This window comes from Aquabacterium sp., from assembly GCF_035476535.1.
Lineage (GTDB): Bacteria > Pseudomonadota > Gammaproteobacteria > Burkholderiales > Burkholderiaceae_C > Pseudaquabacterium.
Map to the genome: position 1 here is coordinate 55,273 of NZ_DATILJ010000330.1, position 48,583 is coordinate 103,855.

Sequence of the window (48,583 nt, forward strand, 5' to 3'; positions counted from 1 at the left end):
CTCTTTGTCTTTGCCGAAGGAGCAGTTCCATGGCCTCAGCACAAATCGACTGGCATGCCCGTGCCCGAGAGCTACAGATCGATGGCCGCATGGTCATCGATGGCCAGCGTCGTAACACGCAAAGCGGTGAGACCTTCGACTGCCTGTCGCCGCTGAACGGGAAATCGCTCGGCGCGGTGGCCCGGAGCCGCGCCGCCGACGTCGATGCCGCCGTGGCCTGCGCCCGCCAAGCCTTCGACGATGGCCGCTGGGCCGACATGGCCCCCGCGGCGCGCAAACGCGTCCTGCAGCGTTTCGCCGAAAAGATCCTGGGCGCCAGGGAAGAACTCGCGCTGCTCGAGACGCTGGACATGGGCAAGCCGATCCAGTACTCGCTGGCTGTCGACGTGCCCTCCACCGCGCGCTGCATTCAGTGGTACGCCGAGGCCATCGACAAGGTCTACGACGAGATCGCACCGACGCCGAAGAACGCGCTGGCGCTGATCACGCGCGAGCCGATGGGCGTGATCGGCGCCATCGTGCCCTGGAACTACCCGATGATCATGGCCGCCTGGAAGCTGGGCCCGGCGCTGGCCACCGGCAACTCGGTGGTGCTCAAGCCCAGCGAAAAAAGCCCGCTCACGGCGCTGCGCCTGGCCGAACTGGCGCTGGAGGCGGGCCTGCCGCCGGGTGTGTTCAATGTCGTGCCCGGCTTCGGCGGCGAGGCCGGCGAGGCGCTGGCGCTGCATCCGCAGGTGGACGCGATCGGCTTCACCGGCTCCACCCGCACGGGCCGCCGCATGCTGGATTACGCCAGTCGATCGAACCTGAAGCGGGTGTACAACGAACTTGGCGGCAAGTCGGCCTTCGTCGTGTTCGATGATTTCGACGACATCGCACGGGCCGCCACCACCGTGGCCGGCAGCATGTTCTTCAACCAGGGCGAAAGCTGCAACGCGCCGTCGCGCGTGTTCGTGCACGAGCGGGTGGCCGATGAATTCGTCGCGCGCGTCGTCGCCGAGGCGCCGAAGTACGCGCCGGCCGATCCGCTGGACCCCAGCACCGTGATGGGCGCCCTGGTCGACGATACGCAGCTGCGCACGGTGATGGGCTACATCGCCGCCGGCCGCAGCGAAGGCGCGGTGTGCGCCGCCGGCGGCCGGCAGGTGCGCACGGAATCCGGCGGCTACTTCGTCGAAGCCACCGTGTTCGACGGCGTCAGCAATGCGATGAAGATCGCCCGTGAAGAGATCTTCGGCCCGGTGCTCGGGGTGATCCGCTTCAAGACCGAGGAAGAAGCGGTCACACTCGCGAACGACAGCGCCTACGGCCTGCAGGCCAGCGTCTGGAGCCACAACATCAACCGTGCGCACCGCGTGGCGCGGCGCCTGAGGGCCGGCACGGTGCATGTGAACCAGTACGATGAGGACGACATCACGGTGCCCTTCGGCGGCTTCAAGCAAAGCGGCAACGGACGAGACAAGTCGCTGCATGCCTTCGACAAGTACACCGAACTGAAGACGACCTGGATACGGATTGACTAACCCCCCGAAGCGGCCTCCGGCCGCCTCCCCCCAGGGGGCAACACCAGCGGCCCGGCAGCGCCGGATCCGCGGTGTTCGCTCGGGAACACCCGGTCTGCGGAGACCGTGGGAGAAGAAGCGATGAAGGACCTGCGCGAACGATTGGCCGCCGCCCACGTGCACACGCTGCTGGCGCAGTTCACCGACATCCATGGCGTCGCGAAGGGCAAGTTCGTGCCGCTGGCCCACCTGGACGCGCTGCTGACCGATGGCGCCGGATTCAGCGGCCCGTCGATCGCCGGCACCGGCCTGCCGCGCACGGGGCCGCGTGCCGAATACTGGGCGCGGGGCTATGCCAGCACCGCGCAGCCCCTGCCTTGGCTGCCCGGCCATGCCCGCATCGTCTGCGACGGCTACGTCGCGGATGAACCCTTCGAGGCTTGCCCGCGCCAGGTGCTGCGTCGCGCCACCGCGCGGCTGGCCGAACGCGGCTGGCACCTGCGCACCGGTATCGAGCCCGAATTCTTCCTGCTCAAGCGCAGCGGCGAGCACTGGCTGCCGGCCGACGACGGCGACCGGCTCGACAAGCCCAGCTACGACCTGAAGTCGCTGCCGCGCCAGGCCGATTTCCTGCACGCGCTGCAGCAGGCGCTGCAGCAATGCCGGCTGGACGTGCTGCAGCTCGACCACGAAGACGCCCACGGCCAGTACGAGGTGAACTTCGGATTCGACGAAGCCGTGGCCAGCGCCGACCACCTGATGCTGTTCAAGCTGGCTGCGCAGGCGCTGGCCGAAGCGCGGGGCATGGTGTTCTCGATGATGCCCAAGCCCTTTGCCAAGCAGCCGGGCAGCGGCATGCACTTCCACGTGTCCTTGTGGAAGGGCCAGGGCGACAACGCGGTCAACCTGTTCGTGCCGCACACGCCCGATGGCGCGGCCCTGCCGCAAGCCGGCCTGTCGCCGCTGGGCCAGCACTTCGTGGCCGGTGTGCTGGCGCATGCGCCGGCGCTGTGTGCGCTGGCGGCGCCCACGGTCAACAGCTACAAGCGGCTGGTGGTCGGCGAGTCCTTGTCCGGCACCAGCTGGGCGCCGGCCTACATCGCCCACGGCGCGAACAACCGGACCGCGCTGGTGCGCACGCTGGCCAGCCGCTTCGAGTGGCGCTTGCCCGATGCCAGCACGAACCCCTACCTGGCCAGCGCGGGCCTGATCGCCGCAGGGCTGGACGGCATCGACAGGCGCCTGAGCCTGCCGCCGGCCTGCGACGACGATCTGTTCGAGCTGCCCGAGCACGAGGTGGTGTCGCGCGGCATCGGCGTGCTGCCGCAGGATCTGGGCGAGGCGCTGCGGGCCCTGCAGGCCGACAGCGTGATCAGCGAAGCGCTGGGCCCGGTGCTCACCGGGCAGTTCATCGCGCTGAAGCAGGCGGAATGGATCGAGTACCAGCGCCATGTCAGCCACTGGGAGCTGCAGCGCTATGCGGCGGCGTTCTGATACAGCGGCGTTCTGATGCGGCAGCGCTCTGATCGGCCCCAGGCGGCAGCGTCCTGAGCCCAGCGTCCCGACACGCCGCGCCGCTGCTGGCCTACGGCTGCCTGGCGCTGAGCATGGCGCTGGTCGGCACTTATGTCGGCCTGTCGCGTCTGCTGGTCGCGGCCTTGCCGGTGTTCCTGCTGGCCTGGCTGCGCTTCGGCATCGCCGCGCTGGCGATGTGGAACTGGGTACGCCGCGCCCCCGGCGATGCGCCGCTGTCCCGCCACGACCGCTGGCTGCTGTTCTGGGAGAGTTTTCTCGGCAACTTCCTGTTCTCGATCTGCATGCTGTTCGGCGTGCTGCTGACCTCGGCGGTGTCGGCCGGCGTGGTGATGGCCGCGATGCCGGCCACCGTGGCGCTGATGTCCTGGCTGTTCCTGGGCGAGAAGCTGACGCGCCGCGTCGGCGCCGGCATCGCCTGCGCGGTGGCCGGCATCGCGCTGCTGGCACTGCTGCGGCCGGCGGGCGCCGAAGGTGTCGGGCACATAGCTGCGCCTGGCACGTCGAACGACGCCCTGCCCGGCTGGCTGGGGCCGCTGCTGCTGGTTGGCGCGGTGATCTGCGAGGCGAGCTATGTCGTGATCGGCAAGCGCCTGACCGGCAGCGTCTCGCCCAAGCGCATCAGCGCACTGATCAATCTGTGGGGGCTGGCGCTGGTCACGCCGCTGGGGGCCTGGCAGGCCTGGCGCTTCGACTTCAGCGCGGTGCCCGCCAGCCTGTGGTCCTTGCTGGTGTTCTATTCGCTGGCGGCCAGCGTGGTCACGGTCTGGTTGTGGATGAAGGGCCTGGTCAGCGTGCCGGCCCAGCGGGCCGGCGTGTTCGCGGTGATGTTGCCGGTGAGCGCCGCGCTGGTGGGCGTGCTGTTCCTCGATGAACCCTTCGGTGCCGGCCACCTCGGCGCCCTGGCGCTGGCCGTCACCGGGCTGCTGCTGGCCGCCTGGCCGCAGCGCCCGGTGAGGACGTGACGGGCGGCGTACGCCGCCCGGTGGCCGCTTGCGCTTAACGCGCGATCGAATCGCTGGTTTCGGTGTTGGTCAGCGGCGCGTAGCTGTAGCCGCTGCGGCTGGCATTGGTCACTGTGAACACGAAGTTGCCGCTGCTGGCGCGCGAGACCGGCGACGTGAACCGCGCGACACCACTGCTGTCGGTGGTGGCGGTGACGCCGGTGCGCGAGACCAGCCCGCTCCAGTTGCCGGTGACCGTTGCGCCCGACACCGCCACGCCGCTGGCCGTCAACACCTTGACCGCCGCGCCGGCGCTGGCGTTGTTGCCGTTGCGGCTGACGCTGAGGCTCATGCCGATGTCGGCAATGCGCATCGCCGTCACCACCACCGGTGCATCGACCGTGATGGTCACGCTGCTGGTGGCCGTGAGCCCGCCGTTGTCGGTGACGCGCAGTTGCGCGCTGTAGCTGCCGGCCGCGGTATAGGTGTGCGTGCTGGTCGCACCGCTGGCGGTGCCGCCGTCGCCAAAGGTCCAGTCGTAGGCCACCAGGCTGCCGTCCGGATCGCTGGAGCCGGTGCTGGCGAAGGACACCGCCAGCGGGGCCGTGCCCTGCACCGTCGACGGAACGATCACCGCCACCGGCGCCTGGTTGCCCGAGACGGTCAGGTAGCTGGCATTGAGCACGTACTGGCCGAGGCTGCCGTAGTTGGTGTAGCCGGTGCTCAGCGGGTCGCCCTTGCCGGTGCCTTGCACCGACAAGTAGTAGGTGCCGGCCGCCGGCAGCACGACGGTCACGCTGGCGTTCAACGCGTCCACCGGGTTGACGGTGGCCAGTGCCGTGCCGGCACTGTTGCGCACGGTGAGCACGGCGTCGAGGTTGGCCGAACGCGCCGCGGGGCCCACACTGAACGTGGCATTGCCGGCGGCGGCGCTGAAGGCAAAGTAGTCGACATCGGTCGGCCGTTCGATCACCCCGTTCGCCACCGCGGTGCTGACGCCGCCGCTGCTGCTGGCCTGCAGCGCCGTGGCGGTGGCGCTGGTGTTGCCATGGTCGTCAGTGCGCAGCGGCAGGCCATTGCTCTGCATCACCGCATAGTCGTCCTGCACGTTGTTGGCGCCGCTGTACTCGCCCTTGCTCCATTGCACCAGCGACTGGTAGTAGCCCACGCCCATGATCGGCGCCCAGCCGGTGGCACCGCTGCCGTGGCCCTGGTAGTAGCCGGTCGACGCATTGCCGTCGTGGCTCAGGCCCATGTTGTGGCCGGCCTCGTGCGAGATGGCCTCGGCCACGTACTTCTCGTTGCCCGCCCCCAGGGCGTCGTAGAACACCAGTGCGGGTTTGTAGAAGTCGCTGGTGTCGTCGTAGATGCCGAGGTAGGCCACGCCGCCGCAACTGCAGCTGTAGACGCCGGTGCGGCTGGTGATCAGCACGGTGGTGCCGAAGATGTCGTCAGACGAGCCGCTGCGCGTGATCAGGTCCTGCGTCACCGCTTCGGTGGTGACGTTGACATCGAACGCGGCGTAATCCTCGGACACGCGCTGCCAGATGTACTGGATGCGCTGCAGTTCGGTGGTGGAAAAGGTGCCGGGCACACCGTCCAGGTCGAAGGGCGCTGCGGTGATGCTGCTGCCGGAATTCCAGACGGTGCCGGTCAGCGTGGCGCCCTTGAAGTTCAGGTAGATCGTGCGCTTGGCGCCGGGTTTGCTGTGCAGCACAAAGGTCTGGTCCAGCGGCGCCAGCGTGCCGTCCAGCAGACCGGTACTGACGGCCGGGGCGGATGTGGCCGGCAAGGGCTGATCCAGCTCTTCGACGAAGAACACGCGGCCGCGCTGGTCCAGGCGCATGCGCCGGTCTTTCAGCAACATGCCCTTGAACTCGTCCGGCGACTTGCCGTACCACTCGGCCACTTCGGGCAGCCGTGACCCCAGCAGGTCGATCGCGCGCTGACCGGCCGCCTGCCGCTCGGGCAGCGTGAGCTGCGGGAACGCGCGCTTGTTGACGTGGGGCACCGATTCAGACGCCGGGCCGGCTGCTCCGGCCGGGGCAGCCAGGCCCAGGGCCAGCAACAAGGGGAGCAGCAGTTTGTGGGGGAATCTCATATGTCAAGCGTTTTCGGCAGCCGCGAAGACCGCGATGTTAGGGGGGCCCCCCTTCCAGCAGGAGTCGCTTTGCCAACTGTTACCTGCAGCTGCCAAGTTGGTCACAGCCACGTCGCTGCAGGCCACTTACTTCAGGTGATAGGCGATCGCCTGAGCGTCGGCGGACACGATGCCGCGCTCGGTGATCAGCCCGCTGACCAGCCGCGCCGGCGTGACGTCGAAGGCCGGGTTCAAGGCCGGCGAGCCGGCCGGTGTCAGCTGCACCTCGGTGAGCCGGCCCTGCGCATCCAGGCCGCTGATGTGGGTCAGCTCGCGCGGCGAGCGGGCCTCGATGGGGATGCCGGCCAGCCCGTCATCGACGCTGGCATCGAAGGTCGAACGCGGCACCGCGACGTAGAACGGCACACCGTTGTCCCGCGCAGCCAGTGCCTTGAGGTAGGTGCCGATCTTGTTGCAGACATCGCCGCGCGCGCTCACGCGGTCGGCGCCGACGATCACCACGTCCACCTGGCCGCGCTGCATCAGGTGGCCGCCGGTGTTGTCGGCAATCACCGTGTGCTGGATGCCGGCCTGGCCCAACTCCCACGCGGTGAGGCTGGCGCCCTGGTTGCGTGGCCGCGTTTCGTCGACCCACACATGCAGGTCCAGGCCGGCCGCCTGGGCCTGGTAGACCGGCGCCAGCGCCGTGCCCCAGTCCACCGTGGCCAGCCAGCCGGCATTGCAGTGGGTCAGCAGCTGCAGCGGGGCCCCGGCGGGTTTAGCGCGGGCCAGGGCCTGCAGCATCGCCAGGCCATGGCGGCCGATCGCAGCGTTGGCTGTGACGTCCTCCTCGGCGATGGCGGCGGCTTGCTGCCAAGCCTGTTCGGCGCGATCGGGCAGCGCGACGGGCCGCAAGCCGTCGAGCATGCGCTGCGTCGCCCAGGCCAGATTCACCGCGGTCGGCCGTGCGCTGTCCAGCAGCAGCTTTGCCGCCTGCAACGCGGCGTCCGCAGCGTTCACTCGGCACTGCAAGGCCATGCCGTAGGCGGCGGCGGCGCCGATCAGCGGTGCACCGCGCACCCACATCTGCGCGATCGCCTGCCGCACATCATCGACACTGGCCAGCCGTGCCTCCGTCCAGCGATGCGGCAGCGCCCGCTGGTCGATGACCCACACCGCATCCGCCGCGGCGGCCGGCCAGATCGTGCGGCGCGCGACGCCGCCGACCTTCACAGCACCCGTCCGGCAATGAACCTGAGCTTCTCGACCATCGCCGGATCGCGGGCCGCCGGCGCGGTGATCAGCGCATGGTCCAGCGCGCGGCGGCAGGCGCAGGCCGGTGCATGGCCATCCCCGCTGATGGCCTGCGCGGCGCGTGCCACCAGCGCACGGGCCTGGTCGGCATTGGACAGCAGCACCTGGACGATGGCCTCGACCGTCACGTCCTCATGCTGCGGGTGCCAGCAATCGAAGTCGGTGACCATCGCGACGGTGGCATAGCACAGCTCGGCCTCGCGGGCCAGCTTGGCTTCGGGCATATTGGTCATGCCGATGACGTCGCAGTTCCACGAGCGGTAGAGCCGGCTCTCGGCCAGCGTGGAGAACTGCGGCCCCTCCATCACCAGGTAGGTGCCGCCGCGCGTGCTGGGCACGCCCAGCGCCAGCAAGGCCTCGTGAACATGCGTGCCCAGGCGCGCGCACACCGGCTGGGCCATCGAGACATGCGCCACCAGGCCGCTGCCGAAGAAGGACTTTTCGCGCGCGAAGCTGCGGTCGATGAACTGGTCGACGACCACGAAGCTGCCCGGCGCCAAGTCGGCCCGCAGGCCACCCACCGCGCTGAGCGACAGCACATCGGTGACGCCCAGGCTCTTCAGCGCCGCGATGTTGGCGCGGTAGTTCAGGTCGCTGGGCGGCAGCCGGTGGCCTCGCCCGTGGCGCGGCAGGAAGGCCAGCCGCGCGTCGCCACCCGGCGTGGGCAGCCGGCCCATCAGGATCTGGTCGGACGGCGCGCCCCAGGGCGTGTCGACGCTGACCCAGCCGGTGTCCTGCAGGCCCGGCAGGTCGTAGAGGCCGGAGCCACCGATGATGCCGATCACGCCGTTCATCGCCGGCCGTTCAGTTGACGCGCCGCATGCGCGGCCTGCGCTTGGCGCTCCTGGCCGCGCGCGCGGGCCTGTCGGCCGACAGCGGGGTGAGCAAGACAGCGTTCAGGCGCATGCGGTTTCATCCCGTGGGGTGTCGGCGGCGATTGTGCCGCGACGCGCAGCCGTGGCCAGCCGAGCCACCTCGGCCACCGGCGTGTGTTTCAGGCGGTGGTCGCTCCACACCTGGCGCCAGCGCCGCGCGCCGGGCCGGCCATGCCACAGGCCCAGCATGTGGCGCGCGATGTGGGCCCAGGGGATGCCGTGCTCGGCCTGCTGGCGCGCGATGTACTCCAGCATGCGGGCCTCAATGGCCTCGCGCCAGCCGTCGTCCGGTTCGACATCGGCCGCGTCGGCAGGCGCCGTGCCGGCTTGCATGAAGCGCGCATCCCAGCCGGCCATCAGGCTCGGATGGTGGTAGGCCTCGCGGCCGACCATCACGCCGTCCACCGACGCCAGCTGCTCGGCGATCTGCGCATTGCGCGTGATGCCGCCATTCAACGCGATGGTGAACTGCGGAAACTCCTGCTTCAGCCGGTGCACGATCTCGTAGCGCAGCGGCGGGATGTCGCGGTTCTCCTTCGGGCTCAGCCCCTGCAGCCAGGCATTGCGGGCATGCACGATGAACACCCTGCAGCCGCCTTCAGCCACCGTGCCGATGAAGTCGCGCACGAACTCGTAGCTCTCGGTGCGGTCGACACCGATGCGGTGCTTCACCGTCACCGGCAGGTCCACCGCTTCGCGCATCGCGGCAATGCCGTCCCGCACCAGCGTGGCTTCGCGCATCAGGCAGGCTCCGAAGGCACCGCGCTGCACCCGCTCACTCGGGCAGCCGCAGTTGAGGTTCACCTCGTCGTAGCCCCAGGTCTGCGCCAGCTTCGCGCTGCGCGCCAGCTCGGTGGGGTCGCAGCCGCCGAGCTGCAGGGCCACCGGGTGTTCCCCGGCATCGAAGTCCAGGTGCTTGGGCACATCGCCATGCAAGAGCGCGCCGGTGGTCACCATCTCGGTGTACAGGCGTGTGTGGCGGGTGATCAGGCGATGGAAGTGGCGGCAGTGCCGGTCGGTCCACTCCATCATGGGCGCAACAGACAGGCGCCAGGGGCTGTCGAGGTGATTCATGGGCTCGATTGTCGGTGGGTCTGGAGCGTTGCGTGCCGAGGGACCAGCGTTTGGTGCAGCGCCTGCTCGACCGCCGCAAAGCCGATGCGCTCCTGCTCCAGCCGCACCGGCGTGTCATGCAGCCGCAGCCAGCGCAGCTCGTCGAACAGCCTGCGCTCTTCGTCGTTCAGGCGCGGCAGATCACGCAGCGTGGGCTGGGGCTCGCTTGTCCATTGCGGCAGGTGCGCCAGCAGCGTTTGCCTGTCCATCAGGAAGGATTGCGCGTGCGGGAGATGGCTGCGCAACTGGTCGAGGATGGCGAAACCGTGCGTGTCGATGTCGCCCCAGTAGTGCAGCTCGCAGCGCGCCAGCCAGCGGGCCTGGGCCAGCGCATCGAAGCCGTAGCCGGCGCCGAAGACCAGCAGGCTGTCGGCGGCCGGCGGGAAGGCCAGGAAGTTGATCTCGTTCTCGGTGATGAACACCCGGGACACGGCAGGGTCCAGGGCGGCGAAGGCTTCGTGCCGCACGGCATAGTCCTGATCGGCGCCCGGTGCCCAGCCGGGATGGCAAGGATCCAGGAAACGAAAGCGCAGGCGCAGCGGCTTGTCGCGAAAGCCGTAGCGCCGCGCAAACTGCGCTGCACCGGTGGCGCCGGCGTCGATGGCCTCCGGCGGCAGCACCCGGTCGAGCAACTCCGTCAACACGCCGCGCTGCGCTTCGATGAACTTGCTGTGGATGCCCGGCAAGTCCACCTGCCGCAGATAAACCGCCGGCCGCGGGTGGGCCTGGATCCAGGCCACCAGGTCCAGCAGCCGGGGCCAGTCGTCGGCCAGCGCCAGCGCCCGCATCGGCTGCTGCGCCAGCCACGGCAGCAGCGCGGGTTCGCGGGCCCGCGTGTCGTCCAGCATGCGCTGGAAGATCCGCGCCTCGCGGGTCTTGCCGATCCAGCGCAGCGCATCCTCCCGCGTGTCCACCCAGGCCTGATCCGGCAGGCTGTTCTGGCCGACGATGCGGTGCCGCCATTCACGCAGCACCAGCCGATAGCCGGCGCCCGCGCCTTGCTGCAGCTGCGAGGCCCAGTGGCGTGCGTCGTCGAAGCGGTCCGACAACTCGCTGGATTGCGGGCCGCGCAGCGACAGGCGCAGCGGGAACAGTGCCGCTGGCGCCACGATGTCGGGCACCGTGCCGGCTGCCATGTCGGCCAGCAGCTCGCCGCGCTCCCAGCGCTTGTGCAGCTGGGCGCGCAAGTCGGCCGGCGTTGTCCAGTCAGCCATGCCTGTCAACCATGCAACTCACCCCTGCCCGGCACCCGGCATCGCGGCATCACGCTGCGCGCGATATTCCTCGATGCTCAGGTTGCGCAGCCGCGAGGCGCTGCCGTCTTCGTTGTGCACGAAGCCCACGCTGGCGACGAAGGGTTCGATGATGTGGATCTTCTGCAGCGGCGTGACGATCAGCAGCTGCAGGTTGAGCTGCTGGAACAGCCTCAGGCCGTATTCGGCGGACTCGTCGGAGCCACGGCCGAAGGCTTCGTCGATGACCACGAAGCGGAACGAGCGTGAGCGCACGGCGCCCCACTCCAGCCCGAACTGGTAGGCCAGGCTGGCAGCCAGAATGGTGTAGGCCAGCTTCTCCTTCTGCCCGCCGGACTTGCCGCCCGAGTCCGAGTAGTGTTCATGCTCGCTGCCGTCTTCGCGCCAGCGCTCGCTGGCGGCAAAGACGAACCAGTTGCGCACATCGGTCACCTTGGCCGACCAGCGCCGGTCGAGTTCGGCCGAGCCTTCGCGCCCGCGGAAGCGTTCGATGATGTGGCGGACCTGCAGGAACTTGGCTTCGGAGTACTGCGCATCGTCCGAGCCGGTGAGCGCGCCTTCGGTGCAGGCGCGCAGCTCGGCCTGGAAATCGCGGATGTCGGCGTCGGTGGCGGATTGCTCCTCCAGCGCGATGAAGCGGCCGGGGTTGTAGTCGATCTGCGTCAGCGATTCATTGATGCGCGCGATGCGTTCCTTGATGGTCTCGCGCTCGCGGTGCAGCTGCGACTGGAAGTTGGCCACTTCGCGGATGGTGTTCTCGTTGAGCAGCTCCTTGAAGCGCGCCTCGAAGCGCGGCAGGTCGTCGGCATTCAGGCGCTCCAGCATGGTGCGGTATTCGAAGCCCGCCGCCACGCTGGCATCGACCTCCTGGGTGTCGAGCTTGAAGGCCTGCTTGTACTCGGCCATGGCCCGCACGATCTTCTCGCCCAGGCGCGCCAGCTTCTTGTCTTCGGCATCGATGCGGGTCTGCAGCCACGTGCGCAGCTCCTGTTCGCGGTGATCGCAGGACTCGACGCTGAGCTGGTGCTCGCCGAGGGCCTCGTTCCGGAAGCCGTCGATCAACTCGAACTGCGCGCTGTGCGCCAAGGCCTCGGGTGCGTCCAGCAGGCGCTGCGTCTGTTCACGCAAGGCCAGCGCCTGTTCGTGCTTGAGTGCGTCGCGGGCCTGCTCGGCTTCGCGCGCCTTCAGCCGAGCGGCCGTCTCGGCCAGCCCGGTTTCCAGCGCCTTCAGTTGTGCGGCCAGGGCCTGCAGCAGGTCCGACGCGGTTTCGAGATCGCGCTTTTCCTGCACCAGCCGGGCGATGTGGGTGGCGCTGGCCGGCCAGTCCAGTTCGGCGAAATCGCGGTACTCCTCGATCTTGTTCAGCGCCTGCAGTTGCTCGCGGGCCGATTGCTGTTCGCGCTGCAGCTCGGCGATGCGCTTGCCGGTGTCGGCCAGCCGCGCTTCCAGCAGGCGCGACTTGGACTCGAGCGCGGCGATCTTGGCCTGGTTGCTCCAGCCCAGCACGTAGCGGCTGCGGTCGTCCAGCCGGTGACGGTCATCCTTTTCATGGCGCTCGCCCGGGGCCTTGATCTGCCCGGCCTGCGTGATCGCACGGGTCTCGCGCCGGAACTGCTCGCCGCTGCTGCAGCAGGCCAGGTCGAAGCGGTGCGCCAGCTCACGTTCCATCCAGTCGTAGAACGGTGTATCGGGCTTGATCACCAGCTTGCGCACCAGGGAGTCCGGGTGCAGCGTGGGCATCTCGCCGCGCCCGTCCTTGCGCGCGGTGCGGATGCGAAAGTAGACCAGCCGGCCCTTGAGGTGCGTGCGGTCGACCCATTCGCTGACCAGCGCGTAGTGCGCATCGGGCACCAGCAGCGACAGGCCGAAGCCGCGCAGCACGCGCTCGGCCGCGCCCTGCCAGTCGCGCTCGTCGTCGCGCACCTGGATCAGCTCGGCGGCGTAGGGCATGTCGGCCTCGCGCAGGCGCAGCGCCTCGCACAAGGCACTGCGCATCGCGACCTGCTGCGCGTCGATGTTGCTGCGGCGTGCCTTCAGGCTGGCGAGCTCGGCGCGCAGTTCGTCGTGCTCTTGCCGGCCCTGTGCAAACGCCACGCCTTGCTCGTTGAGCTCGTTCTGCACAGCCGCTTCACGATCGGCCGCGGCTTCGCGCATCGGGCCGCACAGCTGCCGGTGGGACAGGAAGTCCTCGGCGTTGTGCACCGCCAGCAGGCCCAGAGCGCGGCGCAACTCGTCGTAGCGACCGGCCTTGTCGGCGCGGCGCTGTTTCTCCTGCTCGGCCTGCGCAATCTCGATCGCCAGACGTTCGATGCGGTCGCCGCCGCTGTCGGCAATGCTGCGGCGCAGTTCGCGCTCCTGCGCCTGCTGCTCGTCGTGCTGGCTGTTCAGCCGCTGGATGTGGCCGGCGTGCCGAGCCCCTTCTTCGGCCAGGTGGGTGATGCGCCGGTCCAGCAGCTCGGCCTTGAGCGTAGCGAAGTAGGCCTGCAAGGCCTCGCGGGCGGCGCGCAGCTGGTCGATCTGCCGGGCCAGCGCCTCGTGAGCCTCACCGTCGGCCACCAGCGGCTGCAGCAGCTGCACCTGGCGCTTGGCCTTCAACACCGCCTCGTGGGCGCGGTTCAGGTCGTCGAAGTGCGCGATCAGCGCGGCCACGCGGGGCGCCACGTCGAAGGGCTCGAGCATGTGGCTGCGCACGAAGTCGGTGAGGTTGCCCACCGATTTCATCGACACCGTCTGGTGGAACAGCTCCAGCGCCTGGTCGTTCTTGATGCCGAAGTGGCGGCGGAACAGCGCGCCGTAGGGCGGGAAGCTGTCTTCGATGCCAACACCCGCCGCGCGCAGCCGCTTGCGCAGCTTGGCGATGTCGGTGCCGAAATCGGCGAAGTGCTCGGCAATGCCCAGGCGCTTGTCCGCCACCGCGTACAGCCGCAGCGGCTGGCCTTGCGGGTCCTTGAGCCAGAACACCTGGGCCAGCGTGACGGTCTGGTCGTAGCCGGCGTTGTGGAACACCGCCAGGATCACCGAATAGTCGTTCGGCGTGCGCAGCGCCACCGGCCGGCCCGAGCCACCCTGCTCGTTGCGCTCGGCCTTGTAGTGGCCGAGCATGTAGGAGCGCAACGTGCGCTCGCGCGCATCGGCGCCCGCGGCCTTGTTGTAGGCCACGCGCTGGGCCGGCACCAGCAGCGTCGTCACCGCGTCCACCAGCGTGGACTTGCCGGAGCCGATGTCGCCGGTGAGCAAGGCGTTGCGGCCCTCAGTGCGCAGGGCCCAGACCCGGCCATCGAAGGTGCCCCAGTTGAAGACTTCCAGGCGCTGCAGGCGAAAGCCGGCCAGCGCTTCATCGGCCGCGAAATCCAGCGCCAGCGATTCATTCTTCATCGCGGGGTCCTGCCAGCTGGGCCCGGTAGGCTGCCAGGCGGGCATCGAAGTCGCCCAGCCACTGCGCATCGACAAAGGCCTTCAGGATGCGCTGCACCTCGATCATCTGCTCCTGGCCGCGCAGCCGGCGCACGAAGCCGAGCTCGCCAATGCGGTTCAGGTGGGTATCCACCTGGTCGATCAGGCGGGTTTCGTTGCTGCCTTCGGGCAGGAACACGCGCAGCATCTCCACCACCTGGTCGCGCGACAGGATCAGCCGCGTATCGCCGCCGCCGGCATCGAATTCGGCGAGCTTCTTGCGCAGCAGCGCCAGCAGCAGGCTCACCGCGAAGGACAGCGGCCGGCGGGCCACAAGGCGCGGCCGCTTCGACGCTGCGGGGGCATCGTCATCGGTTTCGGCGCGTGAGCGCAGGAAGGCATAGCCCTCGGACTCATCGAGCATCAGCTCCAGGCCGAGCACGGCAACGTGGTCGCGCACACGACCCTGCAGTTGCAGCAGCGCATGCCAGTGGGCCGCGTCATCGGCGCGGTAGGTCACGGCCTTGAGCAGCGGCACCAGGACCGTGGACAGATCGGCCGTGTCGGCAGCGCCTTCGGGCGCTGCAGCGCTTGAGGATTCAAGGGGCGTCGTCATGTCTTCGAGAAGATCACGCGCGGCAGGCGCGCACTCTTGTGCTGGCCATCGCGCGTGCGCCAGTGCACGCTGTCTTCCACCGTGTCGTCGATTGTCGCGCCGGGCTGTTCGCCGGCCAGGCTGAGGTAGGCCACCAGCTCGGCCAGGCCTTGTTCGAGTGGCCGGGCCTCCAGCAGTTCGGCCAGCGTGACCTGGTTGCGCTGCTGCAGGCTGTGCCGCACATGCCGGGCCAGAGCCGCCTTGTCGACGATGAACTGCGAGTACAGCGCCGACGCGTCCATGTCTTCGTCACCGGCGGACAGCTTGGCGCTGCTGAGCGCCAGCTTCACGGCCGGGGCGTGCAAGGGGCGCTCCAGCGGCAGCTCGATGCTGGGCGCGGTTTCGTCGATGTGCATGAACTCGCCCGACGGGGGTGAGGTACGCACGGCCAGCGCCGAGGCTTCGATGCCACGCAGGATGTCCATGATGCGGCGGTTCTCCAGGTAGGCCTGGTCGTCCAGGAAACGCCGCAGTTGCTGCGACAGCAGCGCGACGGTGCGCTGCGCATGCTCGCCGGCTTCGAGCCAGTCGTAGTGCACGCGCCGCAGCCGCGCATCGGGCCGCAGTTCGGCCACCGGCGGCAGCTGCAGCACGCGGTCCAGCAGCTGGGTCAGCTCGTCCTGGCGCGAGCGGGACATCAGGAAATCCCAGAACGCGCGGAAGCTGCGGCCCTGGTCGGATTCGGCGATCAGGTCGCGTTCGCCCAGGATGTCCTGCAGCAGCGCACCCTTGGCGCCGTCCCACAGCGCGATGCGCTCGCGCACCCGGCGGTCCAGGCCGCGAAAGTTGTGCTCCACCTCGCGGAAGTCGGCCAGCAGTTCACGTGCGAGCGCCGCGAACTGCGCGAAGCGTTCCTTCAGCGCGGTGTCATTGAGCAGCGGCACATCGCCGGCTTCGACACGGGCGATCTCGGCATCGATCTCGTCGCGGCGCCGGCGCAGATCGTGCAAGCGCGCCTGCGGATCGGTCTGGCTGCCCTCGTTCATCTGCCGCAGCAGGCCGAACAGCGTGAGCAGCCGCGATTCGGTGCCGACGAACTGTCGCTCCCCGAGGCTGACGAGCCAGGCAATCGCCCGTTCGGTGGCGGGCGTCAGGTCGAAGTGCGGCTCGTCCGATCCGGGCGGGTAGAACTTGCGCAGCCAGGCCTTGTCGTTGGCGGCCCAGTCGTTCAGGTATTCGGTGGCCGACTTCGGGTAGGTGCCGGCGCCGCGCTGCTCGCGCAGGGCAAAGAGCGTGTCCTCCAGGGCTTCGGCCAGATCGGCCTGGGCCAGCACGCGCCGGTTCGGCAGCACGAACACGCGGTGCAGGAAGCTGGCCACCAGCGGTGCCGAATCGGCCAGCAGCAAGCGCCAGGCCGGGTGCTGGCGGCGCAGGGCGTCCAGGGTGTCGAAGTCAAGCTCAGCGCCGGAGGCCCGGGGCAGCCTGGGTTCGCGAAGGGATGGCATGGGGGGTGCGGGGGGAGGATCACGGGACGAGGCCCGGGCGCATTAGACCAAGCGGGCCGATTCCGCGACAAACGCCACGCGTTGGCGATGCGACGGCGCTTGAGCCCGCGGCGAATTTACAGTCAGATACGGTCAGAAGATTCAGCAACACCTTGCGTGAGGGACCTGTCAGCCATGAAGCACTTCCCCCAGTTCATTCACATGCTGCGCGCCGCCTGGGATGGCGACCGGAACACCTGCGTTGAACAGGCCACGCACCTGGCTGAGCGCCTGGAAAGTGAAGGCGACACGGCCCACGCCAGGATGCTGCGCTTCACGCTGAGCGCGCTGCAGAACAAGGAGATGTCGCCGGCGACTCGGCAGGCCGTGGCCGATGCACGCGCCACGATGCTGGCCCCCGCCCCCACTGCAGCCGGCACCCAGGACGACGCCGGCCGTGTCGCGCTGACCTTCGGTGAATGGGAGCACGAGGCGGCGCCGCATCGCTAGGCCTCGAGCCGGGCAGGCCAGAAGCGCCTAGCGCCTAGCGCGACCGCCCCGCGTTCTCGGCAATGCCGGCCGCCACGCGCGGCAACAGCTGCTCCGGCAGGTCATGGCCCATGCCGGGGATGATGTCGGCCACCGCATGCTCGATCTTCTTGACCAGGTCATGCGCGGCGGGCACCGGCACCAGCGGGTCGTCCTTGCCGTGGATCACCCGCGTGGGTGCGACGATCTGCTTGAGCAGTGACGAACGGTCGCCGTCGGCGACGATGGCCACCAGTTGCCGTGCGACGCCGGCCGGATGCCAGGCCCGCCGGATGCTGCTTTCGATGCGCCGCCGCTGGCGCGCAGCGTCCGGCGGATAGCCGGGACTGCCGATGACCCGCCACACCCCCAACGCGTGCACGACACGGGATTCGGTGTCGTCGCCGCGGGGACGCGACAGCAGCGCACGGCGCACCGCGGCCTTGGCCTGCGGCAGGTGGCGCGCGCCGGAGCTGGTCATGATCAGCGTCAGGCTCTTCACCCGCTCGGGATGGCTGGCGGCGATGTGCTGCGCGATCATGCCGCCCATCGACGCGCCGCAGACATGCACACGCTTGATGCCCAGGTGGTCGAGCACGCCGACGCAGTCCTCGGCCATGGCGGCCAGCGCATAGGGTGAGCGCACCTTCAGCCGCAGCAGGTGGCGCAGGCTGGCGCGCAGCAGGTTGGGGGTGCCCAGGTGGTCCAGGTGGGCACTGAGGCCGATGTCGCGGTTGTCCATGCGGAGCACGCGGAAGCCGCGGGCCGCGAGGTCGGCCACCAGTTCATCAGGCCAGGCCACCAGCTGCATGCCCAGGCCCATGATCATCAGCAAGGGCTCGCCGTCGGCGGGGCCCTGCTCATCCACCTCGAATTCGAGGCCGTTGGCGGTGATGCGCATCGGTCAGCCCTGGCTTGCCGCCTGAAGGGGTGAATGGTCGGTGGTCTTGTAGAACCAGCGCCGCGCGCCGCGCAGGTCGAAGCGCTGCCAGCGCGCCGGGTCCTGCATCAGCCGGTCGGCGATAACGTACAAAGCCAGCGGGTTCATGCCCATGCCGATGTGGCTGGCATGGACCTCGATGTTCTCGGTGTGCGGCTCGCCGTCGTTCAGGCTGCACTGCCAGGCCACCACGCCGTCGGTCTTGCTGTAGATCGATGTCGTCGGCACCGGCGGCGGCACGCGCAGCTGGGCGATGAACTCGGGGTCCTGCTCGACGTTCTGGCCGCTGACCATCTGGTAGAAGCGCCAGGCATTGGTGGCCCGCGGGTGACCGGAGAACGGTGCGCCGAGCGTGATCACGCAGCGGGCCTTGTCCGGCATCTCCTTGGCCATTTCACGCGCGTATACGCCGCCCAGGCTCCAGCCGATCAGGCTGACCTTCTCGCGATGGCGATCGGCCACGTGCCGCACCTGGTCTCGCAGCGCATCAAGCACGCCATGGCGCGGGCCGAAGTTGAAGCCCTGCTTCCACGGATACGCCGTGTAGCCGCGGTCGGACAGGAAGCCGCGCAATGGGGCGGTGGTGAAATCGGTGGCGCCTAGGCCGGGGAAAACGATGACCGGGTGGCCATCACCCACCGGCAGCTGGCGCAGCCAGGGCATGGCGGCGAGCATCGCCGCGCATTCCCATGGCGCGCGGGCCTCGAGCATCAGTTGCAGCGGGCCGGGCGGTTGCAGTTCTTCGACAGCCGGGGGCACGGCGCCGGCGGGCTTGCGTCGGCGATTCAGGGCCATGCGCACTACCTCATTGTTGTCAGGGGCCCCCAACTGGGCCGTAGCCAATCTTATCGGGCCCGGCGGGCCTTCATTGGAGCGCTTGCCCTAGCCACCCCTGTCGCACGCGCGACAGTGCCGGCAGTCTTGACCGCGGAGCCTACTGCCGTGCCGACAGCCGTGCCCATGGCCTTGCCGACCGCCGCCCCCACAGCCTTGCCGACGGTGTTGCGCATGCCGCTGCCGGTGGCCTGCTGGACGGCGCCCTTCACCGCATCGGTGACCACATCGGTCAGCCGGCGCCGGGCCTGGCCCAGCACGGCGCGGCCGGTGTCGACCACCGTGGGCGGTGCGGTGTCCTCGGCATGCATCGCGCGCAGGTCGTCGAAGGCCAGTGCGATGCCATCGGCCAGTTCGCGCACATCGGGCATCGCAGCGGCATCGGCGACGAGGCCGAAGTCCATCTGCTTGTCGTAGCTCTCGACGGTGATGTTCAGGCCCAGGCCATGGGTGACGATCGAGGTCGGGTAGTTGACCATCATGCGGCCGCCGGCCAGGTACAGCGGCACCGGCGGGCCCGGCACGTTGCTGATCGCCACATTGGCCAACTGCGGAATGCGCTCGGCCACCTTGGCCTTGCCATACAGCGCGGCGGCGGCCTCCACCAGCCAGGGCACACCGATTGACGGGTAGTCGGTCGGCAACACGGACTTGAGCTTGCCCATCGTCGCCTTCATCGCCGCGGTGGCCTCCTTGACATGGGCGAAGCGCTTGCGGAAATCGGCGATATGCGTGCCCAGGCTGACCAGGCTCATCGAGGCCTGGGTGTCCGAGGTGGTGTCACCCTTCTCGCGCAGCGACACCGGCACCGCGGCGATCAGCGACTTGCGCGGCAGCGCATCGCGCTTGGCGAAGTAGCGGCGCAGCGCGGTGCCGCACAGCAGCAGCACCACGTCGTTGAGCGTGGCCTCGTTGGCCTTGGCAATGGTCTTCAGCTCGCCCAGTGGCAGCGTCACGCCGGCGAACGCGCGCTGGGCGGTCACCGACTGGTTCAGCACCGTGCGTGGCGCCAGGGTCACGTTGCTGCTGCCCTTGCCGGCCCCGCGCAGCAACGAGCTGTTGGACAAGGCCACGCCCGCTGCGCCAGCCAGCGTGCCCAGCGTCGAGGGCAGCTGCTTGATGATGCTGGTGACCTGCAGCACCTCGCTGGCGAGGGCGCCGCGCAGCATCTGGCCGGTGCTCAGGCGCAAGGTCTTGCTGCGCTTGTTCGGCTTGACCTCGATCTGCCGCGGCACCGGCGTCAGGTCCAGCAGCACCTGGGCCAGCGCCACGGCCGCCTGGCCGTCCACCGCGGCATGGTGGAACTGCGAATACAGGCCCACGCGCTTGTGGCCGCTGGCCGTGGGGGCCAGGCCTTCGAGCACGAAGAGCTTCCACAGCGGGCGCTTGCGATCGAGCAGCCTGGCATGCAACTCGCTGACCAAGGCTTCGAGTTCGGTCAGACCATCGCCATACTTCGCGCTCTTCGGCAGCTTGACCGAGACGATGTGCTTGCCGAGATCGGGCTCCGCGTCGACCCAGGCCGGATTGGCCAGGTTCAGCGGCATCCACCACAGGCGCCGCCGCAGCACCGGGATCAGCGGCAGCCGCTCGGCGACATGCTTGCGCAGTTGCGTGACATAGCTGCCTTTGTGACCGGCGGGCAGCTCGTAGATGTTGAGCGCACCGACATGCATCGGCATCTCGGCCGATTCCAGGTACAGGAATGCTGCATCGAGGCCGGAGAGTTGTTTCATGGGCTTGATGCTAGGGTCGCCGACCATCGAGGCCGGCCCGGGTTCACCCTAGGGCGCCGGACTGCGCACGCTCCTTGCTGGGCGACAATGCGAGCGTCTGCCCGCGATGTGCGGCCCCCTTCCTGCCCGCCGGCGCTGCCGGCCCCACCCCATGCTTGCACTTCTGCCGGCCGCCCTGCGCGGTGGCCTGACCGGCCTCATCCTGGGCCTCAACACGGTGCTGGTGTTCTCCTGCATGGTGCCGCCTGCGCTGCTCAAGCTGGTGCTGCCGTTTGCCGCAGTTCGCCGGCCCTGCGACCGGCTGCTGAACGGCCTGGCTTCCCGCTGGGTGGCGATCAACAACGCCTGGATCGCCAGCGTGGCGCCCCGAGCGGGCTGGGACGTGCAAGGCACCGACGGCCTGCATGCCAAGGGCTGGTACCTGGTGTCGAGCAACCACCAGACCTGGGTCGACATCCTGGTGCTGCAGCGCATCTTCCACCAGCGCATCCCGTTCCTGAAGTTCTTCCTGAAGCGCGAGTTGCTGTTCGTGCCGGTGATCGGCTTGGCCTGGTGGGCGCTGGACTTTCCGTTCATGCGCCGCAGCCACGGCCGCGGCGGCAGCGACCTGAAGACCACGCGCGAGGCCTGCGAGAAGTTCAAGCACATCCCGACCACGGTGATCAACTTCGTCGAAGGCACGCGCTTCACGCAGGCCAAGCGCGTGGCAGAGCGCAGCCCCTACCAGCACCTGCTGAAGCCCAAGATCGGCGGCATGGGCATGGCGCTGGCGACGATGGGCGAACAGTTCGAGGCCCTGCTCGATGTCACCATCGTGTACCCGCAGGGCACGCCCAGCTTCTGGGACCTGCTGTGCGGCCGGCTCGATGCGGTGATCGTGCGCGTCGTCACGCGCGAGCTACCGGCCGAAGTGCTCGGCGGCGACCCGGTCGGCAACAAGGCCTATCGTGTGCGCGTCGGCCGCTGGATGCAGCAGCAATGGGTCGAGAAGGACCGCCTGATCGACGAATTGCTCGCCGGCCGGCGGCCGTCGACCGCGAGTTCAGCCCAAAAAACGGCCAGTTCAGGCGAAGCCGCTGCGCCGCTGCCGCAGGGCCAGCGCCTCGTTGGCGAGCAAGGCACCGATCACCAGTGAGCCGCCGGCCAGCGCGGTAGGCCCCGGCGCTTCATTGGCGCCGACCCAGGCCAGCAGCACGCCGAAGATCACTTCCAGCAGCGCGATCAGCGACACCTCGGGCGCCGGCAGCACACGGGCGACCTGCACCGAGATCAGGCAGGGAATCGCCAGCTGCACGACGCCCAGCAGGCCGAGCAGCGACAGGTCGTGCGTTGATGCGCTGAGCGGCCAGGCCAGCGGCAGCGTGATCGCGGCCGACAACACCGCGCCGATCAGCACGGCCGGTAGCATGTCGGGTTCAGTCTGCGTCGGGTCGCGGCGCTGGCGCTGCTGGATGTACTGCAGCAAGGTCCAGTTCGTCGCGCCGGCCAGCGGCACGCCCAGCGCGACGAGGATGCCGGTCAGCGACGCCCCGCCTTCCACCGCCTGCCGGCCGAACATCCAGCCGATGCCGATACCGGCCACGCCGATGGCGGCCCAGGTGCGCGCCGGCAGCTTGTGGTGCAGGAAGAGGCGCGCGAACAGCGCGGTGACCAGGGGCGCGATCGACATCGTCACCAGCACGGCGGCCACCGTCGTCAGCGTGATCGCCACCATGAAGTTGGTGTACATCACCGTCCAGCACAGGCCGGAGATCCACAGCGGCCAGCCGCCCTGGCGCAAGGTCTGCCACAGCGCCGGCCCGCGCATCACGACCAGCGCCAGCGTCAAGGCCAGCGCATTGAACAGGCTGCGCCAGAACGTCACTTCGAAGCTGCGCGCCGACTCCAGGTGCCGCGTGACGACCCCTGCAATGCTCCACATCAGCGTGACCAGCACCATCAGGCCGATGGCGCGGCCATGACTCATGCGCTCCGACACGCGATCAGGCAGCTTCGCGCTGGGCCCGCTTGCGGTCGTGTTCCTTCAGATGGCGCTTGCGGATGCGAATGCTCTTGGGCGTGATCTCGACCAACTCGTCGTCGGCGATGAACTCCACCGCGTACTCCAGCGACAGCTCGATCGGCGGCGTGATCTTGATCGCGTCTTCCTTGCCGCTGACGCGGAAGTTGGTCAGCTGCTTCTGGCGCACGGCATTGACCACCAGGTCGTTGTCGCGGCTGTGGATGCCGACGATCATGCCTTCGTACACCGGGTCGCCGGCGCGCACGAACATGCGGCCGCGGTCGTCCAGCTTGCCCAGCGCGTAGGTGACGATTTCGCCGTCGTCCATGCTGATCAGCACGCCGTTCTTGCGGCCTTCGATCTCGCCCTTGAAGGCTTCGTAGCCGTCGAAGATGTTGCTGATCAGGCCGGTGCCGCGTGTCAGGTTCAGGAACTCGTTGGAGAAGCCGATCAGGCCCCGCGCCGGAATGCGGTATTCCAGGCGCACGCGGCCGCGGCCGTCGGTTTCCATGTTCACGAGTTCGGCCTTGCGTTCGCCCAGTGCCTGCATCAGTGCGCCCTGGTGCTGGTCTTCGACGTCGGCGGTGACCAGCTCGATCGGCTCATGGCGTTCACCGTTGACCTCGTGGAACACAACGCGCGGCTTGCTGACGGCCAGCTCGTAGCCTTCGCGGCGCATGTTCTCGAGGAGGATGGTCAGGTGCAGTTCACCGCGGCCGGACACTTCGAAGATGCCGTCTTCGTCGGTGTCCTTGACGCGCAGCGCGACGTTGCTCTGCAGCTCACGGTCCAGCCGGTCGCGCAGCTGGCGGCTGGTGACGAACTTGCCTTCGCGGCCGGCCAACGGCGAGTTGTTGACGCAGAAGTTCATCGTCAGCGTCGGCTCGTCGATGTTCAGCATCGGCAGCGGCAGCGGGTTGTCGATGTCGGTCAGCGTCACGCCGATGCCGATGCCTTCGATGCCGTTGATCAGCACGATGTCGCCGGGGCCGGCTTCGGTGGCCTGCTGGCGCTCCAGGCCTTCGAACTTCAGCACCTGGTTGACGCGCGCCTTGATCGGCGTGCTGTCCGGGCCGCTGTAGACGGCCACTTCTTGCATGGGCTTGAGCGTGCCCTGGTTGACGCGGCCGATGCCGATGCGGCCGACATAGGTGGAGTAGTCCAGCGAGCAGATCTGCAGCTGCAGCGGCGCGTCGGGCTCACCTTCGTGCGCCGGCACGTGCTGCAGCATCGCATCGAACAGCGGCGCCAGGTCGACACCGGTGTCGCCTTCCTTCAGCATCGCCCAGCCGTTCAGGCCCGAGGCGTAGATCACCGGGAAGTCCAGCTGTTCTTCGGAGGCGCCGAGCTTGTCGAACAGGTCGAAGGTGGCGTTGATCACGTAATCGCAGCGCGCACCCGGCCGGTCGACCTTGTTGACGACGACGATGGGCTTGAGGCCCAGCGCCAGCGCCTTCTTCGTGACGAAGCGGGTCTGCGGCATCGGGCCTTCGACCGCGTCGACCAGCAGCAGCACGCTGTCGACCATCGACAGCACGCGTTCGACTTCGCCGCCGAAGTCGGCGTGCCCGGGCGTGTCGACGATGTTGATGTGCGTGCCCTTCCATTCCACCGCGCAGTTCTTCGCGAGGATGGTGATGCCGCGCTCACGTTCGAGGTCGTTGCTGTCCATCACGCGTTCGGCGATCTTCTCGTTCTCACGGAAGGTGCCGCTCTGGCGAAGCAGCTGGTCCACCAGCGTGGTCTTGCCATGGTCGACGTGCGCGATGATGGCGATGTTTCGGATCTGACGGGTCATGGTGGTTCTCGTGAAAATTCAGGTCACGCCGTGGCGGGTTCGGGATGCTGGAGCGCCTGCACTTCCAGCGGGCTGAGCAGGCGGTCGGCGATCAGTTCGCCGGCGGTGATGTGGGCGCTGCCGAGGAAGGCGCCGGGCTGCGGTCCATAAACGCGGACGGCGGGCAGATCGGCATGCTGCACACGGCGGCGCAGGCCGGTCAGGAAGCGGCCGGCTTCGTCATCGTCCAATGCCAGTCGCGGCCAGTCGGCGAGCAAGGCATCGGGCGACAGCAGGCGCGTTTCGCGTTCGGATTCGGACATGGCTTCGAGCTGGTCCAGCGTGATGGCATCGTCCACCGACAGCGGCCCGCTGCCGGTGCGACGCAGCGCGGCCAGGTGCGCGCCGCAGCCCAGCGCCTCGCCGATGTCCTCGGCCAGCGTGCGGATGTAGGTGCCTTTGCTGCAGCGCACGTCGATCACCAGCGTCGTATCGTGCCACTCGACGATGTCGATGGCGTGAATGCGGATGCTGCGCGATGGCCGCTCCACCTCGATGCCAGCACGGGCGTATTCGTAGAGCGGCTTGCCATCCTTCTTCAGCGCCGAGTGCATCGGCGGCACCTGGTCGATGGCACCGGTGAAACGCGCACAGGCGGCGTCGATGGCAGCGCGGTCGATGTTGACCGGGCGCTCTTCGACCAGTTCACCCTCGAGGTCGCCGGTGCTCATGCGCCGGCCCAGGCCCAGTGTGGCGCGGTAGGCCTTGTCGGCGTCCAGGCTGACTTGCGAGAACTTGGTGGCCGCACCAAAACACAGCGGCAGCAGCCCCGTGGCCAGCGGGTCCAGCGTGCCGGTGTGGCCGGCCTTCTCGGCACGCAGCAGCCACTTGGCCTTCTGCAAGGCATCGTTGCTCGACCAGCCCAGCGGCTTGTCGAGCAGCAGCACACCGTGCACGGCACGGCGTTGGATGCGTTGCTTCTGTGCTGCCACGTCAGTCTTCTTTCGCCCGTGTCGCGTTGGCTTCACGGATCAAGGCGCTCAGTTCGGCCGCATGTTCTGTCGTGCGGTCGAACTGGAAATGCAGTGTCGGCACGGTGTGGATCTGCAGCCGCTTGAACAAACCATTGCGCAGGAAGCCCGCGGCCTCGTTCAAGCCGGCTTCGCATTCGTCGGGCGTGCCGACCAGCAGCGAGAAGTAGACCTTGGCGTGCGCGTAATCCGGCGTCACGTCGACGCTGTTGATCGTGATCATGCCGATGCGCGGATCCTTCAGCTCGCGGATCAGCTCGGCCAGATCACGCTGGATCTGGTCGGCGACTCGAAAGCTGCGGTTGGGGATGGCTCGCTTGTGGCGCATGGTTCAACTCCTGGGGTGCCCTCAAGCACAAACCCCGCCTTCTTTGGGAAGGCGGGGTTTGCAGGTGAGGGCAAATCCGCCTTACAGCGTTCGGGCGACTTCCTTGACCTCGAAGAACTCAAGCTGATCGCCTTCGGCGATGTCGTTGTAGTTCTTCAGCTTGATACCGCACTCGAAGCCTTCGTTGACTTCGCGCACATCGTCCTTCATGCGCTTCAGCGATTCCAGCTCGCCGGTGTAGATCACGACGTTCTCGCGCAGCAGGCGGAAGCGCGCGTTGCGGCGCACCACACCACCGGTGACCATGCAGCCGGCCACCGTGCCGATCTTCGAAGCCACGAACACCGTGCGGATCTCGGCCGAGCCGATGACTTCTTCCTTCTGCTCCGGCGCCAGCATGCCGGACATCGCCGCTTTCACCTCATCCACCGCGTCGTAGATGATGTTGTAGTAGCGCAGGTCGACATCGTTGCCTTCGGCCAGCTTGCGGGCATTGGCGTCGGCGCGCACGTTGAAGCCGATGATCACCGCCTTCGAGGCGATGGCCAGGTTCACGTCGGACTCGCTGATGCCGCCGACCGCCGCATGCACGATCTGCACCTTGACTTCCGGCGTGCTGAGCTTGACCAGCGACTGACCCAAAGCTTCCTGCGAGCCCTGCACGTCCGCCTTGATGATCAGCGCCAGCGTCTGCGCCTGGCCTTCGCCCATGTTCTCGAACATGTTCTCCAGCTTGGCGGCCTGGCGCTTGTTCAGCGTCACTTCGCGGTACTTGCCCTGGCGGAAGGTGGCAATTTCACGGGCCCGGCGTTCGTCGCCCAGCACCATGAATTCATCACCGGCACGCGGCACTTCGGTCAGGCCCTGGATCTCCACCGGCATCGACGGCCCGGCCTCTTGCGTGGCCTTGCCGTTTTCATCCAGCATCGCCCGCACGCGGCCGTAGCTGGAACCCGCCAGCACGACATCGCCGCGCTTCAGGGTGCCCGATTGCACCAGCACCGTGGCCACCGGGCCGCGGCCCTTGTCCAGCTGGGCTTCGATCACCAGGCCCTTGGCCATGGTGTGGATCGGCGCCTTCAGCTCCAGCACTTCGGCCTGCAGCAGCACCTGCTCCAGCAGGTCGTCGATGCCCTGCCCGGTCTTGGCCGAAACGGCCACGAACGGTGCATCGCCGCCGAACTCTTCCGGCACCACCTGTTCGGCCACCAGTTCGCCCTTCAGGCGTTCCAGGTTGGCTTCAGGCTTGTCGACCTTGTTCATCGCCACGACGATCGGCACGCCGGCCGCCTTGGCGTGGTGGATGGCTTCCTTGGTCTGTGGCATCACACCATCGTCCGCCGCGACCACCAGGATCACGATGTCGGTGGCGACGGCGCCGCGGGCTCGCATGGCCGTGAAGGCCGCGTGACCCGGGGTGTCCAGGAAGGTGATCATGCCGCGCGGCGTTTCGACGTGGTAGGCGCCGATGTGCTGCGTGATGCCGCCGGCTTCACCCGCTGCCACGCGGGTGCGGCGGATGTAGTCCAGCAGCGAGGTCTTGCCGTGGTCGACGTGGCCCATGATGGTAACCACCGGCGCGCGCGAGGTCTGTTCGGCCTCGGTCGCGGCATGCTCCTCTTCGAGGAAGGCTTCCGGATCGTCCAGCTTCGCAGCCAGCGCCTTGTGACCCATTTCCTCGACGACGATCATCGCCGTCTCCTGGTCCAGCTGCTGGTTGATGGTGACCATCTGGCCCAGCTTCATCAACTGCTTGATCACCTCGCTGGCCTTGACCGACATCTTGTGCGCAAGATCAGCCACGCTGATGGTCTCGGGCACATGCACTTCTTGAATGACCGGTTCGGTCGGTGCGTTGTACGACGATTGCTCGTTGTCGCCCCGCTCACCCCGGCGACCGCCACGCGGCGCACGCCAGCCAGCCCGGCCGGCGCTGGAATCGGTACGGCCCTTCAGCGCGGCGCGCTTCTTGGCGGCATCGTCGGCCCAGCTGGATGACAGCTTTTCGGACTTGACCGACTTCTTGTCGCCCGGCTTGGCCACGCCCGGCGCTGCGGGTGTGGCACCCGGCGCCCCCTTGGGCTTGTGGATGGTGCCGGTGATGGCTTCCTTGGCCGCGGCCGGCTTGACCTCTTCAGGCTTCTTGGCCGTCAGCACCTTCTTCGGCGCATTCATCATCGCGCGGATCGCGGCGGCCTCGGACTCTGCTGCCTTGCGGCGCTTGTCCAGATCGGCCAGGCGCTGCTTCTCGGCCGCCTCGTCCGTGCCGGCCTTGACCACGCGCAGGTTGGACTTCGGCGGCTCGGGCGCGGGCGGCGGTGCGGGCACCGGAGCCGGTGCTGCCGCGGCGGGCGCAGGCGCCGGTGCGCCGGCTGCCGGAGCGGCCGCCGGTGTTGACGCCTTCTCGATGGCCGCAGCCGCCGCAGCCTTGGCCGCCGCTTCGGCCGCTTCACGCGCCGCCGCTTCGGCGGCGGCTTTGGCCGCCGCCTCGGCCGCTTCACGGGCCTTGCGCTCGTCTTCTTCGCGCTGGCGCTGTGCGGCAGCCAGTTCCTCGGCCTGGCGGCGCAGCGCCTCGGCCTCGGCATTGGCCGCGTCTTCGCGGCGCTGCAGATCGGCGTCGTCGTCCACCGGCGGCGCCGCTTCTTCGGCGGCCGTCGGCGCTTCGTCACGCTTGACGAAGGTGCGCTTCTTGCGCACCTCGACCTGGATCGTGCGGGCCTTGCCGGAGGCATCGGCCTGCTTGATCTCGCTGGTGGACTTGCGCGTCAGCGTGATCTTCTTGCGATCGCCGCCGGCAGTGCCATGCGCTGTGCGCAGGTAGTCCAGCAGGCGTTCCTTGTCAGCCTCGGTCAGCGCGTCGTCGGGCGACTTCTTCGCGACACCGGCAGACTGCAGCTGCTCGAGCAGCGTCCCTGCAGGACGGTTGAGCTCGGCTGCGAACTGGGCGACGGTCGTCACGGCCATTGATGATTTCCTTGCGTGAACTTCAGGGTGAGGCTGCGGGGTGGTTCAGTGCGGCTTTCATGCCGTGAACCAGTGTTCGCGCGCCTTCATGATCAAAGCCTTGGCGGCGGCTTCGTCGATCTGCGTCATCTCGACCAGTTCGTCCACCGCCAGATCGGCCAGGTCGTCGCGGGTATGCACCCCGCCATCGGCCAGCTTGCCAATCAGGTCGGGCGACAGACCTTCGAGGTCACGCAGGTCCTGCGAGACTTCTTCGACCGACTCTTCGTGCGCGATCTCCATCGTCAGCAGCGCATCCTTGGCTCGGGTGCGCAGCTCGCTGATGGTGTCCTGGTCGAAGGATTCGATCTCCTGCATCTCGGCCAGCGGCACATAGGCCACTTCCTCGAGGCTGGTGAAGCCTTCCTCGATCAGGATGTTGGCGACTTCTTCATCGACATCGAGTTTCTCGACGAACAGCTTGCGGATCGAATCACTCTCCACCGCCTGCTTCGCATGCGACTCTTCGGCGGTCATGATGTTGATGCGCCAGCCGGTCAGCTCGGACGCCAGGCGCACGTTCTGGCCGCCGCGGCCGATGGCGATGGCGAGGTTCTCTTCGTCCACCACCACATCCATCGCGTGCTTTTCTTCGTCGACGACGATGGATTGCACATTCGCCGGCGCCAGCGCGCCGATGACGAACTGTGCCGGGTCTTCCGACCACAGCACGATGTCGACACGTTCGCCGGCCAATTCATTCGTCACCGCATTGACACGCGAGCCGCGCACGCCAACGCAGGTGCCGATCGGGTCGACCCGCTTGTCGTGCGAGACCACCGCGATCTTGGCGCGTGAACCGGCATCGCGGGCGCAACTCTTGATCTCGAGCAGGCCCTGCTCCATCTCGGGCACTTCCTGCGCGAACAGCTCCATCATGAAGCCCGGCGCCGAGCGCGACAGCATGATCTGCGGGCCGCGCGCGGTGGGGTCGATGCCGGCGATGAAGGCCCGCACCCGGTCGCCCGTGCGCAGGTTTTCCTTGGGGATCATTTCGCTGCGCTTCAGGCGGCCTTCGACCCGGCCCGATTCGACAATGATGTCGCCCTTGTCCAGCCGCTTGACGGTGCCGACGAAGACCTTGTCGCCACGCGACAGGAAATCGTTCAGCAGCGTTTCCCGCTCGGCATCGCGGATCTTCTGCAGGATGACCTGCTTGGCCGCCATTGCGCCGATGCGACCGATCGGCACCGATTCGATCGGCTCCTCGATGTGGTCGTCGACCTCGATGTCGGCAATCTGTTCCTTGGCTTCGAACAGCAGGATCTCGGCGTCCGGCAGTTGCAGGCCGGCTTCGTCCGGCACCACATGCCAGCGGCGGAAGGTTTCGTACACGCCGGTGTCGCGGTCGACCGAGACGCGGATATCGACCTCGCCGCCATGCAGCTTCTTGGTCGCCTGCGCCAGTGCCGCTTCGACCGCGCCGAACACGACATCGCGGTCCACGCTCTTCTCGCGCGAGATGGCATCGACCAGCATCAACATTTCGCGGTTCATCAGTCTTGACCTCCGTCTACCTTGTTCGCCTCGTTCCGCTGCCCGCGCCGACCCTTGAAGTCGAGGACGGGCACCAGACGGGCTTCGCGCACTTCATCCAGCGCAAAGTCCAAAGCTTGTTCTTCGGGTTGAACCGTGCTTCCCGCTTGAAGCGCGGCCTGGTTCTGCGCCTTGGTCTGGCGCTTGGACTTCGGTGCAACCGGCAATACCAGCCGCCAGCCGCCATCTTCACGCAATTGCAATTCACCGCGCCACTTGCGGCGGTTCTGAAACGGCTCGCGCAAGGTCACTTCAACCTCGCTGCCGGTGAAACGCTGCCAGTCGGCCGGCTTGGTCAGCGGCCGATCCAGGCCGGGTGACGAGACTTCGAGGCGTTCGTACTCCGCGGCCTCGACTTCCAGCACATACTGCAGCTGCCGGGTGACCAGTTCGCAGTCCTCGACCAGCACGAATTCGCCGGGGCCGGTTTCATACAGCTTGCCGGGCAGGCGATCGATGTAGACACGCAGCAAGCCACCCGCCGACCGTTCAACGTCGACGAGGTCATACCCCATGCCGGTCACGGTTTTTTCCACCGCCGCCTGCCAGTTCATTGTTCCTGCTGTCACCCTTGTGCCGAGTCTTCCGCAACCTGAAATGAAAAACAAAACGCGGTCGAGCAAAAAAAATGGGCTGGATGAATCCGCCCATTCAGCTCAACAGCGAAAGGTCGGATTGTAGCCAGCAAGCGCAGTACCGGCAAGCTGGCGGCGTGGCGCAAAGGCCTCGGGCAGGCGCTGCATGCGAGAATCCAAGACCCAGAGAACCCCTCATTACAGACAGGATTTGAAGTCATGGGCTTTCTTGCCGGCAAGCGCCTGCTGATCACCGGAGTGTTGAACAACCGCTCGATTGCCTATGGCATCGCCCGCGCCTGCCACCGCGAGGGGGCTGAACTGGCCTTCAGCTACCAGGGCGAGCGCTTCAAGGAGCGCATTACCGAGTTCGCGGCCGAGTTCGGCTCGCACTTGGTCTTTGACTGCGACGTGGCCGACGACGCCCAGATCGAGCGACTGTTCGCCCAGTTGGGCGAATCCTGGGATCAGTTCGATGGCTTCGTGCACGCCATCGCCTTTGCGCCCCGCGAGGCCATCGCCGGCGACTTTCTCGATGGCTTCACGCGCGAGAACTTTCGCATTGCCCACGACATCTCGTCCTACAGCTTCGGCGCGCTGGCCAAGGCCGCCCTGCCCCGCCTGCGCCCCGGCGCCGCGCTGCTGACGCTGAGCTACCTGGGCGCCATGCGCTACGTGCCGAACTACAACACCATGGGCCTGGCCAAGGCCTCGCTGGAGGCCAGCGTGCGCTTCCTGGCGCAAAGCCTGGGCGCCAAGGGCGTGCGCGTGAACGGCATCTCGGCCGGCCCGATCAAGACGCTGGCGGCCTCCGGCATCAAGGACTTCGGCAAGCTGCTGACCGAATTCGCCGCCAACACGCCGATCCGTCGCACGATCACGATCGACGACGTCGGCAATGCCGCAGCCTTCCTGTTGTCTGACCTGGCCGGCGGCATCAGCGCCGAGATCACTTACGTCGACGGCGGTTTCAGCCAAGTCGCAGTGAGCAGCCCCGGCGCCTGATCAAGCAGCGGGCACGTCGGCCCGCAGCCCGCTTCAGGCCCGGACGCAGTCGACTGCGTAACGACGGCCGCCCTGGCCGTCGTCCAGTTCGACCAGGCCGTGCACGTCGGTGTCGAAGCCCGGGAACTTGGCATTGAACTCGCGCGTGAAGCGCAGGTACTGCACGATCTTGCGGTTGAAGCGCTCCCCCGGGATCAGCAGCGGGATGCCCGGCGGGTACGGCGTCAGCAGCGAGGTGGTGATACGGCCTTCCAGCTGGTCGATGTCCACCCGCTCGGTGTCGCGGTGGGCGATGCGCGCAAACGCATCGCTGGGCTTCATCGCCGGATGCAGGTCGGACAGGTACATCTCGGTGGTCAGCCGCGCGATGTCGCCCGCCGCATAGGTCTGGTGGATGGACTGACACAGGTCGCGCAGGCCCATGCGCTCGTAGCGCGGCTGTTGCGCACAGAACTCGGGCAGGATGCGCCACAGCGGTGCATTCTTGTCGTAGTCGTCCTTGAACTGCTGCAGCGCCGTCAGCAGCGTGTTCCAGCGGCCCTTGGTGATGCCGATGGTGAACATGATGAAGAACGAGTAGAGGCCGGTCTTCTCGACCACCACGCCATGCTCGGCCAGGAACTTGGTGACGATGGCCGCAGGGATGCCGGTTTCGGCGAACTTGCCCGACACGTCCAGCCCCGGCGTGATGATGGTGCTCTTGATGGGGTCGAGCATGTTGAAGCCCGGCGCCAGGTTGCCGAAGCCATGCCATTCCTCGTTGGCCTTGAGCACCCAGCCCGAGGGCTCGCCGACGTCTTCCCGGTTCTGCTTGTCCGGCCCCCAGACCTTGAACCACCAGTCCATGCCGAACTCGTCGTCGACCTTGCGCATTGCGCGGCGGAAGTCCAGCGCCTCCTTCAGGCTTTCTTCGACCAGCGCGGTGCCGCCGGGCGGCTCCATCATCGCCGCCGCGACATCGCAGCTGGCGATGATCGAGTACTGCGGCGAGGTCGAGGTGTGCATCAGGTAGGCCTCGTTGAACAGATGGAAGTCGAGCTTCCGCGTCTGCGAGTCCTGCACCAGCACCTGCGAGGCCTGGCTCAGGCCGGCCAGCAGCTTGTGCGTGCTTTGCGTGGCATAGACCATCGCCTCCTTCGGCCGCGGGCGCGACTTGCCCATTGCATGGAAGTTGCCGTAGAACTTGTGGAAGGCGGCATGCGGCAGCCAGGCTTCGTCGAAATGCAGCGTGTCGATCCAGCCGTCGAGCTTGGCCTTGATGGTCTCGGTGTTGTAGAGCACGCCGTCGTAGGTGCTCTGCGTCAGCGTCAGGATGCGCGGCTTCACCGTCTCGGCGTCGACACCGGCCAGCAGCGGGTTCGCGGCGATCTTCCTGCGGATGGTCTCCGGCGAAAACTCGCTCTCCGGGATCGGGCCGATGATGCCGAAGTGGTTGCGCGTCGGCGTCATGAACACCGGCACCGCGCCGGTCATGATGATCGAGTGCAGGATGGACTTGTGGCAGTTGCGGTCCACCACCACCACGTCGCCCGGCGCCACCGTGTGGTGCCAGACCATCTTGTTGCTGGTGCTGGTGCCGTTGGTGACGAAGAAGCAGTGGTCGGCATTGAAGATGCGCGCCGCGTTCTTCTCGCTCTGCGCGATCGGGCCGGTGTGGTCGAGCAGCTGGCCGAGTTCTTCCACCGCGTTGCAGACGTCGGCGCGCAGCATGTTCTCGCCGAAGAACTGGTGGAACATCTGGCCCACCGGGCTCTTCAGGAAGGCCACGCCGCCCGAATGGCCCGGGCAGTGCCAGGAATACGAGCCGTCCTGCGCATAGTCCATCAGCGCCTTGAAGAACGGCGGTGCCAGGCCGTCGAGGTAGCTCTTGGCTTCGCGGATGATGTGGCGGGCCACGAACTCCGGCGTGTCCTCGAACATGTGGATGAAGCCGTGCAGCTCGCGCAGGATGTCGTTCGGAATGTGCTCCGAGGTGCGCGTTTCGCCGTACAGGTAGATCGGGATGTCGGCGTTCTTGAAGCGGATCTCTTCGATGAACTTGCGCAGGTTCAGCACGGCCGGGTCCAGCTCGGGCCCGGGCGTGAACTCCTCGTCGTCGATCGACAGGATGAAGGCCGAGGCCCGGCTCTGCTGCTGCGCAAAGGACGACAGGTCGCCGTAGCTGGTGACGCCCAACACCTCGAAGCCCTCTTTCTCGATGGCTTGCGCGAGCGCGCGGATGCCCAGGCCGGAGGTGTTCTCCGAGCGGTAGTCTTCGTCGATGATGACGATGGGGAAGCGGAAGCGCAGCATCACTAAGCTCCTTCGGAGCGAGGGGGTCGAAAATTGGCGAGCGCGAAGTGTAGGCGCGAACCCATGGCCTGCTGATGACGCGGCCGATCCTTGTGCCATGGCTACACTGGCCCCCCCGAACCCGAGGCGGTGAAGCGATGGACTGGAACGCATCCACCTGGTGGTGGCTGGGCACGGTGGCCCTGGTGGCAGCCGAACTGGCCACCGGCACCTTCTACCTCCTGATGCTGGCTGTCGGCACGGCGGCGGCGGCACTCGCCGCGCATGCGGGCTTGTCGAGCACGGGTCAGCTGGTGATCGGGGCTCTCGTCGGCAGCGGTGTCGTGGCGCTGTGGTACTGGCGCCGCAGCAAGCAGTCGACCAACGGCGCCACTGACCCGGCACTGAACCTCGACATCGGCGGCAGCGTGCAGGTCTCGCACTGGCATCCCGACGGCAGCGCGCGGGTCTACTACCGCGGTGCCGGCTGGGATGCGCGCTATGCCGGCGAGGGCACGCCCGCCCCGGGCGAGCATGTCATCCGGGCGGTGCAAGGCAGCCGCTTGCTGCTCGATCGCCCCGCCCCTTGATCACCCCCCTTTGCTACGGAGCGCTACATGGAAATCATTGCACTGGTGCTGTTCATCCTGGCGGCGATCTTCGTCGTGCGCTCGATCAAGGTCGTGCCGCAGCAGAACGCCTGGGTCGTCGAGCGGCTGGGCAAGTACCACGCCACGCTGACGCCGGGGCTGAACTGGCTGGTGCCCTTCGTCGACCGGCTGGCCTACCGCCATTCCTTGAAGGAGATTCCGCTGGACGTGCCCAGCCAGATCTGCATCACCAAGGACAACACCCAGCTCACGGTGGACGGCATCCTGTACTTCCAGGTCACCGACCCGATGCGCGCCAGCTACGGCTCGTCGAACTACATCGTCGCGATCACACAGCTGGCGCAGACCACGCTGCGCAGCGTGATCGGCCGCATGGAACTGGACCGAACTTTCGAGGAGCGTGACCAGATCAACGCCGGCGTGGTGGCCTCGCTGGACGAAGCCGCGCTGAACTGGGGCGTCAAGGTGCTGCGCTACGAGATCAAGGACCTGACACCGCCGGCCGAGATCCTGCGCAGCATGCAGGCGCAAATCACCGCCGAGCGCGAAAAGCGCGCGCTGATCGCCGCGTCCGAAGGCCGGCGCCAGGAGCAGATCAATATCGCCACAGGTGAGCGTGAGGCGTCGATCGCCCGCTCCGAAGGCGAGAAGCAGGCCGAGATCAATAAGGCCATGGGTGAAGCCGCCGCGATCACCGCGGTGGCCGATGCCACGGCCGACGCGATCCGCAAGATCGCCTCGGCCATCGAACAGCCCGGCGGCTCCGACGCGGTGCAACTGAAGGTGGCCGAAAAAGCCATCGATGCCTATGGCCAACTGGCCAAGACCAACAACACGATGATCGTGCCCGGCAACATGACCGAGGTGTCCGGCCTGATCGCCACCGCGATGGCGGTGATCAAGCGCGCGACACCCTGAGGTCTCGGAACCGAGCCAAGCCTCGGCTAGAATTCAAGGCTTCGTCCCGCGGAGGGATGGATGAGCGGTTTAAGTCGCACGCCTGGAAAGCGTGTGTGGGTTAACAGCCCACCGCGGGTTCGAATCCCGCTCCCTCCGCCAGCATGGAATACCAGCGCCCCGTCCCCGGGGCGTTTTTGTTTCTGCCGCTCGGCACCCCATGGCAACGCCGCTAACGTTTGCCTAACGGTCAGCCCGCACAGTGGCCCGGTCCATCACCCCACCGGGATCCACCATGAACATTCGAATCCTGACATTGGCCACGTTGCTGGGTACTGCCTTGCACGGCGGCGCCATCGCGCAGCAAGGCGTCAGCCTGGCCACCGGCCTCACCGACTTCACGCAGTGGACGCTGCTCGGCAGCGCGCAGGCCAGCAACACCACGCCCGGCAACGGCTTCACCTACAGCAACCTGATGCTGACCGCGCCCGGCACGGGTGGCCAGGGCGGCGCGGGCTTTGCGCCCACTGCGCTGACGATGGACTTCAACCAGGCCTTCAGCTTCGACTTCCACTTCTTTATCCCGGTCAGCACGGACCTGCGCGGCGACGGCCTGACCTTCACGCTGGCTGGCACACCCGCCCTGGGCGGCGCGGGCAGCGGCCTGGGCTACGACGGATTGGGGTCGGACAGCGTGGCCTTTGCGATCGACACCTTCCACTTCGACGACGAACCGGTGTCCCCCAGCCTGCAGATCCTGGCCGGCGGCAGCGTGACGCCGCTGGCCGCCACCGAAACCGGACTGGGCGACAGCATCCGCGACCCCAACTTCCAGTGGCTGGCGGTCGTGAACTACCAGCCCTCGGGCAACGACGATTTGGCCGGCACGCTGACGGGCACGATCTCGCACATCAACCTGGGCAGTTTCAGCGTCGGTGCCGCGGTGGACTTCAGCGGCCTGGCCGGCGCGCCGGTGTACTACGGCTTCACGGCCGCCAACGGCGCGGCCACCGACGGGCACTTCGTGACCTCCGCGATGCCGATACCGGAACCCCACGCTGGCTTGCTGATGCTGTGCGGTGGCCTGCTGCTGGCCGCATGGGCACGCCGCCGCCTGGACTGACCCGGCCCGCGCGGGCCACGGCGCCTGCCCCGCCGGCCCGTGCCTAGGGTCGGCCGCGGTAGGCCGCGTCGAACACCGCTTCCAGCCGCGCATCGATGCCGCGCAGCCGGTCGATCACCGCCTTGGCCCAGTCGAAGTACTCGCGCTTGCGGTCCAGCGACCAGCCGGCCGGCGGTGAATCGGCCACGTCGCGCAGGTTGCAGATCTTGTCGGCCAGCTTCACGCGCTTGGCCTTGTCGCTGATCGTTGCCGCGTGTTCGATCTGCAGGCGCTTGCGCTCCGCCTTCTGCAGGGTCTTGTCGTCGGTCACCTCGCCCACCAAGCCGGCGATCTCGGCGCCGAACTCGCGCGCCAGTTCCTCGGCGCTGGTGTCGGTGTCCTCGATCGTGTCGTGCAGCAGCGCGGCGCACAGCGTCGCCGCATCGGTGACTCCGCCTTCGTTGGCCAGCACGCAGGCCAGGCTCAGCGGGTGGTTGATGTAGGGTGACGCATTCACGTCCTTGCGCCGCTGGTCGCGGTGCTTGTGCGCTGCGAACATGCTGGCCCGCAGGATCAGGGCCAGACCATTCGGTTCGGGGATCGTGCTCATCGACGCATTCTTCCCTCGTTAGACTCCCGGCACAAGCCGCCCGGGACTCTCCCCGAGGCCGGCAGCACAGGGAGTGACGATGGTTTTGAGTTTGCACGGCGACGCGTCCGCCGCTGATGCGTTGTGGCCAGCGCAACGCGCACCCGGCCCACGGTTTCAGGTCAGCCCGGCCGATCTGGTCAGCGGCACACCTGACCTCGACTACCTGGAGGGCACCGACGGCAGCGATACGCTGCGCGGCCTGGCCGGCGACGACTCGCTGCAAGGTTATGCCGGCAACGACCTGCTCGATGGCGGCGCCGGCATCGACACTGCCTACTACGACGACGCCATCTCCGCGGTGACGGTGAACCTGCTGTCGGGCAGCGCCAGCGGCGGCAGCGGCACCGACACGCTGGTCTCGGTCGAGGACGTCTGGGGCTCGTTGTACAACGACTCGCTGATCGGCAACTACGCCGACAACACGCTGTACGGCGACTTCGGCGACGACTTGCTGCAGGGCGGTGGCGGCGACGACACCCTGAGCGGCGATACCGGCGACGACACACTCGACGGCGGCACCGGCATCGACGCGGCCGACTACTTCTTCGCGTTCGGCGCCGTGACGGTCAATCTCGCCAAAGGCCGCGCCTCCGGTGCCGACGGCAACGACCAACTGATCTCGATCGAGAGCGTCTTCGGCAGCTTCTACGACGACACGCTGACCGGCGACGAAGGCGTCAACTTCCTGTTCGGCTCGTTTGGCGACGACACGATCGACGGCGGCTTCGGCGACGACTTCACCGGCTTTCTTGCGACGCTGGCCGAAGCGACGGTGCGCTACGACCCAGCGACTGGCTGGCTCACCGTGAGTTCCGAACTGGACGGCACCGACATCCTGCGCAGCGTCGAGATGCTGTACTTCGGCGACGATTTTTTCGAGGCGTCGCAGTTCACGGCGGCGTCCCCACCGACACCGCTGCTGTTCAGCCCTGCCTCCGGGTCGACCGACGTGCTCGTCGGCAGCAACTTGCAACTGACCTTCAACGAGACAATCCAGCGCGGCACCGGCACCCTGCTGCTGCGCGACGGTGCCGGCACCGTGGTGGCCAGCTTCGATGCCGCCACCAGCAGCCAGCTCACGCTGGAGGGCGCCAACCTGAGCATCGATCCGCCGGCCCGGTTGTTGCGCAACACCAGCTACACGCTGGAACTCCCGGCCGGGGCCGTGCTGGACGCCGAGGGCAACCCCAACGCGGCCCATGCCAGCTACCACTTCCGCACCCATGCCGCTGCCGAGGTCTCGCTGCCCGAGACGCTCGCGGTCAGCGAAGGTACTGGCACGCTGCAAGTGATGGTGAGCCTCAGCGATGCGATGCCGCAAGCTGTGCAGGTCACCCTGCACATCGACAGCACCGGCACCGCCGGCGCGGCCGATGCCGACCTGAGCGCGGCCTCGCGCGTGCTCAGCTTCGCGCCCGGTCAGACGCAGTTGCTGGTCGACCTGGCCATCTTCGACGACGGCTTGTTCGAGCCCAACGAAGGCTTGCGCCTGACGCTGGACAGCCCGAGCGGTGCCGTGCTCGGCAACGATGCGGCGATGGTCACGATCGTCGACAACGACAACCCCGGTATCGCATTGCCCGACGATCCGCTGCGTGGCCAGCAATGGCATCTGTACCCGGGCACCGGCGCCAATGTGCTGTCGGTGTGGCCGGAGTACACCGGCGCGGGCGTGCGCATCGGCGTGTTCGACCAGGGCATCGATGCCAGCCACGCCGACCTGCACGACAACATCGATCAGGCCGCCGGCCGCCACACGGTCGACCTCAGTGCCGGCGGCAACCCGGTGTCGGACTCCGACAACCACGGCACCGCGGTGGCCGGCGTGATTGCCGCGGACCGCAACACCATCGGCGGCATCGGCGTGGCCTATGACGCCAGCCTGGTGTCCTTGTACTCGGCACTGGATGCCGATTCCGCCACCATCGAGATCCAGAACGCCTTTGCCTATGCGCAGGAACTTGACATCCTGAACGACAGCTGGGGCTATGCGCCGCAGTACTACCTGGATGCACCCTGGGCCTTCGAGGACAACTTCATCGATGCCGAGTTCAGCGCCAGCGGCGCCGCGCTGAAGGCGCTGGCCGAGCAGGGCCGCGGCGGCCTGGGCACCATCGTCGTGCAGTCGGCCGGCAACAGCTTCGAGTTCGGCGACGACACCAATCTGCACAACTTCCAGAACAGCCGCTACATCGTCACCGTGGCGGCCACCGATTACGTCGGTGAAGCCACCTCCTACAGCTCGCCGGGGGCATCGATCCTGGTGGCCGCGCCCGGCGGCGATGGCGGCGACGAGTTCGACTTCGGCAACATCCTGACCACCGACCGCCCGGGCAGCCAAGGCTACGGCCAGGAGGACATGGTGCGCATCGCCGGCACGTCGTTCTCGGCACCGGTGGTCTCGGGCGTGGTAGCGCTGATGCTCGAAGCCAACCCGCAGCTGGGCTACCGCGACGTGCAGCAGATCCTGGCCAGCAGCGCGCACATCAGCGCCGCCGAGGACAACCTCTGGCGCTACAACGGCGGGCAGCACTGGAATGGCGGCGGCCTGCACTTCGACGCCGAGGCGCACGACCTGGGCTTCGGCCTGGTGGACGCGCATGCCGCCGTGCGGCTGGCCGAGACCTGGGGCAGCGTGGCGGCCACGTCGGCCAATGACGTCGAGCTCAGCGCCACGCGCGCGACGCCGGCCGAGATCCCCGATGGCCGCTCATCCCTGACGCAATCGATCGCGATCACCGAGGCTATCGAGGTGGAACGCGTCGAGGTGACGGTGGACATCGAACACGACTACATCGGCGATCTGTCGCTGCTGCTGGTGTCGCCGGCCGGGACCTCCAGCTGGTTGCTGTCGCGCCCCGGCCAGAACGCGCTCACCGCCTTCGGCGTGCATCAGGAGGATATCCACTTCACCTTCAACACCGTGCTGAGCATGGGCGAATCGTCGCTCGGCGACTGGTCGCTGACGGTCTACGACAAGGCCGATGCGGACGTCGGCTCGCTGCGCAGCTGGACCTTGAACCTGGTCGGCAAGCCCGTCACGGCCGACGATGTCTACCTCTACACCGACGAATACGCCGAGGCGGTGCTGCAGTCGCCCACGCGCGCGACGCTGGCCGATGACGGCGGAACGGACACGATCAACGCCGCGGCCATCACCTCGGACAGCATCATCGATCTGGTGGCCGGCTCGCCGAGCTGGCTGGACGGCCAATCGTTCGCCGTCGCCGCCGGCACCGCGATCGAGAACGCGCTGGGCGGTGACGGTGCCGATGCACTGCTGGGCAATGCGCTGGCCAATGCGCTGCACGGCATGCGCGGCAGTGACGAGCTGGTGGGGCGCGGCGGCGATGACCGCCTGGACGGCGGTGCCGGGGTGGACCTCGCCCGCTACACTGGCCTGCGCGCCAGTTTCGACGTGCAGCGCGGTGCCACCGAATGGACCATCACCGACCGCAGCGGCGCAGAAGGCCTCGACACGCTGCTGGGCATCGAGCGGCTGGCCTTCGGTGACGCCGCAATCGCCTACGACACCGGCGCCGCCGACCATGGCGGCCAGGTGGCGCAGATCCTCCGCGCGCTGTTCGGCAGCAGCTTCCTGGCGAACCCGCTGTACGTGGGCATCGGCCTGGACCTGCTGGACCAGGGCATAAGCTACGGCGAGTTGGTGGCGCTGGCGATCGGCACCGGCGTCTTCGAACAACTGGCCGGCTCACGCTCCAACACCGATTTCGTGAAGCTGGTCTATCGCAACGTGGTCGGCAGCCCTGCCGACGCGGCGAGCCTGGCGGAGTACACCGGCCTGCTCGACAGCGGCGTGTTCACCCAGGCGGCGCTGGGCCAGCTGGCCTGCCAGGCGATGCTGAATGTGCAGAGCGTGGAACTGGCCGGACTGGCGCAGACCGGCATCGAGTACCTGCCGGCGCAGGGTTGAGGCCAGCGCGCCTGCGGCCGGACCAGGCCGTTCGGCTTCAGCCTGTCGCCACCCGGGGCGATTCGGCCCGCGATTGCCGGGCCTGCTGATAAAGCGCAAGGTACTCGTGGGCCGGCCCGGCCCAGGACAGGTCCTGCGCCATCGCGCGGCGCATCGTGGCCTGCCAGGCGGCCGGGTCGGTGCGCAGCGCCAGCGCGCGCCGCACGCAGGCCACCAGCGCGTCGGGCGTTGCGGCATCGAACACGAAGCCGGTGGCCCCATCGCGCACGGTATCGCCCAGGCCACCGACCCGCCGCACCAGTGGCAGGCTGCCGTAGCGCAGGCCGTACATCTGCGTCAGGCCGCAGGGCTCGAAGCGCGAGGGCACGGCAATCACGTCGGCGCCGGCCACCAGCTGGTGGGCCCGGGTCTCGTCGTAGCCGATGTGCACGCGCACGCGGCCCGGGTTCATCTGCTCGGCCATGCGAAAGGCGGCTTCCAGCGCCGGCTCGCCGGTGCCCTGCAGCGCCAGCTGCACGCCGTCCTTGACCAGCGCCGGCAAGGCAGCCAGCACCAGGTCCAGACCCTTCTGCGAGGTCAATCGGCTGACCACGGTGAGCAGCAGCGACTGATCGTCGAGATCCAGCCCCAGCGAGGCCTGCAGCGCTTGCCGGCAGGCCTGCTTGCCGTCCAGCCGCTCCGCGTCATAACGCGCCGCCAGAGCGGCATCGTTGGCCGGGTTCCACACCGCCTCATCGATGCCGTTGAGGATGCCGGCCACCTCGCCGGCGCGGCCGCGGATCACGCCGTCCAGCCCGCAGCCGAACTCGTGCGTGGCGATCTCGCGTGCATAGCTCGGGCTGACGGTGGTGACGCGGTCGGCGAACTTCAGGCCCGCTTTCATGAACGACAGCTGGCCGTGGAACTCCAGCCCGGAGGGCGCCATGAAGCGCGACGGCAGGCCCAGCAAGGTCCAGTCGTGGTGCGGGAACAAGCCCTGGAAAGCCAGGTTGTGCACCGTGAAGACCGAGGCCGCCGGCGTCGGCAGGTGGTCGGCGATGTAGGCGCAGGCCAGCGCGGCATGCCAGTCGTGCGCGTGCACGACGTCCGGTGCCCACGTGACATCGGCGTCCGCTGCCGCAAGGTGCGCCGCGACCCAGCCCAGCAGCGCGAAGCGGCGCTGGTTGTCCGGCCACTCGCCGCCGTCGCGCGCCTGGTAGGGGCCGCCGTCGCGGCGGTAGAGGTGCGGCGCATCGATCACGTACACCGGCAAGTGCGTGCCGGGCATGCGGCCCAGCAGCAGGCGCACCCGCAGCGCGCCGAAACAGGCCCCGATGTCGATCACCGGCCGTGCCGATTGCACCGCGTCCAGGATGGGCGGCAGGCCGGGCAGCAGCAGGCGCACATCGGCACCGGCCTCGGCCAGCGCCGGCGGCAGCGCCGCCACCACGTCGGCCAGGCCGCCAGTCTTCACCAGCGGGTAGATCTCGGCCGCCACATGCAGCACCCGCGGGCTGCCCCGGTTCACGCCATTCACGAGCTCAGCGCCTCCAGCATGCCGCGTGTCACCAGCGTGATGCCTTGTTCGCTGCGGTAGAAGCGGCGCGCGTCTTCGACCGCGTCTTCACCGATCACCATGCCGTCCGGAATGCTGCAGCCGCGATCGACCACCACGCGGTTCAGCCGCACGCCGCGTCCCACCTGCACACCCGGCAGCAGCACCGACCAGTTGACCTCCGAATGGGAATGCACGCGCACATTGGAGAACAGCAGCGTGCGGAAGGCGCGGCCCGAGACGATGCAGCCGCCCGACACCAGTGACTCGATGGCCATGCCGCGCCGGTCTTCCTGGTTGTGCACGAACTTGGCCGGCGGCAGCTGCGGCTGGTAGGTCCAGATCGGCCAGCGCGTGTCGTAGAGGTCGAGCTCGGGCACCGTGGCGGTGAGGTCGATGTTGGCGTCCCAGTACGCATCGATCGTGCCGACATCGCGCCAGTACGGCAGCCCGCCCGACTTGACGCTGACGCAGCTGATGTCGAACGGATGCGCCACCGCCTGGGCGTTGCGCACCGCGGCAGGAATGATGTCCTTGCCGAAATCGTGGCTGGAGTTCGGGTCGGCCATGTCGCGCTCCAGCTCGCGGTACAGGTAGCGCGCGTTGAACACGTAGATGCCCATGCTGGCCAGCGACATGTCGGGCTTGCCTGGGATGGCCGGCGGATCGGCCGGCTTCTCGATGAAGTCGACGATGCGGCGCTGCGCATCGACCGCCATCACGCCGAACGAGCTGGCTTCGGCACGCGGCACCTCGATGCAGGCCACCGTGCATTCGCGCCCCTGCGCCACGTGGTCGGCCAGCAGCAGCGCGTAGTTCATCTTGTAGATGTGGTCGCCGGCCAGTACCACGATGTAGTCGGCGCCATAGGCGGCCAGGATGTCCTGGTTCTGGTACACCGCATCGGCGGTGCCGCGGTACCAGTGCTCTTCGTCGATGCGCTGCTGCGCCGGCAGCAGGTCGACGAACTCGTTCATCTCGCTTTTCAGGAAGGCCCAGCCGCGCTGCAGGTGGCGCAACAGGCTGTGGCTCTTGTACTGCGTGATCACGCCGATGCGGCGGATGCCGGAGTTCAGGCAGTTCGACAGCGCGAAGTCGACGATGCGGAACTTGCCGCCGAAGTACACCGCGGGCTTGGCGCGCCGGTCGGTCAGCTGCTTCAGGCGGCTGCCGCGGCCGCCGGCCAGCACCAGCGCCACGGCACGCTTGGGGAGGTCGAGGCTGGAGGCAAGCTCGATGGTCGGCATGGTTCTTTGTCTCCTGTGAGTCCGGCGGCGCTGCGGAGCCCACCCCTGCAACGCGGGCCGGGAAGTGCCATGGTGCCATGTCTTTTGCGGGTGGTTGCGGGGCCGGGGCATGAATAATGCATTTCCGTCGGCGGCAAGCGACTGACTCTTTGCGCAGCGCCTGCCGCAACAGCGATTCCAGCCACGAGGATTCGAGACATGGCCTCAGACACCGACATCAGCGCATTCCCCTCCCTCGGCGTTGCCGAACGCATCGAGCAGCACCTGCTCCACACCGTCGGCGTGGCGCCCGACCAAGCCGGCAAGCGCGACCTGATGAACGCCGTCTCGCAGGTGGCGCGCGCCGAACTCTCGCAGCGCTGGGTGGCCGGCGAGGCGGCCGACCGCAAGGCCAAGGCGCGGCGGGTCTACTACCTGTCGATGGAGTTCCTGATCGGCCGCAGCCTGGGCAATGCGCTGGCGGCCCTGTCGCTGGACAGTCCGGCCGCGGCCGACCTGGCGCAGCATGCCGCCACGCTGGAAGACGTGCAGGCGCAGGAGCCCGATGCGGCGCTGGGCAATGGCGGCCTGGGCCGGCTGGCCGCGTGCTTCCTCGACTCGATGGCCACGCTGGGTCTGCCGTCCTATGGCTATGGCATCCGCTACGAGTTCGGCATGTTTGCGCAGACCATCCAGGGGGGGCGCCAGGTCGAGCATCCGGACCCCTGGCTGGCCGACGGCACACCCTGGGAGTTTCCGCGGCCCGAGCTGGCCTATCCGGTGCGCTTCGGCGGCTGGGTCGAACGCGCCGAATCGCCCGACTCACCGCCGCTGTGGCGGCATGCCGGCGAGGTCAGCGCCAAGGCCTACGACCATGTGATTCCCGGCCACGCCACCGCCCGCGTGGCCACCTTGCGGCTGTGGAAGGCCAGCGCGCCGGCGCACATGGACCTGCATGCCTTCAACAGCGGCGACTATGCACGCGCCGCCGAATACAAGAACCAGTTCGAGAACATCTCCTGGGTGCTGTACCCGAACGACAGCACGCCGGCCGGCCGCGAGCTGCGGCTGCGCCAGGAATACTTCTTCACTTCGGCCTCGCTGCAGGACATCGTCGCGCGCCACCTGGCCGAGCATGGCCAGCTCGGCAACCTGGCCGAGCAGGTAGCAATCCATCTGAACGACACGCACCCGGCCATCGGGGTGGCCGAGCTGATGCGCCTGCTCGTCGACGAGCATGGCTTCGTCTGGGCCGCGGCCTGGCGCATCACGCAACGCGTGTTCAGCTACACCAACCACACGCTGATGCCGGAGGCGCTGGAAACCTGGCCGGTGGCGCTGATGCAGCATGTGTTGCCGCGGCACCTGGAGATCATCTTCCGCATCAACCACGACTTCCTGCTCGAGGCCGGCGCGCACCGGCCCGGCGATGCCGACTTCCTGCGTCGCCTGTCGCTGGTCGACGAACACGGCGAGCGGCGTGTGCGCATGGCGCACCTGGCGATCGTCGGCAGCCACAAGGTCAACGGCGTCTCGGCGCTGCACAGCGACCTGCTGGTACAGACCATCTTCGCGGACTTCGCCAGCCTGTGGCCCGAGCGCTTCACCAACCTGACCAACGGCGTGACGCCGCGGCGCTGGCTGGCACAGGCCAACCCGAAGCTCTCGGGGCTGCTGGACCAGTCGCTCGGCGACGGCTGGCGGCGCGACCTGGGCACGCTGAAGCGCCTGCTGCCGCTGGCCGACGACGCGGCCTTCCGCCAGACCTTCATCGAGGCCAAACACGGCAACAAGCAGCGCCTGGCGGCGCTGATCCACCGCACCACCGGCGAGCTGGTGAATCCGGCCTCGCTGTTCGACGTCCAGGTCAAGCGCATCCATGAATACAAGCGCCAGTTGCTCAACGTGCTGCACGCGGTGACACGCTACCGCGCAATCCTGGCCCAGCCGCAGGCCGATTGGGTGCCGCGCACGGTGATCTTTGCCGGCAAAGCGGCGTCGAGCTACCACAGCGCCAAGCAGATCATCCGGCTGATCCACGACGTCGGCCGCGTCGTCAACCACGATCCGCGTGTGGGCGACCGGCTGAAGGTGGTGTTCATCCCGAACTACGGCGTCTCGGTGGCCGAGGTGATCATGCCCGGGGCCGATCTGTCCGAGCAGATCTCCACCGCCGGCACCGAGGCCTCGGGCACCGGCAACATGAAGTTCGCGCTCAACGGCGCCCTGACCATCGGCACCTGGGACGGTGCCAACATCGAGATCGCCGAGAACGTGGGCCTGGAACACATCTTCATCTTCGGTCTGCGCACCGAGCAGGTGGCGGCCTTGCGTGCCAGCGGCTACAACCCGCGCCGCTACTACGACCACAACTACGATCTGAAGACCGCCATCGACCGCATCGCCGAAGGCGCCTTCAGTCCGGAAGAGCCCGGCCGATTCCACGACATCACGCGCACGCTGCTCGAATCCGATTACTACCTGCTGCTGGCCGACTACGGTGACTACCTGGCGGCTCAGGGAAAAGTGGATGAGCTCTACCGCCGCCCCACCGAGTGGACGCGCCACGCGATCATGAACGTGGCCGGCATGGGCACCTTCTCGTCGGACCGAACCATCCGCGAGTACGCCGACCAGATCTGGAACGTGAAGCCGCTGTTTGCTTGATGGGTACGTTGGTGCTTCTCGCCTGCGCTACCTCAATGGACCGAGCGCCAGTGGTGACCGACTCCGCTCATGTCCCCCGGGGCCGCTTCGCGGCCCCTCCTCCTTTACTTCGCTGCGCCGGTCACCACTGTCACTCGGTCCGCGAACACCGTTGCGCCCAACTGTGGGAACGCCAACTTCACCTCGGATCGGGGTGACAGTGCGTTCTGTGCAGTGAGGTAAAGGAGGAGGACCGGCGCAGCCGGTCCGGGGGACACGAACGGCACAGAGCGCGCTGGCGCCCCGATCCCGCAAAGGTGCTGGCGAGAAAAGTCAGGAAAGCGTGACCCGAGCAAACTTGCGCTTGCCCACCTGCACCACACAGGTCCCGGCCTCGACTTTCAAGACCTTGTCACTGACAACAGCCCCATCAATGCGCACCCCGCCGCCATCGATCAGGCGGTTGCCCTCGCTGGACGATGCCGCCAGCCCCGCAGCCTTCAACAAGGCACCAATCCCCATCGGCGCACCCGACAACAACACCTCGGGAATCTCGTCGGGCACACCGCCCTTGCTGCGGTTGATGAAGTCCTGCTCCGCCGCATCCGCCGCCGCCGCGCTGTGGAAACGCGCCGTGATCTCCTTGGCCAGCATCACCTTCGCATCCTTCGGATTGCGGCCGCCTTCGATCTCCTGCTTCAACACCTCGATCTCAGCCAGCGACTTGAACGACAGCAGCGTGTACCAGCGCCACATCAGCGTGTCCGAGATCGACAGCACCTTGGCAAACATCGTGTTCGCGGCTTCGGTGATGCCGATGTAGTTGTTCTTGGACTTCGACATCTTGTCGATGCCGTCCAGACCTTCGAGCAGCGGCATGGTCAGGATGCACTGCGGCTCCTGACCGTATTCCTGCTGCAGGTGGCGGCCCATCAGCAGGTTGAACTTCTGGTCGGTGCCGCCCAGCTCCAGGTCGCTCTTTAGCGCCACCGAGTCGTAACCCTGCATCAGCGGGTACAGGAACTCGTGCACGCTGATCGGCGTGCCGGCCTTGAAGCGGTCGTGGAAATCGTTGCGCTCCATCATGCGCGCCACGGTGTACTTGGCGGCCAGCTGGATCATGCCCATCGAACCCAATGGAAGCGACCACTCACTGTTGTAGCGGATCTCCGTCTTCGCCGGGTCCAGCACCAGGCTGGCCTGCTTGTAATAGGTCTCGGCGTTGGCCTTGATCTGCTCGGTGGTCAGCGGCGGGCGCGTGTTGTTGCGGCCCGAGGGATCGCCAATCAGGCTGGTGAAATCGCCGATCAGGAAGATCACCTGATGCCCCAGATCCTGCAGCTGCCGCATCTTGTTGAGCACCACCGTGTGGCCGATGTGGATGTCGGGCGCGGTCGGGTCCAGGCCCAGCTTGATGCGCAGCGGCACACCGGTGGCCTCGGACTTCGCCAGTTTCTTCACCCAGTCGTCCTGCGGAATCAGCTCCTCGATGCCCCGCAGCGTCACCGCCAGTGCCTCGCGCACGCCGTCTGTCGGCTGCACCGTCTCCGAGGTGGGCTTTTTGACACCTTTTGTTTCGTTAAGGCTGTGATTCATAAGGGTTTTTTCAGATGCAACAGCCTGGGAACTGGCTATACTTTTGGTTTCCGAGCGTGGATTTTAGTGGTCCTGCCCCCGAGCGTCCCGGCGAGACGCAGCCCGCACCTTTGCGGGAGGGCCCGTTTCCTGCTTCAGATGCCTCTTCTTTTGATTGCGTGCCACCCCGGTGGTCCGCCAGCAGGAACCGTACCTTGATTTCAATCCGCCCGGACTCGCTACCCCAGCTTGCACGCTCTTCTTCCAGTCTCCTGGCCCGTGGCCTGATCCGGCATCCCCGCCGCATCATGCTCGGCGTGGGTGCGGTTTTGCTCGGCACCGGCGTGACGGCGTTTGGCATCGCCCCGCTGGCCCCCGATGCCGCCGACCTGCCCGTGCGGCAAGTGATCGAAGCGCTGGACACCGCCCCCCTGGGTGCCCCGCTGCTCACCGATGTCACCCTGCCCGCCGCCTCACTCACCCTGTTCCGCAGCGATCAGGTGCGCCGCGATGACACCGCCCAAAGCCTGCTGCAGCGCCTGGGTGTGGCCGACTCGGCTGCCTTGGCGTTCCTGCGCAACGACGCCACGGCGCGCCAGTTGTTCAGCGGCCGCGCAGGCAAGCTGGTCACGGTGGAAACCAACGACCGCCACGAACTCCAGCGCCTGAGCGCGCGCTGGCTGCCCGACGACGAACGCCAGTTCCAGCGCCTGGTGATCACCAGCGGCCCGCAGGGCTACAACGTGCAACTCGA

34 protein-coding genes, 1 tRNA gene and 1 pseudogene are annotated in these 48,583 nt (G+C 67.7%); 13 read left to right on the forward strand and 23 right to left on the reverse strand.

Annotated features, from left to right (window positions below):
• The first annotated feature begins 29 nt into the window (after nt 1-29).
• The 3 genes from VLK61_RS31700 to VLK61_RS31710 all read left to right on the forward strand — a co-directional run bounded on the left by VLK61_RS31700 (nt 30) and on the right by VLK61_RS31710 (nt 4,000).
• A complete protein-coding gene (locus VLK61_RS31700; protein ID WP_325427660.1) occupies nt 30-1,523 on the forward strand; it encodes an aldehyde dehydrogenase in 1,494 nt (497 codons plus the stop codon).
• A gap of 120 nt (nt 1,524-1,643) precedes the next feature.
• Nucleotides 1,644-2,996 (forward strand): type III glutamate--ammonia ligase, encoded by a 1,353-nt coding sequence (gene glnT, locus VLK61_RS31705; protein ID WP_325427662.1) that lies wholly within the window; start codon nt 1,644-1,646, stop codon nt 2,994-2,996.
• 113 nt (nt 2,997-3,109) lie between these two features.
• Nucleotides 3,110-4,000: a DMT family transporter gene (locus VLK61_RS31710; protein WP_414636898.1), complete on the forward strand. Its 891-nt coding sequence runs from the start codon at nt 3,110-3,112 to the stop codon at nt 3,998-4,000.
• A 34-nt stretch (nt 4,001-4,034) separates the two neighbouring features.
• Here VLK61_RS31710 and VLK61_RS31715 read toward each other — a convergent pair whose 3' ends face one another.
• The 8 genes from VLK61_RS31715 to VLK61_RS31750 all read right to left on the reverse strand — a co-directional run bounded on the left by VLK61_RS31715 (nt 4,035) and on the right by VLK61_RS31750 (nt 16,107).
• The gene (locus VLK61_RS31715; RefSeq protein WP_325427664.1) at nt 4,035-6,080 is read right to left on the reverse strand and encodes a PKD domain-containing protein; all 2,046 of its coding nucleotides are present in this window, start codon (nt 6,078-6,080) and stop codon (nt 4,035-4,037) included.
• A gap of 126 nt (nt 6,081-6,206) precedes the next feature.
• Entirely contained in the window at nt 6,207-7,292 is a 1,086-nt protein-coding gene (gene mtnA / locus VLK61_RS31720; protein WP_325427666.1) for an S-methyl-5-thioribose-1-phosphate isomerase, read from the reverse strand.
• Nucleotides 7,289-8,167, reverse strand: a complete 879-nt coding sequence (locus VLK61_RS31725; protein WP_325427668.1) for an S-methyl-5'-thioadenosine phosphorylase — start codon at nt 8,165-8,167, stop codon at nt 7,289-7,291. Before VLK61_RS31725 ends, mtnA begins: the two co-directional genes overlap by 4 nt.
• A gap of 102 nt (nt 8,168-8,269) precedes the next feature.
• On the reverse strand, nt 8,270-9,322 hold the full coding sequence (gene dusA, locus VLK61_RS31730) for a tRNA dihydrouridine(20/20a) synthase DusA (RefSeq protein ID WP_325427670.1): 1,053 nt from the start codon (nt 9,320-9,322) through the stop codon (nt 8,270-8,272).
• Nucleotides 9,319-10,575, reverse strand: coding sequence for a DUF3322 domain-containing protein (locus VLK61_RS31735; RefSeq protein ID WP_325427672.1), 1,257 nt, complete (start codon nt 10,573-10,575; stop codon nt 9,319-9,321). The genes dusA and VLK61_RS31735 overlap by 4 nt, the downstream gene beginning before the upstream one ends.
• Before the next feature lie 18 nt (nt 10,576-10,593).
• Entirely contained in the window at nt 10,594-13,989 is a 3,396-nt protein-coding gene (locus VLK61_RS31740) for an ATP-binding protein (RefSeq protein ID WP_325427674.1), read from the reverse strand.
• On the reverse strand, nt 13,979-14,623 hold the full coding sequence (locus tag VLK61_RS31745) for a DUF4194 domain-containing protein (protein ID WP_325427676.1): 645 nt from the start codon (nt 14,621-14,623) through the stop codon (nt 13,979-13,981). Before VLK61_RS31745 ends, VLK61_RS31740 begins: the two co-directional genes overlap by 11 nt.
• Nucleotides 14,620-16,107, reverse strand: coding sequence for a DUF3375 domain-containing protein (locus VLK61_RS31750; RefSeq protein ID WP_325427678.1), 1,488 nt, complete (start codon nt 16,105-16,107; stop codon nt 14,620-14,622). The genes VLK61_RS31745 and VLK61_RS31750 overlap by 4 nt, the downstream gene beginning before the upstream one ends.
• A gap of 174 nt (nt 16,108-16,281) precedes the next feature.
• On the opposite strand from VLK61_RS31750, the gene VLK61_RS31755 reads away from it, so the two are divergent.
• The gene (locus VLK61_RS31755) at nt 16,282-16,596 is read left to right on the forward strand and encodes a hypothetical protein (RefSeq protein ID WP_325427680.1); all 315 of its coding nucleotides are present in this window, start codon (nt 16,282-16,284) and stop codon (nt 16,594-16,596) included.
• 34 nt (nt 16,597-16,630) lie between these two features.
• Here the strand turns inward: VLK61_RS31755 and VLK61_RS31760 are convergent, their stop codons facing one another.
• Genes VLK61_RS31760 through VLK61_RS31770 form a run of 3 tightly spaced genes read right to left on the reverse strand, consistent with a single transcriptional unit; the run spans nt 16,631 to nt 20,124 of the window.
• Nucleotides 16,631-17,515, reverse strand: coding sequence for an alpha/beta fold hydrolase (locus VLK61_RS31760; protein ID WP_325427682.1), 885 nt, complete (start codon nt 17,513-17,515; stop codon nt 16,631-16,633).
• A 3-nt stretch (nt 17,516-17,518) separates the two neighbouring features.
• Nucleotides 17,519-18,349 carry an esterase/lipase family protein gene (locus VLK61_RS31765; RefSeq protein ID WP_325427684.1) on the reverse strand — a complete coding sequence of 277 codons (831 nt, stop codon included), beginning with the start codon at nt 18,347-18,349 and terminating at the stop codon, nt 17,519-17,521.
• A gap of 50 nt (nt 18,350-18,399) precedes the next feature.
• On the reverse strand, nt 18,400-20,124 hold the full coding sequence (locus tag VLK61_RS31770) for a wax ester/triacylglycerol synthase family O-acyltransferase (RefSeq protein ID WP_325427686.1): 1,725 nt from the start codon (nt 20,122-20,124) through the stop codon (nt 18,400-18,402).
• Between the two features lie 151 nt (nt 20,125-20,275).
• Here VLK61_RS31770 and VLK61_RS31775 point away from each other — a divergent pair, with 151 nt between their 5' ends.
• On the forward strand, nt 20,276-21,259 hold the full coding sequence (locus VLK61_RS31775; protein WP_325427688.1) for an acyltransferase: 984 nt from the start codon (nt 20,276-20,278) through the stop codon (nt 21,257-21,259).
• Here VLK61_RS31775 and VLK61_RS31780 read toward each other — a convergent pair.
• The 7 genes from VLK61_RS31780 to rimP form a co-directional block, all read right to left on the reverse strand.
• Complete coding sequence (locus VLK61_RS31780; RefSeq protein WP_325427690.1) at nt 21,188-22,090, reverse strand: DMT family transporter; 903 nt, start codon at nt 22,088-22,090, stop codon at nt 21,188-21,190. The two genes, VLK61_RS31775 and VLK61_RS31780, sit on opposite strands and share 72 nt — an antisense overlap.
• Before the next feature lie 16 nt (nt 22,091-22,106).
• Complete coding sequence (gene typA, locus VLK61_RS31785) at nt 22,107-23,924, reverse strand: translational GTPase TypA (protein ID WP_325427692.1); 1,818 nt, start codon at nt 23,922-23,924, stop codon at nt 22,107-22,109.
• A 23-nt stretch (nt 23,925-23,947) separates the two neighbouring features.
• Nucleotides 23,948-24,895 carry a tRNA pseudouridine(55) synthase TruB gene (gene truB / locus VLK61_RS31790; RefSeq protein ID WP_325427694.1) on the reverse strand — a complete coding sequence of 316 codons (948 nt, stop codon included), beginning with the start codon at nt 24,893-24,895 and terminating at the stop codon, nt 23,948-23,950.
• A 1-nt stretch (nt 24,896) separates the two neighbouring features.
• Nucleotides 24,897-25,262, reverse strand: a complete 366-nt coding sequence (gene rbfA / locus VLK61_RS31795) for a 30S ribosome-binding factor RbfA (protein WP_325427697.1) — start codon at nt 25,260-25,262, stop codon at nt 24,897-24,899.
• Nucleotides 25,263-25,343: 81 nt separating this feature from the next.
• Nucleotides 25,344-28,226 carry a translation initiation factor IF-2 gene (gene infB, locus VLK61_RS31800; RefSeq protein ID WP_325427699.1) on the reverse strand — a complete coding sequence of 961 codons (2,883 nt, stop codon included), beginning with the start codon at nt 28,224-28,226 and terminating at the stop codon, nt 25,344-25,346.
• A 57-nt stretch (nt 28,227-28,283) separates the two neighbouring features.
• Nucleotides 28,284-29,762 carry a transcription termination factor NusA gene (nusA, locus tag VLK61_RS31805; protein WP_325427701.1) on the reverse strand — a complete coding sequence of 493 codons (1,479 nt, stop codon included), beginning with the start codon at nt 29,760-29,762 and terminating at the stop codon, nt 28,284-28,286.
• Entirely contained in the window at nt 29,762-30,355 is a 594-nt protein-coding gene (gene rimP / locus VLK61_RS31810; RefSeq protein ID WP_325427703.1) for a ribosome maturation factor RimP, read from the reverse strand. The genes nusA and rimP overlap by 1 nt, the downstream gene beginning before the upstream one ends.
• 240 nt (nt 30,356-30,595) lie before the next feature.
• On the opposite strand from rimP, the gene fabI reads away from it, so the two are divergent.
• Nucleotides 30,596-31,381 (forward strand): enoyl-ACP reductase FabI, encoded by a 786-nt coding sequence (gene fabI / locus VLK61_RS31815; RefSeq protein WP_325427705.1) that lies wholly within the window; start codon nt 30,596-30,598, stop codon nt 31,379-31,381.
• 33 nt (nt 31,382-31,414) lie between these two features.
• Here the strand turns inward: fabI and VLK61_RS31820 are convergent, their stop codons facing one another.
• Nucleotides 31,415-33,673: an arginine/lysine/ornithine decarboxylase gene (locus VLK61_RS31820; protein ID WP_325427707.1), complete on the reverse strand. Its 2,259-nt coding sequence runs from the start codon at nt 33,671-33,673 to the stop codon at nt 31,415-31,417.
• A gap of 137 nt (nt 33,674-33,810) precedes the next feature.
• On the opposite strand from VLK61_RS31820, the gene VLK61_RS31825 reads away from it, so the two are divergent.
• The 4 genes from VLK61_RS31825 to VLK61_RS31840 all read left to right on the forward strand — a co-directional run bounded on the left by VLK61_RS31825 (nt 33,811) and on the right by VLK61_RS31840 (nt 36,283).
• Nucleotides 33,811-34,242 (forward strand): NfeD family protein, encoded by a 432-nt coding sequence (locus tag VLK61_RS31825; protein WP_325427708.1) that lies wholly within the window; start codon nt 33,811-33,813, stop codon nt 34,240-34,242.
• A 27-nt stretch (nt 34,243-34,269) separates the two neighbouring features.
• Nucleotides 34,270-35,181, forward strand: coding sequence for an SPFH domain-containing protein (locus VLK61_RS31830; protein ID WP_325427710.1), 912 nt, complete (start codon nt 34,270-34,272; stop codon nt 35,179-35,181).
• A 50-nt stretch (nt 35,182-35,231) separates the two neighbouring features.
• A tRNA-Ser gene (locus VLK61_RS31835) sits at nt 35,232-35,322 on the forward strand.
• Between the two features lie 133 nt (nt 35,323-35,455).
• Nucleotides 35,456-36,283 carry a lectin-like domain-containing protein gene (locus VLK61_RS31840; RefSeq protein WP_325427712.1) on the forward strand — a complete coding sequence of 276 codons (828 nt, stop codon included), beginning with the start codon at nt 35,456-35,458 and terminating at the stop codon, nt 36,281-36,283.
• Between the two features lie 43 nt (nt 36,284-36,326).
• On the opposite strand, the gene VLK61_RS31845 is transcribed toward VLK61_RS31840, so the two are convergent.
• Nucleotides 36,327-36,872 carry an HD domain-containing protein gene (locus tag VLK61_RS31845; RefSeq protein WP_414636899.1) on the reverse strand — a complete coding sequence of 182 codons (546 nt, stop codon included), beginning with the start codon at nt 36,870-36,872 and terminating at the stop codon, nt 36,327-36,329.
• A gap of 79 nt (nt 36,873-36,951) precedes the next feature.
• On the opposite strand from VLK61_RS31845, the gene VLK61_RS31850 reads away from it, so the two are divergent.
• Nucleotides 36,952-40,848 (forward strand): S8 family serine peptidase, encoded by a 3,897-nt coding sequence (locus tag VLK61_RS31850; protein WP_325427714.1) that lies wholly within the window; start codon nt 36,952-36,954, stop codon nt 40,846-40,848.
• 37 nt (nt 40,849-40,885) lie between these two features.
• Here VLK61_RS31850 and glgA read toward each other — a convergent pair whose 3' ends face one another.
• Both glgA and glgC read right to left on the reverse strand, forming a co-directional pair.
• Nucleotides 40,886-42,364 (reverse strand): glycogen synthase GlgA, encoded by a 1,479-nt coding sequence (glgA, locus tag VLK61_RS31855; protein ID WP_414636900.1) that lies wholly within the window; start codon nt 42,362-42,364, stop codon nt 40,886-40,888.
• Nucleotides 42,361-43,629, reverse strand: a complete 1,269-nt coding sequence (glgC, locus tag VLK61_RS31860) for a glucose-1-phosphate adenylyltransferase (RefSeq protein ID WP_325427716.1) — start codon at nt 43,627-43,629, stop codon at nt 42,361-42,363. The genes glgA and glgC overlap by 4 nt, the downstream gene beginning before the upstream one ends.
• A 198-nt stretch (nt 43,630-43,827) precedes the next feature.
• On the opposite strand from glgC, the gene VLK61_RS31865 reads away from it, so the two are divergent.
• A complete protein-coding gene (locus VLK61_RS31865; RefSeq protein WP_325427718.1) occupies nt 43,828-46,275 on the forward strand; it encodes a glycogen/starch/alpha-glucan phosphorylase in 2,448 nt (815 codons plus the stop codon).
• Nucleotides 46,276-46,587: 312 nt separating this feature from the next.
• On the opposite strand, the gene tyrS is transcribed toward VLK61_RS31865, so the two are convergent.
• A complete protein-coding gene (tyrS, locus tag VLK61_RS31870) occupies nt 46,588-47,850 on the reverse strand; it encodes a tyrosine--tRNA ligase (RefSeq protein WP_325427720.1) in 1,263 nt (420 codons plus the stop codon).
• 194 nt (nt 47,851-48,044) lie between these two features.
• Between tyrS and VLK61_RS31875 the strand changes: the two are divergent.
• Nucleotides 48,045-48,583 (forward strand): annotated as a pseudogene (locus VLK61_RS31875) (hypothetical protein); the annotation flags it as partial.

Bases quoted from the DNA above. Each gene is read 5' to 3' on its own strand.
- VLK61_RS31700 (WP_325427660.1), top strand. From the start codon at position 30: ATGGCCTCAGCACAAATCGACTGGCATGCCCGTGCCCGAGAGCTACAG.
- glnT (WP_325427662.1), top strand. From the start codon at position 1,644: ATGAAGGACCTGCGCGAACGATTGGCCGCCGCCCACGTGCACACGCTG.
- VLK61_RS31710 (WP_414636898.1), top strand. From the start codon at position 3,110: ATGGCGCTGGTCGGCACTTATGTCGGCCTGTCGCGTCTGCTGGTCGCG.
- VLK61_RS31715 (WP_325427664.1), bottom strand. From the start codon at position 6,080: ATGAGATTCCCCCACAAACTGCTGCTCCCCTTGTTGCTGGCCCTGGGC.
- VLK61_RS31725 (WP_325427668.1), bottom strand. From the start codon at position 8,167: ATGAACGGCGTGATCGGCATCATCGGTGGCTCCGGCCTCTACGACCTG.
- dusA (WP_325427670.1), bottom strand. From the start codon at position 9,322: ATGAATCACCTCGACAGCCCCTGGCGCCTGTCTGTTGCGCCCATGATG.
- VLK61_RS31735 (WP_325427672.1), bottom strand. From the start codon at position 10,575: ATGGCTGACTGGACAACGCCGGCCGACTTGCGCGCCCAGCTGCACAAG.
- VLK61_RS31740 (WP_325427674.1), bottom strand. From the start codon at position 13,989: ATGAAGAATGAATCGCTGGCGCTGGATTTCGCGGCCGATGAAGCGCTG.
- VLK61_RS31745 (WP_325427676.1), bottom strand. From the start codon at position 14,623: ATGACGACGCCCCTTGAATCCTCAAGCGCTGCAGCGCCCGAAGGCGCT.
- VLK61_RS31750 (WP_325427678.1), bottom strand. From the start codon at position 16,107: ATGCCATCCCTTCGCGAACCCAGGCTGCCCCGGGCCTCCGGCGCTGAG.
- VLK61_RS31755 (WP_325427680.1), top strand. From the start codon at position 16,282: ATGAAGCACTTCCCCCAGTTCATTCACATGCTGCGCGCCGCCTGGGAT.
- VLK61_RS31760 (WP_325427682.1), bottom strand. From the start codon at position 17,515: ATGCGCATCACCGCCAACGGCCTCGAATTCGAGGTGGATGAGCAGGGC.
- VLK61_RS31765 (WP_325427684.1), bottom strand. From the start codon at position 18,349: ATGGCCCTGAATCGCCGACGCAAGCCCGCCGGCGCCGTGCCCCCGGCT.
- VLK61_RS31770 (WP_325427686.1), bottom strand. From the start codon at position 20,124: ATGAAACAACTCTCCGGCCTCGATGCAGCATTCCTGTACCTGGAATCG.
- VLK61_RS31775 (WP_325427688.1), top strand. From the start codon at position 20,276: ATGCTTGCACTTCTGCCGGCCGCCCTGCGCGGTGGCCTGACCGGCCTC.
- VLK61_RS31780 (WP_325427690.1), bottom strand. From the start codon at position 22,090: ATGAGTCATGGCCGCGCCATCGGCCTGATGGTGCTGGTCACGCTGATG.
- typA (WP_325427692.1), bottom strand. From the start codon at position 23,924: ATGACCCGTCAGATCCGAAACATCGCCATCATCGCGCACGTCGACCAT.
- rbfA (WP_325427697.1), bottom strand. From the start codon at position 25,262: ATGCGCCACAAGCGAGCCATCCCCAACCGCAGCTTTCGAGTCGCCGAC.
- infB (WP_325427699.1), bottom strand. From the start codon at position 28,226: ATGGCCGTGACGACCGTCGCCCAGTTCGCAGCCGAGCTCAACCGTCCT.
- nusA (WP_325427701.1), bottom strand. From the start codon at position 29,762: ATGAACCGCGAAATGTTGATGCTGGTCGATGCCATCTCGCGCGAGAAG.
- rimP (WP_325427703.1), bottom strand. From the start codon at position 30,355: ATGAACTGGCAGGCGGCGGTGGAAAAAACCGTGACCGGCATGGGGTAT.
- fabI (WP_325427705.1), top strand. From the start codon at position 30,596: ATGGGCTTTCTTGCCGGCAAGCGCCTGCTGATCACCGGAGTGTTGAAC.
- VLK61_RS31820 (WP_325427707.1), bottom strand. From the start codon at position 33,673: ATGCTGCGCTTCCGCTTCCCCATCGTCATCATCGACGAAGACTACCGC.
- VLK61_RS31825 (WP_325427708.1), top strand. From the start codon at position 33,811: ATGGACTGGAACGCATCCACCTGGTGGTGGCTGGGCACGGTGGCCCTG.
- VLK61_RS31830 (WP_325427710.1), top strand. From the start codon at position 34,270: ATGGAAATCATTGCACTGGTGCTGTTCATCCTGGCGGCGATCTTCGTC.
- VLK61_RS31840 (WP_325427712.1), top strand. From the start codon at position 35,456: ATGAACATTCGAATCCTGACATTGGCCACGTTGCTGGGTACTGCCTTG.
- VLK61_RS31845 (WP_414636899.1), bottom strand. From the start codon at position 36,872: ATGAGCACGATCCCCGAACCGAATGGTCTGGCCCTGATCCTGCGGGCC.
- VLK61_RS31850 (WP_325427714.1), top strand. From the start codon at position 36,952: ATGGTTTTGAGTTTGCACGGCGACGCGTCCGCCGCTGATGCGTTGTGG.
- glgC (WP_325427716.1), bottom strand. From the start codon at position 43,629: ATGCCGACCATCGAGCTTGCCTCCAGCCTCGACCTCCCCAAGCGTGCC.
- VLK61_RS31865 (WP_325427718.1), top strand. From the start codon at position 43,828: ATGGCCTCAGACACCGACATCAGCGCATTCCCCTCCCTCGGCGTTGCC.
- tyrS (WP_325427720.1), bottom strand. From the start codon at position 47,850: ATGAATCACAGCCTTAACGAAACAAAAGGTGTCAAAAAGCCCACCTCG.